The 55,443-nt window shown below is 69.7% G+C and carries 53 protein-coding genes and 2 pseudogenes (1 of these 55 only partly in view); 27 read left to right on the forward strand and 28 right to left on the reverse strand.

Going from position 1 to position 55,443, the window contains the following annotated elements; all coding sequences use genetic code 11:
* The 3 genes from ACZ5NH_RS36345 to ACZ5NH_RS36355 all read left to right on the forward strand — a co-directional run.
* Window positions 1–367: the 3' portion of an RsiG family protein gene (locus tag ACZ5NH_RS36345; protein ID WP_468781426.1), read on the forward strand. The gene continues 293 nt to the left of window position 1, outside the view; only the last 367 of its 660 coding nucleotides appear in the window; its start codon lies off the left edge, out of view; its stop codon occupies window positions 365–367.
* An 85-nt stretch (window positions 368–452) separates the two neighbouring features.
* The gene (locus ACZ5NH_RS36350; protein ID WP_468781428.1) at window positions 453–1,691 is read left to right on the forward strand and encodes a GNAT family N-acetyltransferase; all 1,239 of its coding nucleotides are present in this window, start codon (window positions 453–455) and stop codon (window positions 1,689–1,691) included.
* Between the two features lie 378 nt (window positions 1,692–2,069).
* Complete coding sequence (locus ACZ5NH_RS36355) at window positions 2,070–2,921, forward strand: GntR family transcriptional regulator (protein WP_468781430.1); 852 nt, start codon at window positions 2,070–2,072, stop codon at window positions 2,919–2,921.
* 13 nt (window positions 2,922–2,934) lie between these two features.
* Here ACZ5NH_RS36355 and ACZ5NH_RS36360 read toward each other — a convergent pair whose 3' ends face one another.
* Window positions 2,935–3,102: a hypothetical protein gene (locus tag ACZ5NH_RS36360; protein ID WP_451554061.1), complete on the reverse strand. Its 168-nt coding sequence runs from the start codon at window positions 3,100–3,102 to the stop codon at window positions 2,935–2,937.
* A gap of 133 nt (window positions 3,103–3,235) precedes the next feature.
* Here ACZ5NH_RS36360 and ACZ5NH_RS36365 point away from each other — a divergent pair, with 133 nt between their 5' ends.
* From ACZ5NH_RS36365 to ACZ5NH_RS36395, 7 genes are all read left to right on the forward strand, one after another.
* A complete protein-coding gene (locus ACZ5NH_RS36365; protein ID WP_388630837.1) occupies window positions 3,236–4,117 on the forward strand; it encodes a FadR/GntR family transcriptional regulator in 882 nt (293 codons plus the stop codon).
* Entirely contained in the window at window positions 4,066–4,896 is an 831-nt protein-coding gene (locus ACZ5NH_RS36370; protein ID WP_468781433.1) for an HAD family hydrolase, read from the forward strand. Before ACZ5NH_RS36365 ends, ACZ5NH_RS36370 begins: the two co-directional genes overlap by 52 nt.
* A 368-nt stretch (window positions 4,897–5,264) precedes the next feature.
* Complete coding sequence (locus ACZ5NH_RS36375) at window positions 5,265–6,179, forward strand: winged helix-turn-helix domain-containing protein (RefSeq protein ID WP_468781435.1); 915 nt, start codon at window positions 5,265–5,267, stop codon at window positions 6,177–6,179.
* A 243-nt stretch (window positions 6,180–6,422) separates the two neighbouring features.
* Window positions 6,423–8,714 carry a phosphotransferase gene (locus tag ACZ5NH_RS36380; RefSeq protein ID WP_468781437.1) on the forward strand — a complete coding sequence of 764 codons (2,292 nt, stop codon included), beginning with the start codon at window positions 6,423–6,425 and terminating at the stop codon, window positions 8,712–8,714.
* A 9-nt stretch (window positions 8,715–8,723) separates the two neighbouring features.
* The gene (locus ACZ5NH_RS36385) at window positions 8,724–9,335 is read left to right on the forward strand and encodes a TetR family transcriptional regulator (RefSeq protein ID WP_468781439.1); all 612 of its coding nucleotides are present in this window, start codon (window positions 8,724–8,726) and stop codon (window positions 9,333–9,335) included.
* Window positions 9,336–9,389: 54 nt separating this feature from the next.
* Window positions 9,390–11,420, forward strand: a complete 2,031-nt coding sequence (locus tag ACZ5NH_RS36390; RefSeq protein ID WP_468781441.1) for a HelD family protein — start codon at window positions 9,390–9,392, stop codon at window positions 11,418–11,420.
* A 274-nt stretch (window positions 11,421–11,694) separates the two neighbouring features.
* Complete coding sequence (locus ACZ5NH_RS36395; protein ID WP_468781443.1) at window positions 11,695–12,177, forward strand: HAD domain-containing protein; 483 nt, start codon at window positions 11,695–11,697, stop codon at window positions 12,175–12,177.
* Window positions 12,178–12,190: 13 nt separating this feature from the next.
* Here the strand turns inward: ACZ5NH_RS36395 and ACZ5NH_RS36400 are convergent, their stop codons facing one another.
* The gene (locus ACZ5NH_RS36400; protein WP_468781445.1) at window positions 12,191–14,560 is read right to left on the reverse strand and encodes an ATP-binding cassette domain-containing protein; all 2,370 of its coding nucleotides are present in this window, start codon (window positions 14,558–14,560) and stop codon (window positions 12,191–12,193) included.
* Between the two features lie 150 nt (window positions 14,561–14,710).
* On the opposite strand from ACZ5NH_RS36400, the gene ACZ5NH_RS36405 reads away from it, so the two are divergent.
* From ACZ5NH_RS36405 to ACZ5NH_RS36425, 5 genes are all read left to right on the forward strand, one after another.
* Window positions 14,711–15,277 (forward strand): carboxymuconolactone decarboxylase family protein, encoded by a 567-nt coding sequence (locus ACZ5NH_RS36405; protein ID WP_468781447.1) that lies wholly within the window; start codon window positions 14,711–14,713, stop codon window positions 15,275–15,277.
* Complete coding sequence (locus ACZ5NH_RS36410) at window positions 15,274–16,140, forward strand: RNA polymerase sigma-70 factor (RefSeq protein ID WP_468781449.1); 867 nt, start codon at window positions 15,274–15,276, stop codon at window positions 16,138–16,140. The genes ACZ5NH_RS36405 and ACZ5NH_RS36410 overlap by 4 nt, the downstream gene beginning before the upstream one ends.
* A 138-nt stretch (window positions 16,141–16,278) precedes the next feature.
* A complete protein-coding gene (locus ACZ5NH_RS36415; RefSeq protein ID WP_388630812.1) occupies window positions 16,279–16,755 on the forward strand; it encodes a helix-turn-helix domain-containing protein in 477 nt (158 codons plus the stop codon).
* A 76-nt stretch (window positions 16,756–16,831) separates the two neighbouring features.
* A complete protein-coding gene (locus ACZ5NH_RS36420) occupies window positions 16,832–17,422 on the forward strand; it encodes a hypothetical protein (RefSeq protein ID WP_451554203.1) in 591 nt (196 codons plus the stop codon).
* A 120-nt stretch (window positions 17,423–17,542) separates the two neighbouring features.
* A complete protein-coding gene (locus ACZ5NH_RS36425) occupies window positions 17,543–17,881 on the forward strand; it encodes a DUF2516 family protein (protein ID WP_388630806.1) in 339 nt (112 codons plus the stop codon).
* A 130-nt stretch (window positions 17,882–18,011) separates the two neighbouring features.
* Here ACZ5NH_RS36425 and ACZ5NH_RS36430 read toward each other — a convergent pair whose 3' ends face one another.
* The 3 genes from ACZ5NH_RS36430 to ACZ5NH_RS36440 form a co-directional block, all read right to left on the reverse strand.
* Window positions 18,012–19,313 carry a PP2C family protein-serine/threonine phosphatase gene (locus ACZ5NH_RS36430; RefSeq protein ID WP_388630803.1) on the reverse strand — a complete coding sequence of 434 codons (1,302 nt, stop codon included), beginning with the start codon at window positions 19,311–19,313 and terminating at the stop codon, window positions 18,012–18,014.
* 279 nt (window positions 19,314–19,592) lie between these two features.
* The gene (locus tag ACZ5NH_RS36435; protein WP_468781452.1) at window positions 19,593–20,660 is read right to left on the reverse strand and encodes a C40 family peptidase; all 1,068 of its coding nucleotides are present in this window, start codon (window positions 20,658–20,660) and stop codon (window positions 19,593–19,595) included.
* Window positions 20,661–20,858: 198 nt separating this feature from the next.
* Window positions 20,859–21,707, reverse strand: coding sequence for a class I SAM-dependent methyltransferase (locus ACZ5NH_RS36440; protein WP_468781454.1), 849 nt, complete (start codon window positions 21,705–21,707; stop codon window positions 20,859–20,861).
* A gap of 163 nt (window positions 21,708–21,870) precedes the next feature.
* On the opposite strand from ACZ5NH_RS36440, the gene mshA reads away from it, so the two are divergent.
* Window positions 21,871–23,208 carry a D-inositol-3-phosphate glycosyltransferase gene (mshA, locus tag ACZ5NH_RS36445; protein ID WP_468781456.1) on the forward strand — a complete coding sequence of 446 codons (1,338 nt, stop codon included), beginning with the start codon at window positions 21,871–21,873 and terminating at the stop codon, window positions 23,206–23,208.
* The gene (locus ACZ5NH_RS36450) at window positions 23,201–23,704 is read left to right on the forward strand and encodes a type III secretion system chaperone family protein (protein WP_388630793.1); all 504 of its coding nucleotides are present in this window, start codon (window positions 23,201–23,203) and stop codon (window positions 23,702–23,704) included. Before mshA ends, ACZ5NH_RS36450 begins: the two co-directional genes overlap by 8 nt.
* A gap of 407 nt (window positions 23,705–24,111) precedes the next feature.
* Here ACZ5NH_RS36450 and ACZ5NH_RS36455 read toward each other — a convergent pair whose 3' ends face one another.
* The gene (locus ACZ5NH_RS36455) at window positions 24,112–24,756 is read right to left on the reverse strand and encodes a methyltransferase domain-containing protein (RefSeq protein ID WP_468781458.1); all 645 of its coding nucleotides are present in this window, start codon (window positions 24,754–24,756) and stop codon (window positions 24,112–24,114) included.
* 18 nt (window positions 24,757–24,774) lie between these two features.
* A complete protein-coding gene (locus ACZ5NH_RS36460) occupies window positions 24,775–25,575 on the reverse strand; it encodes a helix-turn-helix transcriptional regulator (protein WP_468781460.1) in 801 nt (266 codons plus the stop codon).
* Between ACZ5NH_RS36460 and ACZ5NH_RS36465 the strand changes: the two genes are divergently transcribed.
* Window positions 25,574–26,050, forward strand: coding sequence for a DUF2000 family protein (locus ACZ5NH_RS36465; protein ID WP_468781462.1), 477 nt, complete (start codon window positions 25,574–25,576; stop codon window positions 26,048–26,050). The two genes, ACZ5NH_RS36460 and ACZ5NH_RS36465, sit on opposite strands and share 2 nt — an antisense overlap.
* A gap of 9 nt (window positions 26,051–26,059) precedes the next feature.
* Here the strand turns inward: ACZ5NH_RS36465 and ACZ5NH_RS36470 are convergent, their stop codons facing one another.
* A complete protein-coding gene (locus ACZ5NH_RS36470) occupies window positions 26,060–26,539 on the reverse strand; it encodes a carboxymuconolactone decarboxylase family protein (protein WP_468781464.1) in 480 nt (159 codons plus the stop codon).
* Between the two features lie 471 nt (window positions 26,540–27,010).
* Between ACZ5NH_RS36470 and ACZ5NH_RS36475 the strand changes: the two genes are divergently transcribed.
* Window positions 27,011–27,253 (forward strand): hypothetical protein, encoded by a 243-nt coding sequence (locus tag ACZ5NH_RS36475; protein WP_451554196.1) that lies wholly within the window; start codon window positions 27,011–27,013, stop codon window positions 27,251–27,253.
* Between the two features lie 101 nt (window positions 27,254–27,354).
* On the opposite strand, the gene ACZ5NH_RS36480 is transcribed toward ACZ5NH_RS36475, so the two are convergent.
* Window positions 27,355–28,611, reverse strand: a complete 1,257-nt coding sequence (locus ACZ5NH_RS36480) for an MDR family MFS transporter (RefSeq protein ID WP_468781505.1) — start codon at window positions 28,609–28,611, stop codon at window positions 27,355–27,357.
* 200 nt (window positions 28,612–28,811) lie between these two features.
* Here ACZ5NH_RS36480 and ACZ5NH_RS36485 point away from each other — a divergent pair, with 200 nt between their 5' ends.
* Window positions 28,812–29,573 carry a phosphoglyceromutase gene (locus ACZ5NH_RS36485; protein WP_388630773.1) on the forward strand — a complete coding sequence of 254 codons (762 nt, stop codon included), beginning with the start codon at window positions 28,812–28,814 and terminating at the stop codon, window positions 29,571–29,573.
* An 80-nt stretch (window positions 29,574–29,653) separates the two neighbouring features.
* On the opposite strand, the gene ACZ5NH_RS36490 is transcribed toward ACZ5NH_RS36485, so the two are convergent.
* From ACZ5NH_RS36490 to ACZ5NH_RS36555, 14 genes are all read right to left on the reverse strand, one after another.
* Window positions 29,654–29,950: a ribosomal protein L7/L12 gene (locus ACZ5NH_RS36490; RefSeq protein ID WP_450987475.1), complete on the reverse strand. Its 297-nt coding sequence runs from the start codon at window positions 29,948–29,950 to the stop codon at window positions 29,654–29,656.
* A gap of 14 nt (window positions 29,951–29,964) precedes the next feature.
* Window positions 29,965–31,203: a tyrosine-type recombinase/integrase gene (locus tag ACZ5NH_RS36495; protein WP_468781467.1), complete on the reverse strand. Its 1,239-nt coding sequence runs from the start codon at window positions 31,201–31,203 to the stop codon at window positions 29,965–29,967.
* Complete coding sequence (locus ACZ5NH_RS36500) at window positions 31,203–31,442, reverse strand: helix-turn-helix transcriptional regulator (RefSeq protein ID WP_450987477.1); 240 nt, start codon at window positions 31,440–31,442, stop codon at window positions 31,203–31,205. Before ACZ5NH_RS36500 ends, ACZ5NH_RS36495 begins: the two co-directional genes overlap by 1 nt.
* Entirely contained in the window at window positions 31,435–32,739 is a 1,305-nt protein-coding gene (locus ACZ5NH_RS36505; RefSeq protein WP_468781469.1) for a replication initiator, read from the reverse strand. Before ACZ5NH_RS36505 ends, ACZ5NH_RS36500 begins: the two co-directional genes overlap by 8 nt.
* 133 nt (window positions 32,740–32,872) lie before the next feature.
* Window positions 32,873–33,130, reverse strand: a complete 258-nt coding sequence (locus ACZ5NH_RS36510) for a SpdD protein (RefSeq protein ID WP_468781471.1) — start codon at window positions 33,128–33,130, stop codon at window positions 32,873–32,875.
* Between the two features lie 14 nt (window positions 33,131–33,144).
* Complete coding sequence (locus tag ACZ5NH_RS36515) at window positions 33,145–33,339, reverse strand: hypothetical protein (protein WP_468781473.1); 195 nt, start codon at window positions 33,337–33,339, stop codon at window positions 33,145–33,147.
* A 10-nt stretch (window positions 33,340–33,349) separates the two neighbouring features.
* Complete coding sequence (locus ACZ5NH_RS36520) at window positions 33,350–33,541, reverse strand: mobile element transfer protein (RefSeq protein WP_361256708.1); 192 nt, start codon at window positions 33,539–33,541, stop codon at window positions 33,350–33,352.
* A complete protein-coding gene (locus ACZ5NH_RS36525) occupies window positions 33,541–33,732 on the reverse strand; it encodes an RING finger protein (protein WP_361256711.1) in 192 nt (63 codons plus the stop codon). The genes ACZ5NH_RS36520 and ACZ5NH_RS36525 overlap by 1 nt, the downstream gene beginning before the upstream one ends.
* A gap of 17 nt (window positions 33,733–33,749) precedes the next feature.
* Entirely contained in the window at window positions 33,750–34,376 is a 627-nt protein-coding gene (locus tag ACZ5NH_RS36530) for a DUF2637 domain-containing protein (protein ID WP_468781476.1), read from the reverse strand.
* 132 nt (window positions 34,377–34,508) lie between these two features.
* On the reverse strand, window positions 34,509–35,882 hold the full coding sequence (locus tag ACZ5NH_RS36535; RefSeq protein WP_468781478.1) for an FtsK/SpoIIIE domain-containing protein: 1,374 nt from the start codon (window positions 35,880–35,882) through the stop codon (window positions 34,509–34,511).
* A gap of 5 nt (window positions 35,883–35,887) precedes the next feature.
* Window positions 35,888–36,238, reverse strand: coding sequence for an SCO3933 family regulatory protein (locus ACZ5NH_RS36540; protein WP_361256720.1), 351 nt, complete (start codon window positions 36,236–36,238; stop codon window positions 35,888–35,890).
* Between the two features lie 123 nt (window positions 36,239–36,361).
* Window positions 36,362–37,090: a GntR family transcriptional regulator gene (locus ACZ5NH_RS36545; RefSeq protein WP_468781480.1), complete on the reverse strand. Its 729-nt coding sequence runs from the start codon at window positions 37,088–37,090 to the stop codon at window positions 36,362–36,364.
* 82 nt (window positions 37,091–37,172) lie between these two features.
* Entirely contained in the window at window positions 37,173–37,607 is a 435-nt protein-coding gene (locus ACZ5NH_RS36550; RefSeq protein WP_468781482.1) for an ATP-binding protein, read from the reverse strand.
* 277 nt (window positions 37,608–37,884) lie between these two features.
* Complete coding sequence (locus tag ACZ5NH_RS36555) at window positions 37,885–38,625, reverse strand: GntR family transcriptional regulator (RefSeq protein WP_468781484.1); 741 nt, start codon at window positions 38,623–38,625, stop codon at window positions 37,885–37,887.
* 81 nt (window positions 38,626–38,706) lie between these two features.
* Between ACZ5NH_RS36555 and ACZ5NH_RS36560 the strand changes: the two genes are divergently transcribed.
* The gene (locus ACZ5NH_RS36560) at window positions 38,707–39,804 is read left to right on the forward strand and encodes a DUF1152 domain-containing protein (protein WP_468781486.1); all 1,098 of its coding nucleotides are present in this window, start codon (window positions 38,707–38,709) and stop codon (window positions 39,802–39,804) included.
* Between the two features lie 577 nt (window positions 39,805–40,381).
* Entirely contained in the window at window positions 40,382–41,065 is a 684-nt protein-coding gene (locus ACZ5NH_RS36565) for an alpha/beta fold hydrolase (protein ID WP_468781488.1), read from the forward strand.
* A gap of 802 nt (window positions 41,066–41,867) precedes the next feature.
* On the opposite strand, the gene ACZ5NH_RS36570 is transcribed toward ACZ5NH_RS36565, so the two are convergent.
* The 4 genes and pseudogenes from ACZ5NH_RS36570 to ACZ5NH_RS36585 all read right to left on the reverse strand — a co-directional run bounded on the left by ACZ5NH_RS36570 (window position 41,868) and on the right by ACZ5NH_RS36585 (window position 48,363).
* The gene (locus ACZ5NH_RS36570; protein ID WP_468781490.1) at window positions 41,868–42,821 is read right to left on the reverse strand and encodes a hypothetical protein; all 954 of its coding nucleotides are present in this window, start codon (window positions 42,819–42,821) and stop codon (window positions 41,868–41,870) included.
* A gap of 1,043 nt (window positions 42,822–43,864) precedes the next feature.
* Window positions 43,865–44,220, reverse strand: a pseudogene (locus tag ACZ5NH_RS36575) (tyrosine-type recombinase/integrase); the annotation flags it as partial.
* Window positions 44,221–44,227: 7 nt separating this feature from the next.
* On the reverse strand, window positions 44,228–47,101 hold the full coding sequence (locus ACZ5NH_RS36580; RefSeq protein ID WP_468781492.1) for a tetratricopeptide repeat protein: 2,874 nt from the start codon (window positions 47,099–47,101) through the stop codon (window positions 44,228–44,230).
* A 761-nt stretch (window positions 47,102–47,862) separates the two neighbouring features.
* On the reverse strand, window positions 47,863–48,363 hold the full coding sequence (locus ACZ5NH_RS36585) for a YfbM family protein (protein WP_468781494.1): 501 nt from the start codon (window positions 48,361–48,363) through the stop codon (window positions 47,863–47,865).
* Window positions 48,364–48,735: 372 nt separating this feature from the next.
* On the opposite strand from ACZ5NH_RS36585, the gene ACZ5NH_RS36590 reads away from it, so the two are divergent.
* The 4 genes from ACZ5NH_RS36590 to ACZ5NH_RS36605 all read left to right on the forward strand — a co-directional run bounded on the left by ACZ5NH_RS36590 (window position 48,736) and on the right by ACZ5NH_RS36605 (window position 53,911).
* Complete coding sequence (locus tag ACZ5NH_RS36590; protein ID WP_468781495.1) at window positions 48,736–50,961, forward strand: tetratricopeptide repeat protein; 2,226 nt, start codon at window positions 48,736–48,738, stop codon at window positions 50,959–50,961.
* Window positions 50,962–51,033: 72 nt separating this feature from the next.
* On the forward strand, window positions 51,034–51,612 hold the full coding sequence (locus ACZ5NH_RS36595; RefSeq protein WP_468781497.1) for a hypothetical protein: 579 nt from the start codon (window positions 51,034–51,036) through the stop codon (window positions 51,610–51,612).
* A 397-nt stretch (window positions 51,613–52,009) separates the two neighbouring features.
* Window positions 52,010–53,287 carry a hypothetical protein gene (locus tag ACZ5NH_RS36600; protein ID WP_468781498.1) on the forward strand — a complete coding sequence of 426 codons (1,278 nt, stop codon included), beginning with the start codon at window positions 52,010–52,012 and terminating at the stop codon, window positions 53,285–53,287.
* 252 nt (window positions 53,288–53,539) lie between these two features.
* Window positions 53,540–53,911 carry a GIY-YIG nuclease family protein gene (locus ACZ5NH_RS36605; RefSeq protein ID WP_468781499.1) on the forward strand — a complete coding sequence of 124 codons (372 nt, stop codon included), beginning with the start codon at window positions 53,540–53,542 and terminating at the stop codon, window positions 53,909–53,911.
* 253 nt (window positions 53,912–54,164) lie between these two features.
* On the opposite strand, the pseudogene ACZ5NH_RS36610 reads toward ACZ5NH_RS36605, so the two are convergent.
* Window positions 54,165–54,748: pseudogene (locus tag ACZ5NH_RS36610) on the reverse strand (tyrosine-type recombinase/integrase); the annotation flags it as partial.
* Between the two features lie 58 nt (window positions 54,749–54,806).
* Between ACZ5NH_RS36610 and ACZ5NH_RS36615 the strand changes: the two are divergent.
* On the forward strand, window positions 54,807–55,259 hold the full coding sequence (locus tag ACZ5NH_RS36615; protein ID WP_468781501.1) for a hypothetical protein: 453 nt from the start codon (window positions 54,807–54,809) through the stop codon (window positions 55,257–55,259).
* Window positions 55,260–55,443: the final 184 nt, after the last annotated feature.

Genomic DNA, 55,443 nt, shown 5'->3' on the forward strand with positions numbered 1-55,443 from the left:
GCTGTGCCGGCGGGGCCGCGCGTCCGTGCCGGCACCCGCGGACGGTTCCATGGTCGACCGGCTTCCGGAGATCCTCAAGGACGCCCCGGCCCGGCACCGCTCCTCGGCCCGCCATGTCACGCTCGGCACCCCGCACAACGAGGAGTACCGGCAGCTGGCCGCGGAGATGCTCGCCGAGGTCGAGCTGTCGGACCTGCAGGCGCGGACCGACCTGGAACTGGCCAGCGCGATGGGGCGCCTGGTGCGGTACGAGCAGGAGGTGTCCCGGCGTCGCCAGGGGTTGCAGCGGACGACCGACGACTGCAGCGGGGAGATCGCGCGGCGGTACCGGGTGGGCGAGGCACAGGTCGACGACCTGCTGACATGACGTCGGGCGGGCGGCGGCGCCCGCGAGTGCGGGAGGCGTGGAAACCCAGGCGACAGGCGGCGCGGCGCCCGCCTACCGTGGCCCCATGAGCGACGTCCGGATAGTCACCGAGGCCGACTTCGAGGACTGGCAGCGCGCGCTGGCCACCGGGTTCCTGGAGCCACCCGCCCTGACGCCCGAGGAACTCGACGCCCGGCGCCTGCAGTTCGTGCCGGGCCGGCTGCTCGGTGCCTTCGACGGCGGCCGGTGCGTCGCCACCTTCCGTTCCTTCGCGCAGGAGCTCACCGCGGTGGGCGGCGGCCTGGTCCCGGCGGACGCGATCAGCAACGTCACCGTCAGCCCCACCCACCGCCGCCGTGGCCTGCTGACCCGGATGATGAACCAGGACCTCGCGGCGGCGAAGGAGCGTGGCGACGTGGTCGCCACGCTGATCGCCGCCGAGTACCCGATCTACGGCCGCTACGGCTTCGGCCCGGCCACCTGGTCGACCCAGTGGACCGTGGAGGTGCCCCGGGCCGGCCTCGATCCGCGCTGGTCGGGCCCCGACGACGGGGGCCGCATCGACCTGGTGGACGGGGCGGAGGTCCGCAAGCTCGGCCCGGAGCTCCACGAGCGGTTCCGGCGCGCCCAGCCCGGTGCGGTCAGCCGGGACGAGCTGTGGTGGCAGATGCACACCGGGGCCGTCCGTTACCGCGCCGACTGGACCGAGCCGTTCTACGCCGTCCACCGCGCGGCCGACGGCGAGGTCCAGGGCCTGGTGGCGTACAAGTCCGACGACACCTGGAACGGCAAGCAGCCGGACCAGACCGCCTCCGTGCTCAAGCTCACCGCCACCACCCCGGCGGCCGAGCGCGCCCTGTGGCACTACCTGTGTTCCATCGACTGGATCACCAAGGTCAAGACCGGCTTCCGCGGCCCCGACGACCTGCTGCCGTGCTACCTCCCCGATCCGCGCGCCGCCCGGATCACCGGGCACGCGGACTGGCTGTGGGTGCGGATCCTGGACGTCGTACGGGCCCTCCAGGCGCGGACGTACGAGGGGACGGGCACGCTGGTCCTGGAGGTCGTGGACGACGCCGGGCTGGCCGGGGGCCGGTTCCGGCTGGAGGCCTCGCCGGAGGGGGCGTCCTGTGCGCCGGCGGGCACCGAGGGCGCCGATCTCACGCTGGGCGTCGGCGAGTTGGCCTCGGTCTGGCTCGGCGGCGAGTCGGTGCTGCGGCTCGCGGCGCTCGGGCGGGTGCGGGAAGAACGAGAGGGCGCCGCCCGGAAGGCCGACGCCCTGTTCCGCTCGTCCGAGCGTCCTTGGTGCCCGGACATCTTCTGATCGCTGCCTGCTGACCGCTCCCTCCTGCCGGCGGCTTTGGACTGTGCATCCGTAGCGAGCTGTTCAGTTGTGGCTGTGCTGGCGGTGTTCAGTTGTGGCTGTGCGATGTCGTGTTCAGTTGTGACTGTGCGCTTCGGTGGCCGTCCCCTGCCCGGGCTCCCGGCTCCCCTCCGGAAGGGAGCCCGGTCGGCCAACCACTGGGAAGCTTGACCATGTCCTGCAAGTTGGCAGCCAACTTCACCGTACTTATGTCCGCCAGGAAGCGGCTCATAACCAGCTATCGACGAACTGCCGGAACTTGGCGGGAAGTTGTAGTGTTTGTCCGTGGACCCGGAGCACGCCTCCGCCAGTGGACGGACGAGGTCACAGCGGCCCCATATGTCCCACCGCGACATCGCCGACGAACTGCGCAGCCGGATCAGGGCCGGGCTGCTGCGGCCGGGTCAGCGCATGCCCACGCAGGCGGAGCTGGCCGTCGAGTTCGGCGTCGAACGCGGTGCCGTGCGCCAGGCCCTGCGCATCCTGCAGTCGGAGCGTCTGCTCACCAACGTGTCCAAGGGCAGCCCGGCCACCGTGGCGGCGGTGCCGGGACCGGCCCGGATGCCGGCCGGACCGGCGGCGCCGCAGCCCACGATGGTCGGCCTCGCACCCCGGATAGCGGAGGCCTTCGCCGCCCCCCACGTGCGGATCGACGCGCTCTGCCTGACCTCGGTCTCGCTCACGCTGGCCGTCGGCGAGCCGCTGAGGCAGATCCACGCGGGACGTCTGAAACCGGCCAAGATCGACGTCCGGGTGCTGCTGCCCAGCCGTGACATCGACCTCGCCTTCCCGGCCCCGGTGGCCGCCGACGACCACGGTCTGCTGCACCGGCGCTGGCTGGCCCAGCGCAACGCCCAGGGCATGGTGCTGCGGCAGAACCTGCTGGCCCTGTGCACCACGCACGGCGTCGACGTCCGGGTCTCCTTCCGGGCCCTGCCGTTCACCCCGCCGGTCAAGCTGTATCTCCTCAACGGCTCCGAGGCGCTGTTCGCGTACTACACGCTCAAGCGCCGCGAGCGGGAGATCGAGCACGAGCACCTGGAGCTGTACGACGCCGACGGCACGCGCTCGATGCTGTTCGCCTTCGAGCGACGTGCCGGGGAGCGCGACGCCGCGTTCGTGGAGCAGTCGCGGCTGTGGTTCGACGCGCTGTGGGAGACGATCAGTTCGGAGCTTCTGCTCAGTTCCTAGGACTGGTGAGGCTTTACAGCGCCGGACCCGCGAGGAGTACGGCGAGCAGCACGGCGCCGGCGGAGATGGCCTTGTGGCTCTTGGTCTCGATGCCGACGGAGATCAGAAGCAGTCCGACGGCGCCGGCGACGCCGTACTTCCACTGGACGAGTTGCTCGACGAGGAGAGCGAGGGCAGGCACGGCGGTTCCCCCTTCAGAAGATTGGCCAACTCGGAAAAGTTGGCAACCAACTCCAACTAAGTTGTCCCCACTTGGTCCGAGTTCATAAACAACTTCTCGGCAACTCCCCATAGATGGATCAAAGTTGTAGCGTTTGGTCGTGACCCAGGAGCATGTGGCAGTGAACGGCAGCAGGAGGCTCACGCCCCAGGAGATCGCCGACACCCTGCGCGAGCGGATCCGCACCGGCGGGCTGCAGCCGGGCGAGCGGCTGCCCACCCAGGCCGAGCTGGCCGGGGAGTTCGGCGTCGAGCGGGGCGCCGTACGCCAGGCGCTGCGGGCGCTCCAGGAGGACGGGCTGCTCGCCGACGTCAGCAAGGGCAGCCCGCCGCGGGTCGCCGAGCCGCAGCCCCAGCGGGGGGAGCCGCAGCCGACCATGGTGGCGCTCGCGCCCCGGCTGACCGAGGCCTTCTCGGCGCCGCACGTGCGCATCGACGCCCTCTGCCTGACCGCCCAGAGCCTGATCCCCGCGCTCGGCGAGCCGCTGCGCCTGATCCACGAGGGCCGGCTGCGCCCCGAGCGGATCGACGCCCGCATCCTGCTGCCGTCCCGCGACATCAGCCTCGCCTTCCCGGTGTCGGTCGACGCCGGGAGCGAGGAGGACCACGCCGTGCACCGGCGCTGGCTGGCCATGCGCAACGCCCAGGGCCAGGTCCTGCAGTACAACCTGCAGGCGCTGCGCGGCACCCACGACATCGACGTCCATGTCACCTTCCGGGCGCTGCCGTTCACCCCGCCGGTCAAGCTGTACCTGCTCAACGGGGTCGAGGCGCTGTTCGCGCACTACATGGTCACGCGCCGCGCGGAGCCCACCGACAGCGGGACGCTGGAGATGTACGACACGCTCGGCTCGGAGTCCCTGCTGTTCTCCTTCGAGCAGCGGGCCGGGCAGCGGGACGCGGCGTTCGTGGAGCAATCGCAGAAGTGGTTCGACGCCCTCTGGGAAACCATCACCACGGACCTGACACTCTCCTAGTGACTTCTGATGCGACGACGCAGACCGATGCGACGCAGACCGACACGACGCGGAACGAAGGGACCGCGAGGCGGACCGCGGACGAGATCGACGAGCTCCGGGGTCTGATCGAGGGTGCCCGGGTGGTCCTGTGGGACTTCGACGGGCCGATCTGCCGTCTGTTCGCGCGGCACAAGGCCGAACGGGTGGCGACCGAGCTGGTGGACTGGCTGGCCGGGCGCGGGCTGAACAACCTGCTCAGCGACTCCGAGCGGGACTCGCTCGACCCGCACGAGGTGCTGCGCGCGGTGGACCTGCGGCACCCCGGCAGCGACCTCGTGACCGAGCTGGAGGAACGTCTCACCCAGGAGGAGCTGCGGGCCGCCGGATCCGCGCTGCCCACCGCCTACGCCGATCCCCTGATACGCACCTGGACCGCGGTGGGCGCCCGGCTGGCCATCACCACCAACAACTCCCCGAAGGTGGTTCGCACCTATCTGAACGACCGCGGCCTCACCGGCTGCTTCGCCCCCCACATCTACGGCCGTACGACCGAGCTGCACCTCCTCAAGCCCGACCCGCACTGCCTCAACCGGGCGCTGGCCGCGACGGGCTCCGCCCCTTCGGCGGCCCTGATGATCGGCGATTCGCCGTCCGACCTCGCCGCCGCGAACGACGCAGGCGTGCCCTTTCTCGGCTACGCGCGTAACGATCGGAAGGGGAAGCTTCTGCGGGATGCCGGTGCCGGGCACGTCGTCGCGTCGCTGGAGCCGTTGCTGCGGGTGCTGCGGGGCTGGTGACGGCGGGCCGTGCGGCCGCCGGGATCCCGGCCTCCGGGGCGTCGGTCTCCGGGATCCCGGCCTCCGGCCGGCCCCGCCGCTTACGGGCCCAGGCCCGCAGCGACGCCAGGACCCCCACGCCCCAGAGGACCAGCTGGGTCAGGTCGTCGATCTGCACGTCGAATCCGAGCACATGGATCGTCACGGCTTGCACCCCTTCCGGGCCCCCGGCAACCGGTCAACCCCTCAAGTCCGCGCTGTTGACTGACGAAGTTGACTGCTTGTGGCAGCATGCCCGGCCAACTAGATCCAGTAACCGTGTAGTTGACTTGACTGGTTGCCTGACGGTCATGGGTTTGCCGACGGTGCGCGGGAGGTACGTACCGCGTGTGACGACGGAGCGGAAGGACGAGACCGGCGGCCACGAGTTTCACCGGGTCACGGAGGAGCTGCGGGCCCGGATGGCCGACGGCTTCTACGCCGTGGACGACTATCTGCCCTCCCAGGCGGCCCTGGCACAGGAGTTCGGGATCTCCCGGGACACCGTGCAGCGGGCGCTGCGCGTGCTGCGCGGGGAGGGCTGGATCCAGTCCCGGCAGGGCAAGGGCTCGCGGGTGGTGCGAAACCAGCACGTCCGTTCCTCGACGCCCCGGGCGAGCAGGTCACGCCGTCAGCTGACCCTCGGTCCACTGATCGCCGAGGCGTTCGAGCAGCGCGAAGTCGCCCTGGACATCTACACGTTGACGTCCGAGAGCCTGAACACCCACATGCATGTGCAGGCGGAGCGGATTCGCAGCAAGAGCATCGCGCCGCAGAGCATCACCCTGCGGCTGATCGTGCCCTCCGCGATCGACGCCCTGCCCTACCCGCGGGGCGTGCACGACGGGAAGGACGACGAGCGGCTGCGCAAGCGGCTGCGCGGCATCGCCGAGACCCACCTCGCCTCCCTCGACAAGGTCCTCAGGGAGCTGCACACGGAGAAGCTCGTCCCGTCGGTGAAGTACGAGTTCCGCCACCTGAACTCCGCCCCGATGTTCAAGCTCTACATCGTCAACCGCACCGAGGTGCTGCACGGCCCGTACATACCGTTCGTCCGCCCGGTGATGCTCGACACCGGCGAGGAGGTCGAGGCGGTGGACGTCCTGGGACTGGGCGCGACCCTCACCCACCACGTTCGCGACGACCGTACGGACTCCCCGGGGTCGAGCTTCGTGGACGGCATGACGGCGTGGTTCGAAGCCACGTGGGAGCTGCTGACGGACGAGGCCGCGAAGTCGGCGGCCGGGACGGCGGCGCAAGTGTGAGGCCCGGAACACCGTCGGGTATGGGATAGCATCCGCCTACCGTCCGAGCGACCGCTCGGGTTCTCGCGTGAGGGATGGCGACGAGCCAGCCTCTGCCGGCTCGGCGCGGACGAGTGGCACACCACCCGCCTGACTGCTCGACCGGGTCGCAGGTTGTGTTGTCCGTCGTCCGGGGAGTTAGCGTTTTCCCCCGACCCGTCTCGTCCCCCTCCAGCGCAGCGCGATCGAAACCCGGAGCGACCAGTGGGCGCACCACCCGTCCCCCGCGACACGGCGGGGCCGCGCTCCGGCCGGGCCCGGACCGACGCCGTATGGCGGTCCTTCGTGGCGGAGGCCGCCGCGCGGGGGCGCACCAGCGGCGGTTTCCACAACGACAACCACGTGCTGCCGCTGCCGGAGCCCATGGCCCGGCTGCTGGGCCGGAAGCCGGGCACCCTCGTGACCGTACGGCTGCCGCGCGCCGACGCCCTGCCCGTGGTGATCCGGACCTGGCGCAGCGAGGCGGGGATCCTGCGGGCCGTCAAGGGCGTGCTGCCCAACGTGCCCGAGTGCCTGGTCGAGGGCGACGGCTTCGCCGTCCACAGCTATGTGGAAGGCGTGCCGCTCTCCAGCGTCTGCCGGGCCGGCAAACCGGTCGACCGCCTGCTGGTCGGGGCCCTGGCGGACCTGCTCGCCCAGGCGGCCCAGGTGCGGGGGCCCGCGCTGCCGCCGCTGCCGCCCCTGTGGCCCCGGAACCACACCGACAGCCAGGGTTTCCTGCAGACCCTGGCCCGGCTGGCCGACCTGCAGATCCGCAAGCCCAACTGGGCCCGCTTCGGCGGCCTGTTCGCCGCTCTCGGCATCCCCGAGGACGCCCTGGCCCGGCTGGCCGAACGGGTCCCCGCCATGTCCCGCCGCCCCTACGGGCTGCTCCACGCCGACCTGCACCGCGACAACGTGATCATGTCGTACGGCGGTGATCCGCCCCTGATCTGGGTCGACTGGGAGCTTGCCACCTACGGCGACCCGCTGCACGACCTCGCCGTCCATCTGGTCCGGATGCAGTATCCGGACCACCAGTGGGACGAGGTCGTCGAGGCGTGGGCGCGCGCCATGGGCCGGGTGCGGCCGGCGGCGGTCAACGGCGTCACCCGGGATCTGCGGCACTACGTGGCCTTCGAACGGGCGCAGTCGGTGTACCCCGATGTGATGCGGGCCGCGAAGTCGCTGGAGGACTCCTTCGACCAGAAGAGCCTGGACGAGGCGACGGCATGGGTGCACCAGGCCGTGCAGGCGGCGGCGGAGCCACTGCGGCTGGGCCGGGTGCCGGGGCGGGAGGAGATCGAGCGGATCCTGTTCCGCTGGCGGGCGTCGGTGCGGCCCGGTGCCGCGACGGGCACCGGTACCGCGACGCCGGCCGGTGGCGGGCCGTGGCGGGGCCCGGTCGCCCGGGCGATCGACTGGAAGCCGGACCGGCGTGTGCCGGCACACCCCGGCTTCCCGCACGCCGCGGTCGCCGACGCCCTGGTCCTGGAGGGCGCGGCCCCGGCCCACCGGGTGTTCAAGGGCACCGCGCACCTCAACACGGTGCTCCGGGTCCCCGGCACGCCGTTCCCGGTCGTCGTCCGCCGCAAGGTCGCGGACGTCACCCGGCGCGAGCGCAGTTTCCTCAGCGAGCACGCCGTGCTCCAGGCCATCGAGCGGTCCGGGGCGGCGGTGGCGGCCCCCCGGGTGCTGGCGCTGGGCGAGAGCCACTCCAGGGACCGTTCCGGCATCCGCACCTACTCCGGTGACCGGTTCGCCGTCCACACCTACGAGGGACCGCCCGACGTGGACCGGCGGCCCGAGCACCCGGTGCACGGGCTGCGCCCGCACGAGGCGGACGCCCTCGTCGACCAGCTGGCCGCGCTGACCGAGGTCGACTACACCCTGGTCGACCCGCTGGCCGGCCGGCCCGGCTTCTACATCTGGCTCAGCGACCAACTGGTGGCGCTGGTGGCCCGGCTGCCCAAGGAGTCGCAGCAGCTGGCCCGCTTCCTCGGCCTGCCCGACGCGGCCCGGCTGCGCGAGATCCTGGCCCGGCACCAGGTCACCGACCGGGCCGCCGCGCTGCTGCACGGTGACCTCAACCCCTGGAACCTGGTGCGCCGCGGTGACGACCTCGCGCTGACCCTCATCGACTGGGAGCTGGCCGTGGTCGGCGACCCGCTGTACGAGCTGGTCCGGCACATGCACCTCACCCCGACCCGGCCGGAGATCCGCGACCGCATGTTCCGCCGCTGGGAGAGCCGGCTGCCGGTCCGGTTCACGAAGAACTGGCAGGAGGACTGGCGGGTGTACCGGTGGATCGAGATCGTCCGTTCCGCCTACGTCGACCTCGACCGCCTGGTCACGGGCGCGAGCCTGGACGCCCCCAACGTCCGCCGCGCGGTGGACTCGTACGCGATGACCCTGGCGGCGGCCACCGCCTCCCTGGGGCTGTCCTCGCGGCGCCGGACCAACCCGTACCTCACCCGCGCCCTGGCCTGGCCCACCCGCCCGGGCGGCGCTGCGTAGGCTCGCCCCATGGGTGAGATGGGCCTGCGTGAGCGCAAGAAGCGGCAGATGTACCAGGACGTGTCCGACATCGCCGTACGGCTGTTCCTGGAGCGGGGCTTCGACGCGGTGTCCGTGGCCGAGGTCGCGGCGGCGGCCGGGATCTCCAAGCCGACGCTCTTCCGGTACTTCCCGGCCAAGGAGGACCTGGTCCTGCACCGGATCGCGGACCACGAGACGGAGGCCGCGCGGGTGGTCGCCGGGGCGGCCGATCCGGTGGACGCGCTGCGCCGGCACTTCCTGGCCGGTCTCGACCGGCGTGACCCGGTCACCGGCCTGAACGACCACCCCCAGGTGCTCGCCTTCCACACCCTGCTCTACGGCACCCCGGCCCTGGTCGCGCGGGCGCACTCCCATCTGGAGCGGTCGGAGGCGGCGCTCGCCGAGGCGCTCGGGGGCGGTCTGGACGCGCGGCTGGCCGCCGGGCAGATCATCGCCGTACAGCGCATCCTCGCCCAGGAGAACTGGCGGCGGGTCGCGGCGGGGGAGCGGGTCGAGGAGGTGGCGCCGGACGCCGTACGGGCGGCCGAGCGGGCGTTCCGGCGGCTGGGGGAGGGGCTGCCGGAGCTGAAGCGAGCATAATGAGACTCGGTTAAAAATGTAACCCGGTAACGCTATGGCGGTACGCTGGTCGCCATGACGTCACTCGACCCCGCCCTCACGGACACCCTGCACAACGAGCGCGCCTACCACGACACCTGCCGTGCCGCCCTCGCCGCGATGGTCGAGGGCGCCGCCGAACAGGTCGTCGTCGGCGAGGACGTCTCCGCCTCCGGAGCCGACGCCGAGGTCCTCGGCCACCGCCTGCGCAGCCAGGCCAAGGCACTGCGCGAACTGCCGCCCGGCCCGCTGTTCTTCGGCCGCCTGGACTTCACCGACGGCGACCCCGGGCACGGCGGGCAGCACTACCACGTCGGCCGCCTGCGGATCACCGAGGACCCGGCCGCCCCACCCCTCGTGGTCGACTGGCGGGCTCCCGTCTCCCGCGCCTTCTACCAGGCGAGCGCCCGCGACCCGCGCGGCGTCGAGGTACGGCGCCGGTTCGGCTGGGCGCCGGGCAGCCGGGGCGAGTCCGCCGACCTCACCGGGCTGGAGGACGAGCACCTCGGCCGGGGCGAGTCCCGGACCAGCGACATCGTGGCCCGCGAGATCGAGCGGCCGCGCGTCGGGCCCATGCGGGACATCGCCGCCACCATCCAGCCCGAACAGGACGACCTCGTCCGCGCCGCCCTCACCGACTCGGTGTGCGTCCAGGGCGCGCCCGGCACCGGCAAGACGGCGGTGGGCCTGCACCGCGCCGCGTACCTGCTCTACACCCATCCCAAGCGGCTCCAGCGCGCCGGACTGCTGATCCTCGGCCCCAACCGCACCTTCCTGCACTACATCGCCGAGGTGCTGCCCTCGCTCGGCGAGACCGGCGTACGCCAGTCCACCCTGCTGGGCGAGATCGCCCGGCACCCGGTCACCGGCACCGACCCGGCGGCCACGGCAGCGCTCAAGCACGACGCCCGCATGGCCGAGGTGCTGCGCCGGGCGCTGTACGGCAGGGTCACCACCGACGGCGTGCGAGACCTCGCCGTGAAGGACGGCTCCGGCTGGTGGCGGGTGCGAGCAGCGGAACTGGCCGCCATCGTCGAGGCGGTGCGCACCGAGGAGCCGCCGTACGCCATCGGCCGCGAGCGGGTGCGCGCCCGGGTGGTACGGCTGCTGCGCGAGCGGGCCGAACGGCGCGCCGGGGTGCTGCCGGCCTCCTGGGTGCGCCGCATGGAACGGGCCCGGCCGCTCACCGAGCACCTCGACCTGGTCTGGCCGAAGGTCCGCCCCGAGGAGGTGCTGGCCCAACTCCTCACCGATCCGGCGGTGTTGTCGCGGTCGGCCGACGGCCTCCTGGACCCGGACGAGCAGACGGCGCTCCGGTGGCCCCGCCCGCCCCGCTCGTACAGGTCGGCCCGCTGGTCGGCCGCCGACCTGGTCCTGCTGGACGAACTGTCGGGGCTGATCGAGCATCCGGAGGGCTACGGCCACCTCGTCGCCGACGAGGCGCAGGACCTCTCGCCCATGGAGTGCCGGGCCATCGCCCGCCGCGCCGCCTTCGGCTCGCTGACCGTCCTCGGCGACCTCGCCCAGGGCACCACCCCGTGGGCCGCCCGCGACTGGTCCGTCCAGCTGCGCCACCTCGGCCGGCCGGACGCGGCCGTGGTCCCGCTGACCACCGGCTTCCGGGTGCCGGCGGCCGTCGTGGAGCTGGCCAACCGCCTGCTGTCCCGCCTGGACGTGTCGGTGCCCCCGGCCCACTCCCTGCGCGCGGACGGCGAGTTGAGGCTGCGCCCGACCGACGACGTGCCGGGCACGACCGTGACCGCGGTGCGCGAGGCGCTGGCCCACGAGGGCTCGGTGGGCGTCGTGGCGGCCGACGCGGACCTGGACGCCGTACGGTCGGCCCTCACCGCGGCGGGCCTGGACCCGGCCGGCCCGGACGCGCTGGGCGCCCGTGTGACACTCGTCCCGGCGACCCTGGCCAAGGGCCTGGAGTACGACCATGTCGTGGCCGTGGAACCGGCGGCGGTGGCGGAGGCGGAGGAGCGCGGCGCGCACCGCCTGTACGTGGTCCTGACCCGTGCGGTCTCCCGCCTGGACGTGGTCCACACCCGCCCACTGCCGTTCTAGGCCCTGTCGTCGAACTCCCGCCGGTCTGGGGGTCCCCCGGCTGAAGGCTGGGGGAGTGCCGGCCCTGGCCCTCGTACTGGATGTACTTGGGCCCGGGCCCGGTGCGACGAGTGGAGGTGCCCCTTTGGGGGGAGCGTGCATGGCGTCGCGGGGGCTGGGGGCACCGCCCGGCCGAAGGCTGGGGGAGGGAGTTTGACGACAGGGCCCAGGCCCACCGCTTCCTCAGCGACGAGATTCTGGCGGCGCAGGGCTTCGGGGGCTGATCCTGAGGGTCATGCTGCTCTTCCTCGACGTCGACGGCCCGCTCATCCCGTTCGGGGCGGCGGACCGCGGCTACCCGGTGTACGACGGCCCGTGGGTGCCCGCCGACGGCCATCCGCTACTGGCCCGTGTCGATCCGGCGCTCGGACCCCGGCTCGTCGGGCTGGGCTGCGAGCTGGTGTGGGCCACGACCTGGATGGACGACGCCAACGCCTGCCTCGCGCCCTGGCTGGGCCTGCCCCCGCTGCCCGTCGTGCAGTGGCCCGAGACGGTCGGGCCGCCGGAGCCGCAGCACTGGAAGACCCGGCCGCTGGTCGCCTGGGCGTCGGGCCGGCCGTTCGTCTGGGTGGACGACGAGATCACGGAGGCCGACCGCGCCTGGACCGCCGCCAACCATCCCGGCCTCGCCCTCCTCCACCGGGTCGACCACCGGCACGGCCTGACGGAGAGCGACTTCGGGATCCTGGAGGACTGGCTGCGGGAGGCCGGCCACTGACACCTGGGGCCCCTCACGCCCCCACGTACTCGGCCAGGTGCTCCCCCGTCAGCGTCGAGCGCGCGGCGACCAGGTCCGCCGGGGTGCCCTCGAAGACGACGCGGCCGCCGTCGTGGCCCGCGCCGGGGCCGAGGTCGATGATCCAGTCGGCGTGGGCCATGACCGCCTGGTGGTGTTCGACCACGATCACCGACTTGCCGGAGTCGACCAGGCGGTCCAGGAGGGCGAGGAGCTGTTCCACGTCGGCCAGGTGGAGGCCCGTCGTCGGCTCGTCGAGGACGTAGATCCCGCCCTTGTCGGCCATGTGCGTGGCCAGCTTCAGGCGCTGGCGCTCGCCGCCGGAGAGGGTGGTGAGCGGCTGGCCGAGGGTGAGGTAGCCGAGGCCGACGTCGGACATGCGGTCGAGGATCTTGTGGGCCGCCGGGATGTGCGCCTCGCCCGCGGCGAAGAACTCCTCCGCCTCGGTCACCGACATCGCCAGCACCTCCGCGATGTCCCGCCCGCCGAAGGTGTACTCCAGGACCGAGGCCTGGAACCGTTTGCCCTCGCACTCCTCGCACGTCGTGGCGACCCCCGCCATCATCGCCAGGTCGGTGTAGACGACACCGGCGCCGTTGCAGGTGGGGCAGGCGCCCTCGGAGTTGGCGCTGAACAGCGCCGGCTTCACGCCGTTGGCCTTGGCGAACGCCTTGCGGATCGGCTCCAGCAGCCCGGTGTACGTCGCCGGGTTGCTGCGCCGCGAGCCGCGGATCGGGGTCTGGTCGATCGACACGACGTCCGCGCCCGACGGCATCGAACCGTGCACCAGCGAGCTCTTGCCGGAGCCGGCCACACCCGTGACGACGCAGAGCACGCCCAGCGGGATGTCGACGTCCACGTTCCGCAGGTTGTGCGTCGTCGCGTCCCTGATCTCCAGCGCGCCCGTCGGCTTGCGCACCGTGTCCTTGACCGCCGCCCGGTCGTCCAGATGCCGGCCGGTGAGCGTGCCGCTGGCCCGCAGCCCCTCCAGCGTGCCCTCGAAGCAGACGGTGCCGCCCGCCGTACCGGCGCCGGGACCGAGGTCGACGACATGGTCGGCGATCGCGATCGCCTCCGGCTTGTGCTCCACGACCAGCACGGTGTTGCCCTTGTCGCGCAGGCGCAGCAGCAGCTCGTTCATCCGCTGGATGTCGTGCGGGTGCAGGCCGATGGTCGGCTCGTCGAAGACGTACGTCACGTCGGTGAGGGAGGAGCCGAGGTGGCGGATCATCTTCACGCGCTGGGCCTCGCCGCCCGACAGCGTGCCCGCCGGCCGGTCCAGCGAGAGATAGCCGAGGCCGATCTCCACGAACGAGTCGAGGGAGTGCCGCAGGGAGGCCAGCAGCGGTGCCACCGACGGCTCGGCGAGCCCGCGCACCCACTCCGCCAGGTCGCTGATCTGCATCGCGCACGCGTCGGCGATGCTGACGCCGTCGATCTTCGAGGACCGGGCCGCTGCGGTGAGCCGGGTGCCCTCGCAGTCGGGGCAGACGGTGAAGGTGACCGCACGGTCCACGAACGCCCGGATGTGCGGCTGCATGCCCTCCTTGTCCTTGGCGAGCATCGACTTCTGGATCCGCGGGATCAGACCCTCGTAGGTCATGTTGATGCCCGCGATCTTCATCCGGGTCGGCTCGCGGTGGAGGAAGTCGTGCAGCTCCCGCTTGGTGAACTTACGGATCGGCTTGTCCGGGTCGTACAGGCCGGACTCGGTGTAGAGGCGGTAGTTCCAGCCGCCCGTCTTGTAGCCGGGGATGCTGAGCGCGCCCTCGTTGAGGGACAGGGAGTCGTCGTAGAGCTGGGTGAGGTCGAGGTCGGTGACCGTGCCCCGGCCCTCGCAGCGCGGGCACATGCCGCCGGTGATGCTGAAGCTGCGCCGCTCCTTCACCTGCTGTCCGCCGCGCTCCACGGTGACCGCACCGGCACCGCTGATGGAGGCGACGTTGAAGGAGTACGCCTTGGGCGAGCCGATGTGCGGCTTGCCGAGCCGGCTGAACAGGATGCGCAGCATCGCGTTGGCGTCGGTGGCGGTGCCGACGGTGGAGCGGGGGTCGGCGCCCATCCGCTGCTGGTCGACGATGATCGCGGTGGTGAGCCCGTCGAGGACGTCGACCTCGGGGCGCGCGAGCGTCGGCATGAAGCCCTGCACGAACGCGCTGTACGTCTCGTTGATCAGCCGCTGCGACTCCGCGGCGATCGTGTCGAACACCAGCGAGCTCTTGCCGGAGCCGGACACACCGGTGAACACGGTCAGCCGGCGCTTGGGCAGCTCCACGCTGACGTCCTTGAGGTTGTTCTCCCGGGCGCCGTGCACACGGATCAGGTCGTGGCTGTCGGCTGTGTGCGGTGCGGTGGCGTCGTCCATGGCGGTCACGGTAGCGGGGCGGGAGCGCCCGGCGCTTCTCGAATCCTGACCACAATCCCGACGACCCGACGAGCCGGGTGTCACGCCCGGGAGCCCGGCGGTGTCTTCATGGCGAACCGGTCAGCACATGAGTCGTATGAGGAGGACACCATGACGCTCCGCGTCCCGAAGGCCGAGCTCGGCCGCGAGATGGCCGAAGCCCTGCTCGAACAGTTCGGCGCCGTGCCCGAACCCCTCCAGGCCACCTGGCACAACCCCGAGGTCGCCCAGGCGGCCCAGGAGATGGGGGCCCGGGTGAACGCGTGGGACGTGGCCGACGAGAACCTGAAGTCGTTCGCGCACATGGCCGTCGCCGCACTGGTCGGCTGCAGCTGGTGCCTCGACGTCAACTACTTCCAGGTGCAGAACAAGAACCTGGACCTGGCCAAGGCCAGCCAGGTGCCGCGCTGGCGGGAGTCCGACGTCTTCACCCCGCTGGAGCGGGACGTGCTGGAGTACGCCGAGGCGATGTCGGCCACGCCACCGACCGTCGCGGACGAGCTGTCCGCGCGCCTGCTGGACCGGCTCGGGGCGGCGGCGCTGGTCGAGATCACCGCGGCGATCGCCTTCGCCAACTTCGCGACCAGGAACAACACGGCTCTCGGGGTCAAGTCCCAGGGCTTCTCGGACGCCTGCGAGATCCCGCTGGCCGCGCGTCCGGAGCAGCCGGCCTCATGACCGAGGATCCCTTCGTCACCCACCGCAGCCTGCTCTTCACGGTCGCCTACGAGATGCTCGGCTCGGCGGCCGACGCGGAGGACGTGCTGCAGGAGTCCTGGCTGCGGTGGGCCGGCGTCGAGCAGGCCGGCGTGCGCGACCCGCGGGCCTACCTGGTCCGGATCGTCACCCGGCAGGCGCTCAACCGGCTGCGCACCCTGTCCCGCAGCCGCGAGGAGTACGTCGGCGAGTGGCTGCCGGAACCGCTGCTGACCAGCCCCGATGTCGCCGAGGACGTCGAACTCGCGGAGAGCGTGTCGATCGCGATGCTGACGGTCCTGGAAACCCTCGGGCCGGCCGAGCGGGCGGTGTTCGTGCTCCGCGAGGTCTTCGAGCTGCCCTACGACGAGATCGCCGAGGCCGTCGGGAAGACGGCGGCCGCGGTACGGCAGATCGCGCGGCGCGCCCGTGAGCACGTGGCGGCCCGGCGGCCCCGGGTGCGGGTGAGCCGCACCGAGCAGCAGGCCGTGGTGGACCGCTTCCTCGCCGCGCTGCGCACCGGGCAGCTCGGGGAGCTGCTGGAGATCATGGCCCCGGACGTGGTCATGGTCACCGACGGGGGCGGGGTGGTGGCCGCGGCCATGACGCCGTTCCACGGGGCCGCCGTGGTCGCGGACGTCCTCGCCCGCGCACACCGGCGGGTGGACTCGCTGGAGACGACGGCCGTGTGGCTCAACGGCGCCCCGGCCGGCCGCGTCGACTTCGACGGTGAGCCGAGTGCGGTGGGCCTCACGGTGGAGGACGGCCGGATCACCCGGATCCACGTGGTGCGCAACCCGCACAAGCTGACCCGCCTGCACGAGCCGGCCGAACTCGCCCGGTAGAGCCCTTGGCCGCGATCACACCGCGGGGCTCAACGGTGAGCACGGACTCTTCATCGGTTTCCAACGGGTCCCCGCCCCCGACACACAATTGCAAGCGGGTGCTTGCAATTGTTAGCGATGGTGGGGCAAGGTGGAGACATGGCATCGCTGAACGTCGGCAATCTCGGTGAGTACCTGCGCGAACAGCGGCGGAACGCACAGCTGTCGCTGCGGCAACTCGCCGATGCCGCCGGGGTGTCCAATCCCTACCTGAGCCAGATCGAGCGCGGGCTGCGCAAGCCCAGCGCGGAGGTGCTCCAGCAGGTCGCCAAGGCCCTGCGCATCTCCGCCGAGACGCTGTACGTCCGCGCCGGAATCCTCGACGCCGAGCGGGACCGGGATGAAGTGGAGACCAGGGCGGTCATCCTCGCCGATCCCTCGCTCAACGAGCGGCAGAAGCAGGTGCTGCTCCAGATCTACGAGTCCTTCCGGAAAGAGAACGGATTCGGGATCGGCGAGTCCGCCGGCGACGAGGACAGCGCTCAGGAAGCGGACACCGCCGGCACCACCGTGCCCGGCACCGGCAGTGCCGGCGGACACGATGCCGATGCAGGCCCGCGGCGGACGGCCGGGTAACCGGACCAGGGCGCCGGCTACCACCGCGGACCACACCAACCTCAGCCGAACGCGAATCCGGGAGGACCTGATCACCATGGCCATCACCGACGACCTGCGCAAGACCCTCAGCGACCCGACTCCGCTCTACTTCGCCGCCGGCACCGCCGACCTCGCCTTCCAGCAGGCCAAGAAGGTGCCCGCCCTGGTCGAGCAGCTGCGCGCGGAGGCCCCGGCCCGCATCGAGGCCGTGCGCAACACCGACCCGAAGGCCGTGCAGGAGAAGGCCGCCGCCCGGGCCAAGGAGGCGCAGGAGACCCTCCAGACCAAGGTCAACGAGTTCCTCGGCACCCTCGACGTCGACCTGAAGAAGCTCGGCGAGCAGGCTCAGGACCTCGCCCTGCGCGGCGTCGGCGTCGCCGCCGAGTACGCCGTCAAGGCCCGCGAGACCTACGAGAAGGTCGCCGAGCACGGCGAGCAGGCCGTGAAGAGCTGGCGCGGCGAGGCCGCCGAGGAGATCGAGGACTTCGCGATCGCCGTCGAGGGCAGGCCGGAGCCGGCCGAGGCCCAGGGCGAGCCGAAGCCGGTCGTGGCCGAGCCCGCCGCGGACAGCAAGCCGGTGGCGAAGAAGGCGCCGGCGCCCCGCAAGACCACCACCGCGAAGAAGACGACGCCGCCGGCCAAGTGACCGGCAGCGGCGGGATCACACCGAGATGACAGCGGGCCGGGCACCTTGGGGGTGTCCGGCCCGTTGTACGGGTACGGTGGCTGTACGGACGACTCGACTCGGGTGGTGGGCATTGTGCTGATGACGGCAGTCGGCGGAGTGATGTGGCTGATCTTCACCGCCATGCTGGCGCTCGCCATCGTGGCGTTCGTGATGGCGGCGATCTTCCGCGATGACGCGTACCGCGCCGCGGACAAGCAGAACAAGGGCTTCTGGCTGATCATCCTCGGCATCGCGGTCGCCGTGAACCTCTTCGTGCCCATGCTGTTCCTGCAGCTCGCGGGCCTGGTCGCCTCGATCGTCTTCTTCGTGGACGTACGGCCCGCGCTCCAGCAGGTCTCGGGCGGCAAGGGCTTCCGCCGCCGCGGACGCGGAAGCAGCAGCGACGGTCCTTACGGCCCTTGGAACGGCGGCCGCTAGCCGATTCCGGGCGCGGATACCAACCCGAGGGGCGCGGGGCTGCATTCGATATGCGGCTCCGCCGCGTGGGCGCGACCAGCCACAACGCACCCGCACCCGGCGATGGCGCGCAACCTCCTGGGCGAGACCCCTACGGCGCCCGATCCAGCAGCACCACAGCCACATCGTCGGTCAGCTCCCCACCATTGAGCTCCCGCACCTCACTGACCGCCGCCCGCAGCAGCTCCTCCCCCCGCAAACCCTCGGAGAGCTGGCGGCGGATCATCGACACCATGCCGTCCTGGCCCAGTCGCTCGCCGTCCTCGCCGACCCGGCCCTCGATCAGGCCGTCGGTGTAGAGCATCAGGCTCCACTCGGAACCCAGCTCCACCTGCATCCGCGGCCAGCGGGCGCCGGGCAGCAGGCCGAGGGCGGGGCCGTTGTTGTCGTACGGCAGCAGCCGGGCCTGCCGGCCGGGGCGGGCCAGCAGCGGGGCCGGATGACCGGCCAGGCACAGACCCGCGCGGCGGCCGTCGGGCGCGATGTCCACCGTGCACAGGGTCGCGAAGATCTCCTCGTCGGCCCGCTCGTGCTCCAGCACCTGCTGGAGGGTGCCGAGCAGCTCGTCGCCGCACAGGCCCGCCAGTGTCAGCGCCCGCCAGGCGATGCGCAGCTCCACGCCGAGCGCGGCCTCGTCCGGGCCGTGACCGCAGACGTCGCCGATCATGGCGTGCACGGTGCCGTCGGGGGTGCGCACGGCGTCGTAGAAGTCACCGCCGAGCAGCGCGCGGGAGCGGCCGGGGCGGTAGCGGGCGGCGAAGCGCAGCGCGGAGCCGTCCAGCAGGGGCGTGGGCAGCAGCCCGCGCTCCAGGCGCCGGTTCTCCTGCGCGCGCAGCCGGCCCTCGGCCAGCCGTCGCTCGGCCGAGTCGGAACGTTTCCGCTCCACCGCGTAGCGAATGGCGCGGCTGAGCAGCCGGCCGTCCAGCTCGTCCCGGAAGAGGTAGTCCTGCGCGCCCACGCGCACGGCCTCGGCGCCGCGCTCGGCGTCGCCGGAGGCGGTCAGCGCGAGCACGGCATGCCGGGGCGCGAGCCGGAGCACGTGCTTGAGCACGGCCAGCTCGTCGTCGGCGTCGCTGCGGCCGGGCGCGGGCAGCGCGAGGTCCAGCAGGATGCAGTGGACGTCGTCGGTGAGCAGCCGCTCGGCCTCGGTGAGGTTCCGGGCGGTGCGGACGCGGATCGGCTTGCCGGCCGAGTCCAGCAGGTCGGGCACGATCGGCGAACCGGCCGGATCGTCCTCGATCAGCAGCAGGGTGAGAGTGGCGCCGGTGCCGCTCGTGGCCACGGCGTCGCGGTGGGCCTCTTCCTTGAGGGGGCCGCCGCCTGCGGTGGCAGCCTGCGCCTGACCACTCTCCACGGCCGGGATCGCTCTCTGCCGCGGTACGGGTACGGGCATCTCTTGGTTCCTTCCCTCCCCCCGAGGGCATGGTGGCGCCGAGGGTCTCGATGCCACCGACGGGGACCATAGCGGGTGCTCCCGCCTCGATGGAATGGTGTGAGCCGCGTCGCTCGCGCGCAGGACGCTGTCATATGCCGCTTTCCGTACGACAGTTGGACAGGGCACCCCGGCACGGAGGATGACGAAGCTCACGTCCGTCCGGGGTTTGAGCGGAGATTGGTGGTGGAGTGGGTCACATGACGCACATCACGGGCGCCTGGCCGGAGATGACCTGGCTCACGCGTCCGGTCGTACGACCCCGAGGATCGGCATCGAGCCGGCGCCCGCGACCGTCACCGTCCGCCCGGGGCGCGGGGCCTGGATGACCGCGCCGTCGCCGACGTAGATGGCGACGTGGCTGGCGTCGTCGAAGTAGATGATGAGGTCGCCGGGGCGCATGTCCTGGATGCCGACGCGCTTGAGCTGCTGCCACTGCTCCTGCGAGGTGCGCGGGATGGGGTGGCCGGCCGCCGCCCAGGCCTGGGAGGTCAGGCCGGAGCAGTCGTAGGACTTCGGGCCCTCGGCGCCCCACACATACGGCTTGCCGAGCTGGGCGGCGGCGAACGCGACGGCCTTCTCGCCCTGCGCGGACGCCATGCCGTGGATCTTCTTGAGGATGCCGGTGTCCAGCCACTGCGTCTGCGCCTTCAGCGCGGCCTGGTCCTCCAGTTGGGCGAGCCGCTCCCGGTCCTTCTTCTCCAGGGCCGACTCCAGCTTCTCGGCGGCGTCGATCTGCTGCTGGATCTTCTTCTTGGCGGTGGCCTTGGCCTTGCGTTCGCCGTCCAGCTTCCGCCACTGCGCGGACGCGTCGTCGGCGTACTCCTGCAACTGCTTCTGCATGGTCGTCAGTTCGGTCATCAGCGACTTCGTCGCCCGCTGGCCCTGGAGCACCAGCCCGGCCCCGTCCAGGACCTGCCCGGGGTCGTCACTGAGCAGGAACTGGGCGGTGGGCGGGATGCCGCCGGTGCGGTACTGGGCGCGGGCGGCGGCGCCCGCCTGGTCCTTGAGCTGCGCGAGCCTCCGCTGTCCTTCGTCGATCTTCTTGGCCAGCGCGACGATCTGGGCGGACTGCTGCTTCGCCTTCTCCTCGGCCGCGTTGTAGGCGTCGGTGGCCACGGCCGCGTCGTGATAGAGCTGGTCGAGCTTCTCGCGGACCTTCTCCAGATCCTTGCTCGGCGGGGGAGTCGGGGACGTGCTCGGAGTGGGCGCCGGCGCGGCGAAGGCCGTGCCGGGCGCCGCCAGCACGGTCACCGCACAGACCACGGTCACGGCGGCCGAGAGGATGCTGTGCTTGCCCCAGCCCATCACATAATCTCCCCAAGCTGATTTACCGTCAGTAACTTACGATGCCGGGGGGATGGTGTCACGTTGCGACACAGAACGACAGAGGTCGGCGACAGAGTGAACTGTTCCCCGCACCCGCCCCACCATGACCATCTCCCCGCCGGTGTGACGTACGGCGCACGAGGATCGTTCCGTGTCGCCGCCCCCGTACGGGTGATGTCAGCTCCGGGGTGCCAACGCCCCCCACGCCACCGTCACTTCACCCTGCCGCCAGCGCACCGGGCCGTCCGTCACCGGCCAGTCGGCCGTCAGGTCCCGCACCGCGCGCAGCCAGCGCTGCCGGGCGCCGTAGGAGGCGTAGGGCGCGGCGGCGGCCCAGGCGCGGTCGAAGTCGCGCAGGAAGGCGTGTACCGGCTCGCCGGGTACGTTCCGGTGGATCAGCGCCTTCGGCAGCCGCTCGGCGAGGTCGGAGGGTCGCTCCAGAGAGCCCAGCCGGGTGGCGAAGGTGACGGTCCGCGGCCCCTCCGGGCCGAGCGCCACCCAGACGTGCCGCCGCCCGATCTCGTCGCACGTGCCCTCGACCAGCAGTCCGCCGCGCGAGCGGCCGCCGGCCGGGGCGAGCCGCGCGCACAGCCGCTCCCAGACGGCGGCGACCTCGGCCTCGTCGTACTGGCGCAGCACATTGGCGGCCCGGATGAGAATCGGCCGCCCGGGCACGGGCACCTCGAAGCCGCCGTGCCGGAAGGTCAGCCCCTCGCGCTCGTACGGCCGCGCCGCCGCGACCCGTTCCGGTTCGATCTCGACGCCGATCACCCGCGTGCGGGGCGCTGCGGTGCGCAGCCGGCCGAGCAGTTCCACGGCGGTCCAGGGGGCGGCGCCGTAGCCGAGGTCGATGGCCAGGGGCTCTGCGGCGCGGCGCAGATCGGACCCGTGCGTGGCGGCTATCCAGCGGTCCATGCGGCGGAGCCGGTTGGGATTGGTGGTCCCGCGCGTCACCGTTCCCACGACGGGGGTCCCCCCGCTCGAACGAAGCCGAGAGTGGGGGAGGGTCGCTGCGCGGGCTGTCATGCATACGAGGGTAAGCGGGCCGGTGACGCCCAACCCCGATGGCAATGATTGAGTAAAGCCGCTGGGCGGGGAAATGGCACGGCACCCGGCGGACGTTGCACCTCCTTGGAGGGCGAGGTCGGTCCTCCGTCCGGCATGCCCGCAGCAAGGAGAGGACCGCCAGGTGAGCCAGTACGTCAGCAGGCTCGGGCGACGCTCCCCGTCGGCCGCGTCACGGCTACGACTGCACCGCAGACCCCGCCGCGTCGCCATGCTCTCCGTGCACACCTCCCCGCTCCACCAGCCCGGCACCGGCGACGCCGGCGGCATGAACGTCTACATCGTGGAGCTGGCCCAGCGGCTCGCCGCCCAGGGCATCGAGGTCGAGATCTTCACCCGGGCCACGGCGGGCGGCCTCGCGCCCACGGTCGAGCTGGCGCCCGGCGTCCTCGTCCGGCACGTCGACGCCGGCCCCTACGAGGGCCTCGCCAAGGAGGACCTCCCGGCCCAGCTGTGCGCCTTCACGCACGGCGTGATGCAGGCCTGGGCCGGTCACCGCCCCGGCCACTACGACCTCGTCCACTCCCACTACTGGCTCTCCGGCCACGTCGGCTGGCTCGCCGCCCAGCGCTGGGGCGTGCCCCTGGTGCACGCCATGCACACCATGGCCAAGGTCAAGAACGCCAACCTGGCGGACGGCGACACGCCCGAGCCCGCCGCCCGCGTGATCGGCGAGACCCAGATCGTGGCCGCCGCCGACCGGCTCATCGCCAACACGGCCGAGGAGGCCGACGAGCTGGTACGGCACTACGCCGCCGACCCCGCGAAGGTCGCCGTCGTCCACCCGGGCGTCAACCTCGACCGCTTCCGCCCCGCCGACGGCCGCGCCGCCGCCCGGGCCCGGCTCGGTCTCCCGCAGGACGCCCTGATCCCGCTCTTCGCCGGCCGCATACAGCCCCTGAAGGCCCCGGACGTCCTGCTGCGCGCGGTGGCGGTGCTGCTGGACGAGCGCCCGGAGCTCCGCTCCCGGATCCTCGTCCCGGTCGTCGGCGGCCCGAGCGGCAGCGGGCTCGCCAAGCCGGAGGGGCTGCAGAAACTCGCCGCCCGGCTCGGTATCGCCGATGTGGTGCGCTTCCGTCCGCCGGTCGGGCAGGAACAGCTCGCGGACTGGTTCCGGGCCGCGTCCGTGCTGGTCATGCCGTCCTACAGCGAGTCCTTCGGGCTGGTCGCCATCGAGGCCCAGGCGGCCGGCACACCGGTGCTCGCGGCCTCGGTCGGCGGACTGCCGGTGGCCGTGCGCGACGGCGAGACCGGCTTCCTCGTGAGCGGCCACCATCCCGCCGACTACGCGCGCGTGCTGGGCCGTTTCGTCGACGAGCCGTCCCTCCCGGCGAGCATGGGCGCGGCCGCCGCCCGGCACGCCGAGTGCTTCGGCTGGGACCGCGCGGCCGCCGAGACCGCGGACGTCTACACGGCCGCGACCCAGTCCCACCGCCGTCGCGTACGCTCCCACCATGGGTGATGGTCAGAAGGCGGCCGGGCAGGTCCTGGAAGGCGTCCTGAAGGACGCCGAACTGGAGTGGGAGAGCCCCGAGCCCGGGAACTACGTGGTCAAGCTCCCCGGCACCCGCAAGCTCTCCACGACGGTCTCCTTCCTCGTGGGCCGCCACTCCCTCTCCCTGAACGCCTTCGTCGTCCGCCACCCGGACGAGAACGAGGCGGGCGTCCACCGCTGGCTCCTGGAGCGCAATCTCAAGCTGTACGGCGTGAGTTACGCCGTCGACCGCCTCGGCGACATCTACGTCACCGCGCGCCTGCCCCTCGCCTCCGTCACCCCCGACGAGATCGACCGCCTCCTCGGCCAGATCCTGGAAGCGGCCGACGGCGCCTTCAACACCCTGCTGGAGCTGGGCTTCGCCTCCTCCATCCGCAAGGAGTACGCCTGGCGGGTGTCCCGGGGCGAGTCCACGCGCAACCTGGACGCGTTCAGGCATCTGATCGAACGCCCGGCGGACTGACTTCCGTACGACCCCTTCATATAGGTGAATATGAAGAAGGCGGGTGGACATGAGCAGCACGCACCTCACGCGACGGACCGTGCCGGCCGGTGCCACGGCCGTGGCGCTCGGCGCGACCGCAATCGGGACGCCGGCTGTCCTCCTGCAACGTCTGATCGCGCGGCCGGATGCAGATGGGGCCACCTTCGACAGCCACCGGGGCCTGCCCTTTCGCCAACGTCCGCACGGACATCACGGTGAACAGCAACGGCCGGCACGGCGGAGACCCACTCCGCGACGGTCGGCGTCGACGAGGTCACCGAGTTCGACCAGATCGACCGGTGATCTGCACGCGCGCCTGGGGTTGTACCCCACGACGGACGCGGTCCGGCCCCGCAACCTGTACGAGGCGCAACGGGACCTGTGACTCAGGCGCGGCGCAGGGCGTCGTAGCCGACGAACGTGAACATGCGCTCGCCTCGGGGCAGTTGGCGGGGCACGCCGGTGAACCGGTGGGCGCCGACGGCCTGGACGAGACGGGGTTCGGACACCCACAGCCGCTCGAACCCGCGCTCCTCCAGCCAGCCGCACACCCGCGGGACGAGGTCGGGAGCCCTGCGGTTGCGGGTCCACACCACCGTGCCGCCCGTCCGGCACAGGCGCGTGGCATGGTCGAGGGTGCGTTCCACGTCGGCGTCCGTGATGTTGCCGAGGACACCGCAGAACAGCACGAGGTCGGCGGGCGCCACGTCCAGGTAGTGGTCGGTCGACGCGGCATCGCCCACGACGACCTCGACCCCCGGGAGCCCGGCGGCCTCGGCCACGCGCCGGGCCGCCGCGGCGTTCCGCTCGTCCAGCTCCACCAGCCGCGCCCGCACGTCGTGCCCCCGCGGGTGCCCGGTGAGCGCGCCGATCAGGTCGCGTCCCTGCCCGGCACAGACGCTCAGCGCGGTGAGCGGGCCCGCGGGCGCGTGGTCGAGGGCGTCACGGATACGGTCCTGGACGGTCGCCAGCCGCTGGACGAAGGGGGAGTCCGCCCTGTCGTACGTGTCGTGCCACGCATGCCAGTCCATACGCGGAGCGTACGGCGATCACCCCCGGGCCGTCCGGGAAAACCGACCCGGCGTGACTCCCACCAACTTCCGGAAGTGCCGCGTCAGATGGGACTGGTCGAAGAACCCCGTCGCCGAGGCCACTTCGCCCGGCGAGCGGCCGTCGAGGAGGAGGCGGCGGGCGCGGTCGATGCGGCGGGAGTTGAGGTACTGGTGCGGTGCGATGCCGTAGGCGGTGCTGAACGCCCGTACCAGGTGGGCGGGATGGGCATGCACGAGGCGCGCCGCCTGGCCGAGGGTGAGGCCGTCCACCACGTGCTCGTCGAGGAGTTCGCGCAGGCGGCGGGCGAGCGCGGGGTCGGGGCGCGGGGGCGCCGGCGCCGCCGACGGCCGTAGATGCGCGCGCAGCCGCTCGCCGACGAAGGTCAGCCGGCTCTCGGCCTCCAGCTCGTCGCCGGGCCGGGCGAGAGCGGAGTGCAACCGGCCGACGCGCCGCCGCAGCACCGGATCCCGCAGATCGGGCGTGTCGACGGCACGCCCGATGAGATCCTCGCCGAGCCGGCTGCTGTCGAGGTAGACGACCCGCTTGCGGAAGCCGTCCGGGGTGGCCGGGGAGCCGTTGTGCGGCACGTGCGGCGGGAGCAGCGTGACGGTGTCGTGCGGGGTGCCGTGCTCGTGCCGGTCCAGGTCGTACCGTACGGCGCCGTCGTCCACGATGAGCAGCGTCCAGGCGTCGTGGACGTGCATCGGATAGGCGTACTCGGTGAAGTGGGCGTGGAAGACCTCGGTGACGCCCGGGACGCTGGGGCGCCACGCGCTGACTTCCTGGCGGGCGGCCATGCAAAGAACGTACAAGACCGCACCGCAAGGCGGTCGGCAGTCTCATTCCATGAGCACTGAACCCATCCGTTTCGACACGAAGATCGCCGTGCTGCTGCGCGAGGACCTGGAGCCCTGGCAGCGGCTCAACGTCACCGCGTTCCTGGTCAGCGGCCTGGGCGCGACGGTCCCCGAGGTGATCGGCGAGCCGTACGAGGACGCGGACGGGGTGGCGTACCTGCCCATGTTCCGTCAGCCGGTGCTGGTCTTCGAGGGCTCGAAGGAGACCCTGAAGTCGGCCCACGGCAGGGCGCTGAGCCGTGCCCTGCCCCGTGCCGTCTTCACCTCGGACCTGTTCGCCACGGGCAACGACCGCGACAACCGGGCGGCGGTCCGCGCCGTGCCGACGGCGGAGCTGGACCTGGTGGGGCTGGCGGTGCACGGCCCCCGGAGCGGCGTGGACAAGGTCCTCAAGGGGGCACGGATGCACCCGTGAGGCTCCTGGTCACGGTCGGTCGAACATGCCGGGCTGGTAGTCGCCGGCGGGCTGCCGGACGATGACGTTGACGCGGTTGTAGGCGTTGATCAGGGCGATCAGCGCGACGAGCGCGGCGAGCTGGTCCTCGTCGTAGTGCTTGGCGGCGTTCGCCCAGACCTCGTCCGGGACGCCGCCGGCCGCGTCGGCGATACGGGTGCCCTGCTCCGTCAGCTCCAGCGCGGCCCGCTCGGCCTCGCTGAACACCTTGGCCTCCCGCCAGGTCGCGACCAGGTTCAGCCGCTGCGCCGTCTCGCCGGCGGCCGTCGCGTCCTTGGTGTGCATGTCGAGGCACATCCCGCAGCCGTTGATCTGGCTGGCCCGGATCTTCACCAGTTCCTGCGTGGCGGCCGGCAGGGTGGAGTCCGTGACCACCTTCCCCGCCGAGTTGACGTACTTGAAGAGCTTGGCGGTGACAGCGTTGGTGAAGAGGTTCAGGCGAGCGTCCATGATGTCCTCCCGTGTGGTCTTTCGTCGGCTACACCTCCATGACGGATCCCTGCGGGGAGATGTGACGGGGTCGAGTGTGACCTGCGTCACCGACCGGTCCGGGGATGGGCTCGTCCGGGGCGCGCATTCATCCGTGAACGGAATCTGCACAGTGCGTACGCATCCGCGGGCCGAGCGGGTTCCGTTGGTGTGGAGTTGTCCCGCTCGGCGCGGCCGTGGCAAGGGCTGTGGCCCGCCTGTGCGGCGCGACATGTGGAGGAACTGGCCCCAACGCGTGACCGCGCCCGCACGGATGCGTCATCCAGGGTGCTCAACTGACCCGGTGCGAGCGCCGGTTGACTGGCTGCCCGGCACGCTCCGTGGTTTGATCGCTCGCACCGCCGGATTGCGCCAGGTGTCCTGAAAGGGACGGCGTACGCCTGCGGTCGCGGCCCGATGCCAGTCCCCAGCGGGCCGCTTCCCCCTTGGACCATGTGGACCATCCATGCGAAGGGCAGTTTCATCATGAACGCCGCTCACCAGATCCAGACCGTCGAGATCTCCGACGCCGACCTCGACACCGTCTCCGGTGGCCTGGCCCCCGAGGCCAGCTTCACCGCCGACTCCACGACCCTGAACAGCGCCGCCGCGCTGTCCCAGCTCGGCGCCGTCCAGGGCGAGGTGCTGGGCGCCCTCTCCCAGCCCCACCAGATCGGCGTCAACCTCACCATCTGAGATTGCCGATCGCTCCGATCGCCGCACCGGGCCCCCTGCCGGAGAACTTCCCGGCAAGGGGCCCGGTCGTGCGCGGGACGTGCGTGCCGGACGTCCGTCCCTCAGGCGGCGCTGACCTCCGGCTCGGCGTCGTCCGTCCTCGGGGCCGCCACCGCCGGGCTCTCCTTCGGCAGCCCCCGCATGAGCACCCCGTACCCCAGCCCGGCGACCGTCCCCACCGACGCGCACATGCCCCACAGCCACTCCGCGCCCAGCCGGTCGATGACCGCGCCGGACATCAGCGGGGCGACCAGCGCGGCGACCGACCAGGACAGCGTGTACACGCCCTGGTAGCGGCCGCGCCCGTGCACCGGGGACAGCCGGACCACGAGTCCGGTCTGGGTCGGCGCGTTGACGATCTCCGCGAGGGTCCAGACGCACACGGTGACCATGAAGACGCCGACCGAGCCGGCGAACGCGGTGAGCCCGAAGCCGTAACCGGCGAGCAGCGACGAGACGATCAGCAGGGTGCGCGGATCGCGGTGCTCGATGAACCGGGTGACCGGGATCTGCAGGGCGACGATCAGGATGCCGTTGACGGCGATGGCGACGCCGTAGTCGGCGGGCGAGAACCCGGCCCGCCCCATGGCCACCGGCAGCCCCACCGACCCCTGCTGGAAGATGAGGGCGACCAGGAAGGACAGCCCTACGACGGCCATGTACCGCCCGTCCCGCAGCACGGTCCCGAGGCTGACGGCGCCGTCCTTCTCCTTCACCTGTGCCGTCGGCCGGGACTCGGGCACCTTGAGGAAGACGACGAGCGCGCAGGCCAGGGTCATCCCCGCCTCGATGATGAAGCCCGCGAGATAGCTGAACTCGGCGATGAACCCGGCGGCCATGGAGGAGACGGCGAACCCGAGGTTGATCGCCCAGTAGTTGAGGGAGAAGGCCCGCACCCGGTCCTCGGGCCGGACGATGTCGGCCATCATCGCCTGTACGGCGGGCCGGGAGGCGTTGGAGGCCATGCCGACGAGGAAGGCGACGCAGGCGATGGCGAGGGGACCCGTCATGAAGCCGAGCACCGCGACGGAGACGGCCGTGGCCGACTGGGCGATGAGCAGCGTCGGCCGCCTGCCGAGCCGGTCGGCCATGACCCCGCCCCCCAGTGAGGAGACGACCCCGCCCAGCCCGTGCAGAGAGGCGACGAGACCGGCGTAGGAGGCGGAGTAGCCGCGGTCGAGGGTGAGGTAGAGGGCCATGAAGGTGGCCACGAACGCGCCGAGCCGGTTGACGAGGGTGCTGGTCCACAGCCACCAGAACTCACGAGGGAGCCCGGAGACGGACTCCCGGGCGGCACGTCGGAAACGGGCGGCGGACATGACAAGACCCCCCACGGATCGAAGGATGCCCCGGTGGGGGCGCGGCAAGCGGTACTGGGCGCAGCGGTAAGCGGCTCAAGCGGTAGGCACAACTTACATAAGGGCTCTGTCGTGAGCCACTCGATTAACGGATGCCGTCAACAGTCCACCCACTGACCGGGCCGGGCATGTGCGCGAAGCGGTGGATTACGCTCTGTCCCATGGCCGACGCACCGTACAAGCTGATCCTCCTCCGCCACGGCGAGAGCGAGTGGAACGCGAAGAACCTGTTCACCGGCTGGGTGGACGTCAACCTGAACGAGAAGGGCGAGAAGGAGGCAGTCCGCGGTGGCGAGCTCCTGAAGGACGCCGACCTCCTGCCCGACGTGGTCCACACGTCCCTCCAGAAGCGCGCGATCCGCACGGCCCAGCTGGCCCTCGAGGCCGCGGACCGCCACTGGATCCCGGTCCACCGCAGCTGGCGCCTGAACGAGCGCCACTACGGCGCCCTGCAGGGCAAGGACAAGGCGGCCACGCTGGCCGAGTTCGGCGAGGAGCAGTTCATGCTCTGGCGCCGCTCCTACGACACCCCGCCGCCGCCGCTCGCGGACGACTCGGAGTTCTCCCAGTTCGACGACCCGCGCTACGCCACGCTCCCGCCGGAGCTGCGCCCGAAGACGGAGTGCCTGAAGGACGTCGTCCATCGGATGCTTCCGTACTGGTTCGACGACATCGTCCCCGACCTCCTGACCGGCCGCACGGTCCTGGTCGCGGCCCACGGCAACTCGCTGCGCGCCCTGGTCAAGCACCTGGACGGCATCTCCGACGCCGACATCGCGGGCCTGAACATCCCGACGGGCATCCCCCTCGTCTACGAACTCGACTCCGACTTCAAGCCACTCACCCCCGGCGGCAGGTACCTCGACCCCGAGGCGGCCGCGGCGGCGATCGAGGCGGTCAAGAACCAGGGCAAGAAGAAGTAATCGCCCACGAGTAAGCCCCCTACCTGCGGGTTCTCCGCTGGGAGGGGGCTTTTCGCTGCCGCTGGGCCGTCTCTGGGCCGTCAGGGCGATGGGGCCGTGCGCTCTCCGGGCTCCGGCTCCTGTCTCCACTCCGCTCTGGCTCCGGCGCTTTGGAGCAAAGCGACAGCGGACTGGGCCCTGTACGCAGACAGACCCCCAAGGAGGATGACGGGCGCTTGGCGCGCCAGGACCCTGCTGTGCCACAAGCTCTGCCCGGTCACCTTGCGCACTGCCAGGATCACATCCATCTCGCGGGGCCCGCAGTCGATGAGCACCACCTCGTGAGACGGGTCGTCGCAGAGCAGCGTGTAGTACTCGGTGGACTCCTCGTCGGACATCTCGCCCTCCTGCCTCAGCGAACGGGAGCGTATGCGCCCTCGAAGACGGCAGCCACGGCTTTTCGGGTGCGCTCCTGGCTGGACGGCATGAGGTGTGCGTACACGCGGAGGGTCAGACCCGGATCCGAGTGGCCGAGGTACTCGGCGAGTGCCTTGATGTTCTCTCCCGCGTCCAGGAGCACCGAGGCGTAGAAGTGGCGGAGGGCGTGCATGCCGTTCTCGCGGGACTCGACGTACGACCCGCCCGGCTTCCGCTCGGGGATGACGCCGGCCGAGGCGAGGGCGCGCTTCCACACCTCCTCGTTGAGCGACGTACGCCAGACGTGCCCGCCGCGCGGCCCGGTGAAGATCAGCCGCTTGGTCACCGGAGGCCCGTCCGCCACCTTCCACGGCAAGGTGATCTCTACCGGTGGGAATCGCTTCATGTGGGCGCGGAGAGCGTCAGCGACTGGACCGGGGAGCGGTACGTCCCGGAGCTTGCCACCTTTCGGTGGGGCGAAGACTGGCTTGCTGCGGCTCAGCTTGAGCTGCTGGACCACGTGGAGGGTGTCGGACTCGAAGTCGATCGCGTCGACGGCCACGCCCAGGATCTCGCCCTGTCGAAGGCCGCAGCCGCCGCCCAGGTCGACCATGGCTTGGTAGCGCTCGGGCATGCCGGCCCGGACGGCGAAGACCCGTTCCGGCGTCCAGGGCACGACGCGCTTGTTGTCCACAGTCGGTGGACGGACTGAGCGGGCGGCGCACGGGTTCCGGGGAAGGTGCCCGTCGTCCACGGCCGCGCTGAGGGCGGCACGCACGTTGGAGTAGATCGTCCGGGCATACGAGCCACGGACGCCGTTCTCCTGGAGCTGCCGCACCCAATCACGGATGTGAGCGGGCTGGAACGAGCCGAGAGGGCGCGAACCCAGGTACGGGTAGGCGTGCAACCGAAGCTGCGACTCCATCGAGGCCTGCGTGTTCGGGTCCGGCGCGTGGGTCACCCACTTCTCGGCGTACTGCTGGAAAGTGATCCGGGCCGCGCGGGGGTCGATGTACTGCCCCCGCGCCATGTCCGCCTCGGTCTGCGAGAGCCACTGTTCGGCAAGCCGCTTCTGACGGTCGGGGAAGCTCTTGGACTTCTCGGTGCCGTCCGGGCCCACGTAGCGGGCGCGGTAGCGCATGCCCGTGCCATAGCGCTCGGTCTTGACTTTGCGAGTCTTGCCGTCTGGCCCCTTCTCTTCCTTGTACCAGCGATCTTGGATGTGTCCGGCCATCAGGCAACAGCTCCCTTGAGCTGGGAGTCCACCCAGGCGCGTACATCGTCCGGGTCGAAGCGGAGGTGCCGGCCGACCCGGAATCCTCGCGGACCGGTGCGCTTGCGGCGCCACTGATAGACCGTCTCGACGCTGGGCAGCTCGAACATCTCCACCAGGTCGTCAGGAGTCAGGAACCGCGTGGGCAGGGCGCCCGGTGCGGCGGCTACTCCAGCCGAGGCGCGACGCCGATCAGCCATGTGTGGGTTCTCCTTCCGTTCCGGGGGCGGGTTCGAGGGATGCGGTGAGCCAGGTTTCGGCGGTGCTGAGGCCGGTGCCGGCGAACACCCAGTGGGCGAGTACGAGCGTGGTTTCGCCGTCCTGCGGGACAGGTGGTACGGCTTGGGCGCGGCGCCATTCGGCGCGGGCGTCGCGGAGGGCGCCGAGGGTGGTGGAGTAGCGGCGGGACTTGGTGGAGAAGTGGCCGCGGAAGCCGAGCATGTGGGCCCAGGCGCGCAGGCGGAGGTCTGCCAGGTCGGGGCGTGCGCCGAGGGCCCAGGCGGTGCGGATCATGCGCCGGGCGTGTTCGGGGATCTGAGCTTGTGCCAGCTCGGCCAGGAAGCGGATCGGCCGGTCCAGGGTGCCCGTGGCTGTCTCGGCGCCCTTGGTGGCGTACTTGGCGATGTACGCCGCTACGGCCCGCTCGGTCAGCTCCTGGCCGCCGTCGAAGTCGGCGGAGCGGATCGCGCGGACGTCAAGTTGTCGGCCGAAGACGAAGGTGTGCGACCGGCCGTCGATCTCCGGGCCGTCGATGCGCGCCGCAGTGGCAGCCGCGCGGATGGCATCGGCCAGCAGCTCGGTCGTGGCCCAGGCAGGCGGAGCCGTGTCGCCACCTTCCGGGCCGTCGAGACGGATGACCGCGTGGAAGTGGACGGCACCGCGCTTCTGGTACTCGGCGACCTTGGCGAACGAGATGCGCGCGTGATCGCGGAAGTCGCGTTGGGTGAGTCCGGCGCTCTTGGCGACCTTGCGGCGGAGGTAGATCGAGAAGCGCCGCCACAGGGCCCCGGCGTGCGCGTTCCAGAGCACGGCCGCTTCGTAGTCGTAGCTGTCCGGGTCAAGGGGCGAGCCCAGGACGGGGTCTGATTCGTCGTGCCGGATGCCGCAGCGGCAGTCCCGCCCGCTGGTGGGGCGGTTGTGGACCGGGCCGAAGCCGGGGGCGGTGAAGGTGGCGAAGACCCGCGGGTGGGTGCCGACCTGTTCCGGGGTGCCTTTGCCGCCGCGGAGTCCGGCGGTGATCAGGTGGAAGGTGTCGCGGCGGTAGACCTCGGCGCAGGCCGCACAGCGGGTGGCACGGCGGTTGTTGCAGCGGACCAGGAGCTGGCCGGCAGGGAGCGAGCCGGAGTCGAGGTGGTGCAGGACACGGCCGATCTCGCCGGTCGTGGTGTCGACGTCGTATTCGGTGCGGTGGCCGTCGAGGCGTACGGGATTGGTGCAGCCGCCCAGGCCGGATAGCTGCCGGGCCAGCTGGGGCATGGTGCCCAGGGAGGCCAGCATGGAGAGTTCCGCCAGCGGGGGCGGAGTCTGCCGGGTGATGATGGGACTTCCTTTCGACTGTCTCGGCGGTCGGGAAGGGAAGGCCCCGGGGCGACGGGATGCTTGGCGGCGTTGTTGTCGCCCCGGAGGCCGGTCAGCGGTTGTACGCGTTGCTGACGAGGGAGCGCAGGACCGCGGCGGCGATGGCCACGGCCACGGCCGAGATGGCGACGGCCGCCAGGAGCGCGGTGAGGACGATGCTGACGACGGCCACCGCGGCGACCGCGCCGACGCCGACGCCCACAAAGGGGGCGAGGGGACGGCTGGCGGAAGGAGCCGAGGGCTGTATCTGCTGCGGCGTGACGGTCGTGGTTGGCAGGGTCGGCATGTCGGGCAGCTTGGGGCGGAACATGGCGGACCTCCTTGTCACTTGTGGGTGCCGTTGACGACGCCGACCCCGGAACGGGTGCCGGTGTCGATGGCGGGGGCCAGGAAGGTGTGGGAGAGGTAGAAGCCGAACAGGGCGATCACGACGGCGACCCAGAGGCGGATGCCGAGGAACTTGATCGCAGCCCAGGCGATGACGCCGAGGACGAAGACGAGCGGCAGCGAGACGGTCACGGGAGCTCCCTCAGCGGACGGCGCAGCGGTGGGTGCGGGCGGCCAGCTCGGCGGCGGCGCGGCTGTCGTAGTCCGTGGAGAAGCCGCAGCGGGGAGCCGTGCAGGCGGCGGTGTGCTTCTCGCGGCCTCGGCCGTCGTAGTACGTGGCGACCTGGACCGGGCCGATGCGCACGACGTTCCGAAAGCGGCGGTTGGCGGTCATCAGCGGATCTCCTTGTCGGTTTCGCCGGTGAAGTCGGTGACGTGCTCGGCGAGCCAGCGCAAGATCTCGTCGCCCTCGTAGCTGTCGGCGGCGAGGATCACCGGTTCGGCGATCAGTACGGCTTCGGTGAGGCGGTTCTGGCGGGTCAGCTCGGCGGCGCGCTTCAGCGCACGGAGCGTGGACGGACGCAAGGGAAAGTTCCTCCGGGTCAGGTGAGCTGGGCTGCGACGGCTTCGGCGAGGGGCAGCGGGACGCCGAGCCGGGCGCGAAGGGTCGAGGTGTCGATTGCGGATCCGGTCCGAGCGCGGTGTTCGTCGGCGACCTTGCGGCCCAGGGCGACGAGCGCGGGCGGCGGGACGGGGGCTGTCGAGGGCGGGGCCGGTTCGGGTTCGGCAGCGGGCAGTTCAGGGGCTGAGGGAACAGCTGGGGCCGGGTTCTCTTCCTCTCCGTGGGCCGGTGTTCCTTCCGGCTTCGGGGAGCCGTGGACGAGGAGGGTTCCGCCGAGGAAGGCGACGGCAGGCCATCCGGCGACGAGGATGCGCAGCCAGGCCGGTACGGCACCCAGGTCTAGGAGTCCGGCGGTGGCGACGTTGGCGCCGAGCGACGCGACCAGCGCGACGAGGAACCAGCACCAGGCCGCCGCTTTCGACCCGCCGGAACGAAGCCGCCGCCAGGCAGCGACCAGCAGCAGGTCAACGCTGATCGGGTAGGCCCAGGCCTTCCAACCGGCCTGTCCGGCGGCGGCAGCGAGGTCATGGAGGTGAGCGAAGGACAGGGCACCGGCGATAACTGCCTGCACCAGGACCGCGTCCACGCGCGGGGCGGGCCGGGCCATCAGACCGACTCACCGGGGTAGTCGGAGTCGTCCTCGCAGCGGGGGCGCATGGCGAGTGATCTCCCTTCTCCAGGCATGGCGGGGGTAGGGACTTGGCGCGGGACGGCCACGCCGGCCGTTGGGTGCGGTGGGCTACTCGGTGACCGGACGAGGGGCGGTGACCGGTCTCGTGGGCTCTACGGGCGCGGGCGGCACGTACGGCCTGAAGGGTGTAAGCGCCGGTACGTCCGGGGCGAGGTGCGCGGACTCTCGACACACGGCCGCAGCATCAGCGAGGGACAGGTAAGGGGTACGGATCCGAGACCAGCCGCCGGAGGTGTCCCCAGCGACGGCCAAGCCCGGTTTGTCAGCGGCGATGGCACAGGTGGCAGAGGCCGCATCGGGGGCGATGTCGCCGAGCGCCATCTTGGCGGAGGCTTCGTCGTTGACGCGGTGGCAGACACGTCCGGTGAGCTGAGCGCGGAGCATGGTCGCGCCCTTGCCCAGCTCGGCACCGAAGCGCTGCCCGCAGACCTCCAGGTAGATGCCGGCGGCGCGGCCGAGCTGGGCGAGGCGGATGAGCTGGGTGACCATCTCGTCCCGCCGTTCCTCTTCCTTCCGCGTGGCCACGAGGAAGAGTTCGGCCACCTCATCGATGAACAGCACGACGGGGGCAGGGCGTTCGCCCTCAGGCAGGCCCCAGATGTCCGAGGTGATCTCCTCGTCCGGGGTGCCGTGCGCGATGCCCTGTCGGGCCTTGATCAGGTCGTATCGGTCCTCCATCTCCTTCACGAGCACGGGCAGCAGCTCGGCCGCCTGGTCCGGGTCGGTCGCCAGCGCGGAGAGGCGGGCGGCGAACGGGGCCAGCTCGACACCGCGCTTGCAGTCGATGCCGACCAGGACCACCGGTTGAGCCGCCAGCCCAGTGAGCAGGTTCCGCAGGAACATGGACTTGCCGGACAGCGTGGCGCCGAGGACGAGTTCATGCGGCACGGTGCGGTAGTCGCGCAGGAAGGCGGTTGCGTCCTCCCGAAGAGCCACCGGGACCTGGAGAAGACCGCCGTCACTCCGGCGAGGCATCCGCACCTTCCGCAGGACGTCAAAGCCGACGAGCCGGAGTTCGACCACACCGGGCTTGATGTCCCGTACGTACACGGCGTGGACGCCCCAAGCGTGGCGGAGTCGTTCCGCCGAGGCCGCTACGTCAGCCGGTTCCTGCCCCGGAGCCAACCGCAACCGGATCCGGAGACCGGTCGAGGTGGGTCGGATCAGACCCCGGCGAGGCGGGACCGGCCGCACCTCACGACGAGTGGTCGCCTTGACGGCCAGCGCCCGCCACCGGGACGGTTCGACGGTCAGGCCGCAGGCGTCCATGGTGGACGAGTACGAGGCCACGAACCGGGCCACCGAGACCGGGAGCCCAACCGTGGACCAGTACAACGCCGGGTGAGCGTGCCGGGTGTAGGTCGCGCCGCCTATTGCAGCGAGCGGCCCTCCCAGCTCGGCCACAGTCATCAGGTCGGTCACGTCGATCAGCCCGCCTGAGCCATCGGGAACGCGCCCGGCGTAACGGCAGTGGCCCGGTAGGCGATGCCGTGCCGCTGCTGGCCGTTGAACACGCTCTCCCACGGCCGGGCAACGAGTCCCGGCAGCGAGACGGGAGCACCGACAGTCAGACCGTCCGTGACACCGCTCTCAGGAACGGTGACCTGGACCAGAGACGACTCGCCCTCATCGATGTAGACGACGCCGACGGTCATCAGCGCCTCACCGGACACGGCGTCCTTGGCGATCTCACCGGTCTGCCGGTCGCGCACCTTCGGCGCCGGCGCTTCGGTCAGCAGGATCGTGGCGGAGGAGGCGTCAACACGGATCACACGCACAGGAAGTGTCTCCTTCGAGTTCGTTCAACCTGTCACCTGACAAGTTGACTTAGCAAGTTCGAAGCTAGAGATGCCAAGTTGACTTGTCAAGTGAAAACAGCGGAAGAGGTGCCCGTGCCGGGCTCAGTTCAAGCGGTAGGTGTCTTCGAGTTCCTGCCGGTCGGCAGGCAATAGCACGTCGGAGACCTGCAAGGCTTGCCCGGCGGCATCGCAGGCGATGACCAGGACACTGAGAACCGGCACCCCTCCGGGTAGGCCGAGAAGAGCAGCTTCGTTCGCTTCGGGCAGCCGAGCCGAGACCCGCTCGGTCACATGGTCGAAGCGGATCTTCTTCCGCGCCTCCAAGTGCTCACGGACACCGCCGACCAGGACGTCTCTGCTCGCCAGCTCGGTACCGTCGACCAGGCCGGCGGGGAAGTAGGTGGAGACCAGCTCGACGGCTTCGGCGTCCTCTTCGACCAGGAATCGACGCACGAGCACCTTGGCCCGCTTGGGCAGACCAAGCGCGGAGGCGACACGGGCGGGTACAACAACTTCGCCGACCTCAACGAGGCGCCCCGGCGTCTGCGACTCGTCGCGCTCCAACGCCTCACGGCCTCGACGGTCCTTCTGTTCCACGACGGCCGGGCGTCCGCGGACGATCGTGCCGTAGCCCTGACGCGATTCCAGCCAGCCGTCACGCTTTAGCAGCTCCAGAGCCCGCACGACCGTCGGCCGGGACATCCCGAACGCCTGCACCAGCTGATTCTCGCTGGGAACCCGCGTGCCGGGCGGGTAGGTACCGTCCTCGATGCGACGCTGGATCGTCTGCGCGAGGCGTACGTACTTCGGCGCCTCCACCTCATACGCCATGAACGCCGCCTATCGAGATTGGGCAAGTCAACTGGTCAACCAGACTAGCGGCGCATGGCAATGCAATGCCATAGGGGTGCCCTCATTGCCAGGCATCAGCCATCGCGAAGGACACGACGGTGCCGCCGAAGCGGCTGGGGCCCGAGTGCCACGAGTCGGCGATGGCGTCGACGAGGAGCAGACCCCGTCCGTGCGCGTCGTCCTGGTCCGGCTGGCGCATCCGCACGTTCGCGGGGAAACCAGGATTGTGCACCTCGATCCGGAGAGAGCTTCCCTCGCGGTACCACTCCACCCGGACGACCCAGGACTCATCCGACCGACCGTAGAGGATCGCGTTGGTCACCAACTCTGAGATCAACAGGACACAGTCTTCGATCGAGCAGGTGGGGCAGTACGGAGCGATGAACTTCTGAAACCACCGTCGTGCGCGGGGCACCGACTCGGCAGTCGGATGCAAGGTCATCGCTCCGAGCCGAGGCGACTCGGGGCATGGGTCACGGTCGAGCATGTAGGCCATCCGTGCTCACTCCTTGCCGGTGCCGTCGCAGTCGAGGCACCGTCGCTTCGATGTGGCGCGGGCACGGTCGTTGACGGTGGAATGCGCCAGCGTGGTACGCGTGCTGACGCGCTTCCAACCGCGCCCCCGGCAACCCCGGCAAGCTAAGCGCGCGTCCTGTTCAGGCCGCCGACTCGTCACGCCGTGCCCCCTTTCACTGAAGTGGCCTTAGCCACTTACTGGATAGTGGCATTAGCCACTCACGCTCTGCAAGCACTTCGACGCAACTGAAGGCAGATCAGGTGAGCGGGTAGCCCTGTTCGAACGCCCAGCGATGCGGCGGGTAGGTGGCTTCGGCGAACTCCAGCGGGCGATCCTGGAGGTCAAAGACCACGTGATGGACGATCAGGACAGCGGAGCCAGGCTCCAGTCGAAGGTCAGCCGCTTCTTCGTCCGTCGCAGACCGCGCACACATGCGGTCCTCGGCATAGCTGCCCTGGCGCCCCGTCATGTTCTCGACGTACATCAGGGTTCCCTCTTGGATCCGCTCAGGATCCAAAAGCTTCGGGGCCCTTTGGCCGACGTCCGGACCGAACCATGAGGTGGACAGCGTGATGGGCCCATCCTGGTTGTTGGTCACGCGGCGCCGATGCACGGCCCGGCGGTCCTTGGTCAGCCCCAAGGCCTCGGCCACGTGGTCTGGTGCGTCCGCCCAGCCGGCAGACGTGATGACGGCGTACTCGCCAGGTGTGTAGATCTTCCCGGTCTGGCGAGCGCGGCCGTACAACTCCCGTGCTCGCCGGTTCACTTCGAGACTACGGACGTACGTCCCAGATCCCTGCCGCTTCTCGACCAGGCCCTGATGACTCAGCGCCTCCAGTGATCGGGCCGCAGTGGGCCTGGACACCTTCCAGTCCAAGGCGAGTTGCCGTTCCGATGGGACCTCGTCTCCTGCCCGCAGGTCTCCTCGAAGGATCTGATCACGAATGAAGTGGGCGATCTGCAGGTACTTCGGCTGAGCCTCCTCAATCTGAGGCATGCTCCCTCCCTGTCTAAGTGGCTATGGCCTCTAGCCACTATAGGGTGAGTGGCCAACTTTGGAACCCGTAGGGTGGTTGGCATGACGCGGTTGATCGTCGCAGCAGGAGGAGGGGGCGACGCTGTCGCTGCCGCAATGCTTGACGCCGCCCTGTACGGCGACGAGGACCAGGCCGTGATCCTCACGTACGCGTGGGATCGCTTGCTCATCGATCCGGTACCGGGCCCGCGAGGAGCCCACGACTTCACCGGCCTTAACCAGATCACTCCCGGCGTCTCAGCAGTGCCAGCCGAAGCCCGCCCGGTCGCTCCGGCAGGGTCCACCCTCCCGCGACTCGCGGCAGAGCTCCCGCACACCTTCGCATTGCTCGACCCTCACCAGGGCGCCGAGGGCGTCACGCGCCAGTTGGAAGAGTTGATCAGTCACCTGGAGCCGGAGTCGATTGACCTACTCGACGTCGGCGGCGACATCCTTGCGCGAGGCGATGAGCCGACGCTGAAGAGTCCGCTCGGCGATGCCCTCACCCTGGCTGCCGCATGTCAGGTCAACGCGTCCATCCGCCTGTTGGTTGCAGGGGCCGGCGTGGACGGCGAACTCTCCGCAGATGACCTTCGCCCCGTGCTCGGTGCCGCCGTGCACACCCTCACGGAGAAGGACCTAGAGCCGATCAGCGCGGTCCTGGAGTGGCACCCCTCGGAGGCGACGGCGATGCTCGCTGCAACAGCCCGAGGCGTCCGGGGCACCTGCGAGATCCGAGACGCCGGCCTACCCGTGCGGCTCACCGACGAGAGCCCGAGGGTGTACGAGGTCGATCTGGACGAAGCGCTGAGCCGCAACACCCTGGCCCGCGCCATCATGACCACCGCCACCTTGGACGAGGTTGAGGCCTACAGCCGCGAAATCTGCGGCTTCTCCGAGATCGACTACGAGCGCAACAAGGCTGCGTGGCTGAAGGATCAGCCCCCCGTGCAACTCGACGCCGAAGCCGTACTGCCCCGGCTCGACCAGTTCGAGACGGAGGCCCGCAACCGCGGAGTCACCCACACGACGTTCCGCCACATCACCGAGGCCCTGAACCTCAACGGCTCCCAGCGCGATGCCCTGCGCCGACTCCTCATCAACAGCCGCCCAGAGCAGTACGACGAGCCCCTGTGGCACATCACGACGAAGCCTGAGTAACAACTTTCTTCACGGGTTCAAGCCCCGGCTGCGCTCCGCTCCGCCGGGCGCGCTTCCCGGCTCCGCTGCGGGCGCCGCTCCTGCCTCCGGCCCGCTCCGCCCGCGCTGCGCCGACGCGCGCCCACTGGTGGATAGGGCCGGTGGCCATGAGTCCATCACCGCGTACGCGGCCGGTCAGGACAGTGCCTCCGGCGGGGGATCGGCCGACACCGGGATGGAGGAGGCGCCGTCGCCGCCCGCGGGTCCATCGTGGCGGATGCTGGGGGGCTCCCATCCCACACACCATCGACCCAGGCAGAGCCGAGCAGACGCGGCCCCTGGCGTCCAGGTCGTTCGTACAGTGGCGCGCTCCACCTGGACGCCAGGAACCACGCCCGCTCCACGGTGTGTGGGTCGACGGCGTACGGGATGGGAGCTGGGGTGAGTGGTGGGTGAGGCAGGGGGTCAGACCGGTCGGAAGACCTGGACCTCGTGTCGGGCGAGCGGCACCTGTAGTTCCCACCTAGGGTTGAACAAAGAGGATCAAACGAAGTGGATCTCCGCTACAGGTAGCAACGCAGCGACAAAGGAGGCACTCATGGCCGGAAAAGCCAGCATCGTGCTGGCCCACGGCTTGTGGGCCGATGGCTCGTGCTTCGCAAAGCTCATCCCCGCACTCCAGGCCGAGGGTCGCGAGGTCTTCGCGTCGCAGCATGGGCTTGACTCGCTCGCAGGCGACGTCGACTGCGTAACCCGCGCGATCAACCACGTGCCCGGCCCGGTCGTGCTCGTGGGCCACTCCTACGGCGGCACGCTGATCACCAAGGCGGGCGTGCATGACCGGGTGGGTGCCCTGGTGTACATCTGCGCGCTTGCCCCGGACGACGACGAGACCTCGAAGCAGCACCTGGCCGCGTTTCCCAGCTCGCCGGTTTTTGAGCATCTTGAGGTCGCCGACAACCGCATCTACCTCAAGGAGTCGGGCATAGGCGACTTCTGCGGCGACCTGCCGCTGGAGGAACAAAAGCTCGTGCTGGCGACCGCTAACCCGCCGATCGCGGACCTCTTCGACCAGCAGGTACCTGGCAATGCCTGGCGAGCGAAGCCGAGCTGGTACATCGTGGGCACCCAGGACCGCACGGTGAACCCGGACCGGGAGCGCGCTTCCGCCGAACGGATGAAGGCCACGACCGTCAGCCTCGACAGCAGCCACGTCGCGATGCTCTCTCAGCCCAACGCTGTCCTCGAGGTCATCCGCAACGCTGCGAAGACCCTGGAGTAGGGCCGAGGACCGCGGGGCACGCGGCCTTTGGGCATCCGTTAGGCGTGCCCCTCGCGTGCCCGTTGAGACGAGCACAGACGGGGAACAACGGGGAACTTGGGGCACCGCACCGCCAAGTCGCAGGTCAGTAACCTCCCAGCTCAACAACGACCTGCATACGCGATCTTCCAAACAAGTGCTCCAGGACCCGGCAGCGGCGCTTGACTGGGTCATTGAAACTCCCGGCCAAAGCCGCTACGCCGACCGCGTGGTCTCGTGAAGGCAGCAATCCAAGGTCGCGTGAGCCTGGCTACGGCAATCGCCTCAGCCACAACAGGGCAAGGCAGTAGGCGCCAGCAGCCACGATGAGTCCCACTAGCACAGTAGCCGTGTACGCCCAGTCGGGCAGCGCCTGCCTGAAGGGCTCAAATGCGACGTCGCGAGTGATCGCGAATGCTGCGGCAGCGGCGAACGTCGCGCCCGCTGACTGCTTGGTCCACCGGCCCGTTTTCGCGGCCGGGCGGGGGACAAGAGGTTCTGTCACTCGTCAGTTGTACCGGCACCTGATCCAACTCATCAATGGCGACGTACCCGGCGGCGGTACAGCAGCGAAGTACAGCAACCCCACCGACCAGCGCCAGCCGTCTTCGCCCCCTAGCCAGGTGCGCCACCAGCCCAGGAAACCTCAGTGACCACCATGCCCATAGTTCGCATTGAGGGGCCAAGGACGGTCCCCGGCTGTGCCACTCTGGCTTCAGAGCACTCCGCCGCGAGGTGAGCCTGGTAGGCCGATCGGGGAATGCGGTACGCCGGAGCGGGCCTGTCACGCGACATCCTCTGGTTCTGTCTGCTCATAGCAGTCCGGGCACAAGGGAGCGCCCACCCCTTCGACGACGGCCCCGATAGGCCACGGTCGGCTACATCCCGCGCAGGAAATAAGCTCCCGGGGGGTGTAACGGGCCGTGCAGGTGAAGCAATAGAGAGCGTCGTCCACCTCGACCGTATCGGCGAAGATGACGCCCTCGGTCAGAGTCCTATCGTCGCACTGCGGGCACGGGTGCCCCCAAGCTGCTGAGTTAACCAGCGAGTAATCATTAGCCAACGCGTAACCGGAAGGCCAGGACTCGCCACAGAAGTGGCACAAGCCGCCGCCTGGTGCGACGACGAGGGTCATCTGCTCGCATTCCGGGCACTGGATGGTCGAGTTCTCTAGCCCCTTCAGTTCGCCGCGAAGCCGGTTCAACCGCCGCTTCACGTACGAACTGATGTTTTTGACGCCCTCGATAACTGGGACCATGTCGCGGGTTGCCACCTCGCGCTCTGAACCGCTGAGCAGCGGCAGGAGTTCCTTGTCGAGGAAACGCATGAGGAAGTCGAGTACCCGCCCCGCGCGTGCTTCGACCGCCGCGGCATTGTGGGTCAAGCCGTAGTGCTGAAGGGCATTGCGATCGGCTGCCAGATCCGAGAGTGCCTCGATCTCCTTGGCATCGAACATGATGCCCGCTATGTCGCGCAGCCGTTCAAGTGCGGCACCGGTCCCGCAGCTTTCGAAGTTGGCCTTCTCGAAGTTCTCGCGCGTTGCCTTGCCGGGATCCTTGAAGACAAGGCTCCAGTGTTCGCGCAGAAGCCGGGCCTTGAGCAGTACCTCAGCAGCGGCCTGGAGGTGCAAGACCGCGTACTTCAGGTCACGAGGCATGACGCCAGACACGGCCTCGTCCAGATGCTCGACGACGCTGGCCAGGTAGTCGATGCCGTTGCGTACCGGCGGAAAGTCCAACTGCCGTGGGGAAGACCGGCGTCCCGGTGGCACGTACCGGCGGTCGCCCTGTGTGCGTTGTCCTTCTTCCACCTGTTTCCCCCAGCCGCGCTTCGAGAACCGCTTAGCGTAAATACCGCAACTGTCTTGGTATCTAGCTCGGGCCCAAGCCGGCTGCCTTGGCCACTGCCTTGACGAAGCGGATGTCCCACGAGGTGAGGAGTGTCGTCAATCGCAGGTACAGCGGGTCATAGCCCCGCGCCATGAGGGCAAGGTTCTTACCCTCTAGCCACGCCTGCGTGATCTGAGTGACGGGGATACGAACGTCGTCCTGGCCCGCTCGGTGTACGACGACAGCTCTCCCATCGCAGGCCACCCAGCCGTTCGCGATAGACCGCCGCGGCGCCACCAGGGGACCGGGGCTCCCCGTTGGTGCCGGCGCGGAGCGACGCGACGCTGCGGCCTGCTTCTGCTTTGGCTTCCGCTTGGCGGGCGTGCTCGATGATGACACAGACATTCCGTCGGCACGAAGCGTCGTCGTTCTCCGGCCTTTGCTGTTCAAGGTCACTCGGCCGTTCTTGCCGCCCATGCTGATGCTCGACGACTTGGTGCCGAGCCGGACCCTCACACCTCCACCCAGGTTGATCGACGTGCTCATGCCTCTCCGCCTAGCCATGTCGCCCCCTCAACTCGTAGACGAGTAAACAAAGCATGGCACTCGCGTGATGGATCCGTGTATGTATTGCCGAGCCCTGACCCGGTGCAGCCGAGCGACTGCGTGCCACGCCGGTGCGACGAAGCCGAGCAAGAGCAGCTAACCTCCCGAGCCTTCCACGCGTCGACGCACCACAAGCGCACCAGATCGGGCGGGAACCAGCGGGGAATCACGGTAAAAGCGGCCCCGCCCGACGATCCCACCACATCGTCGTTTGTGCAGGTCAGCGCCCGAACTGCCCTCAAATGACCGCAGCTTCCCAAGCTGAGAGCGCGAGTTCGATTCTCGTCACCCGCTCCATGATGAAGGCCCAGGTCAGAGACCTGGGCCTTGTTGTTGTGCGTGGTGATCAGCCGCCGCGTGCCAGATTCGGGCGCGAAGGCTCGTCGGGCACCTTCCTGGCTGCCGCCGCCCGAGCCTTCCGGACAGTGGCGTCAAGGCCTGCGGCGACCTCTTCCTGTCGCTCGTCGTCGGAGTGCTGGTAGATCAACGCGGCCTTCTCCGACGACTGCCCGACACGCACCATCGTGTCCTTGGGGGTGGCGCCGGAGCGCGTGGACAGCGTGTGCCCGGTGCGCCGGAGGTCGTAGAACCGGAAGCCTTCAGGCATGCCGACGATCTCACGAGCCTTCCGCCACCTCCGGCCGAAGGTGCTGCGACGAAAGGGTGCCCCTTCTCCCCCACGAAGAGCAGCCCATAGGGCCCCGTCCTTCTACGGTCTACTTCGGTCGGCGGAGCGAGCGTCCCTCAGCTGGTCCCGCAGCCAGCGCGTCTTGGGGTGGTCCGGGCCGAAGACCCGCTCACAGCCGGCCAGGGCTCGCTTCCACAGGCGGATGGCCCGCCGCAGGTCTCCAGCGCTGCTGTAGGCGCTGGCGAGGTTGTTGCAGGAGCTCAGGGTGCCGGCGTGGTCGTGGCCGAGCAGGCGCTCGTGGTCAGCGAGGCTCTGCTCGAGCATGGGAATGGCCCGCTCCAGGTCCCCCAGTAGCAGGTAGGTACTGGCGAGGTTGTTGCGGGAGGTCAGCGTCTGGGGGTGGTCGGGGCCGAGTACGCGGTCGCGGTCGGTGAGGTCCTGCTCATGCAGGATGATGGCCTTCCGCAGGTCTCCCGCCATGTTGTAGGCGTTCGCGAGGTAGCTGCGGGAAGTGAGCGTGGTGGGGTGGTCACGGCCGAGAACGCGCTCGCAGTCGGCGACGGCCTGCTCATGCAGGGGGATGGTCCGCCGCAGGTCTCCGGCCACGTGGTAGGCGTACGCGAGATTGTTGCGGACGAACAGGGTGTCGGGGTGGTCGTTGCCCAGGACACGCTCGCAGCCGGCGAGGGTCTGCTCCCAGAGGGGGATGGCCCGCCGCAGGTCTTCGGCTGCCTCATAGGCGGTCGCGAGGCTGTTGCGGGAGTTGAGGGTGTCGGGGTGGTCGTCACCCAGGACACGCTCGCGGTCAGCGAGGGTCTGCTCCCAGAGCGCGATGGCCTGCCGTCGGTCACCGCGCGAGTGGTAGGCGATCGCGAGGTTGTTGCAGGAGGTCAGCGTGTTGGGGTGGTCGTGTCCGAAGATCCGTTCGGTATCGGTGAGGTTCTGCTCGAACAGCGGGACGGCTCGCTGCAGGTCCCCCGCCACCTCGTAGGCGTGGGCCAGGTTGTTGCGGGAGGTCAGCGTACTGGGGTGGTCGCGTCCGAAGATCCGTTCGGTATCGGTGAGGTTCTGCTCGAACAGCGGGATGGCCCGCCGCAGGTTTCCGGCGGCCTGATAGGCGATCGCGAGATCGTTGCGGACGGTCAGGACGTCGGGGTGGTCACCGTGCAGACCGGTGGTCAGGACCTGAGTGAGGCGCTCGTAGTGACCGGCCGCGGCGGCGGCTTGGCCCGTTTCCAGGTCGTAGCGGGCCACGCTTCTCAGCAGGGCGAGCGCCTGGGGGCCGTCGAGATCTTCGGTCAGGGCGCGGGCGTGGGGGGCGATGTCGGCGAGCTGTAGTCGGCCTGGGGTGTAGACCGGCCGCATGAGTTCGTTGGTGGCGGTGAGTGCGGCCACGCGGATGGACGGGTGGGTGAGCGCGGCGTCTGGCTGCAGGGTGAGGGTGCGGCTCACCAGGGCGTGGACGAACCACGCCGGTGGATTGGTGCCGGTCTGGCGGATGAGGGAGCGGCGCTGCGCCGCGCTGAGAGCGCGGCGGACGGTTCGCCGGGCGGACTGCTCGTCGCTGTCGTGCAGTGTGGCGGTGACGGCGGTGAGGAGCCGTTCCGGCAGTGAGGCGGGGGCCAGTGTGGCGGAGATCCGCAGGATGGTGACAGCCTGCTCGTCGAGGTGATTGAGACTGCGGGTGAACGTGGCGGCGATGTCGTTGGTATGACCGCTGGGGACTTGCAGATAGAGGTCGTCCACCAGGCGCTGGAAGCCGTCGCCGTGCTGGGTGTCGAGTAGTTCTTTCAGCAACTCCGGGTAGCTGAGGCCAGGTTGGTCGGCGAGACAGCCGCGGGCCAGATCAACGGCCAGGGCATGGAAACCCACATTGCGGGTGAGCGTGCGGGCAGCCTGCTCGTCGGCGAGGTCGACCGGGGTGCGCGCCGAGGTGAGCAGGCGGTAGGCCTCGTCAGGGTGCAGGACGTCGATGTCGACGGCGGGAAGGTGGTATCCGCGCCAGCGCGTGGTCAGCACGGTGCGCCCCAGCGGATGCGGCGCGGCGAGTTCGCGTACCACCTCCGGAGGGAGCTCGCCGGGAATGTCGTCGACCACCCACAGACAGAGCTTGCCGATCTCCTGGATCCGGCGCCGGGCTGCCTCGCGGATCTGTTGGGGGTTGCGCTGGTGCGGGTCGACGTCGAAGATGCCGGCGACCTGCTGGTGGTGCTGCGCCAGGACCTCCTCGGGCAGCACACTGCCGACGGAGGGGTAGGCGGTGTGGCTGGCAGCAGCGGTGAACCAGTAGACACCGCCCGGGTAGAAGCAACCGAATCGGCGAGCGTACTGCTCGGCCAGCAGGGTCTTCCCCACCCCGCCCAGGCCGACGACGACGGCCTGGCCGGCGCCCGTCCCGTCGTGGGTGGCCGGGTACTCCAAGGCGTGCAGCGCACTGTGGAGCTGCCAGAACTCCTTCACCCGGCCGACGAAACGGTCCGAACCCAGATGCTCGGTGGGCCGCCATGTCGGGCGCTCCTCTTCGATGGCGTCGCCCAGGCGAACGGAGCCGGCCGTGACGCGACGCGTGATGTGCCGGACGAGGCGGGAGACGGCGTCGTCGTCGGTGGTGGCGTATCTGCTGTCGCGCAGGGACACCGGCTGGATGTGGTCCGGACCGGGCTCCGGGTTGATCACCAAGATGCGATCGGCGGCGTGGCCCAGGGCGGTGGCGGCGCGAAAGGCGGTCAGCAGTTCCCACTGGCACGCCGGGCGGGTCGGGTAGGTGACCGAGTAGTAGGCCACGAAGAGGCGAGCCCCTGCCAGCGCGCTGCGGATGCGAGGGGTGATGCCCTGGAACTCGTCAATCCCCGTCTCGTCCAGGAACACCCGCAGCCCGGCACGGCGCAGAGCCTCCACCACGGGCATGGCACCGGCACGGTCCGCCCTCGCATAGCTGAAGAAGACTTCGTCCATCGCACTCGCACTCCGGGGAGTCTCTGGGGCGGCCCGATTCCTTCCAGCCACCCAGGTCCCTGGTGTCCGGCGGATCCGCACACACGACAATGCGAGACCTCAGCGTAGCCGTGCGTGGTCACGGTGGTGACGATTCCCACAAATACGGGGAAGGCGGACGCGGCCGTAACCCCACGTCAACCGGATGGCGCCTGTGCACTTGAGCCAGGAGTCGGGTGTCGGCGGCGGAGTCGTGGACGCTGGCGGCGGTGACGGTCGGGTGCCGCTCGTGAACACTTCTCCTGGTCACGTAGACCTGCGAGCCCGTTGTGGCGGACGCTGGGGGCTCCCATCCCGCACGCCATCGCCCCGGGCAGAGCCGAGCGGACGCGGCCCATGGCCATCCAGGTCGTTCGTACAGTGGCACGCTCCACCTGGACGCCATGAACCACGCCTGCTCCACGGTGTGCGGGTCGACGGCGTACGGGGATGGGAGCTGAAGGTGGTCGTGGGCAAGGGAGTCGATGGGAGTACCGATCTGGCTGGGCGCCGCGGTGATCATCGTGTTGCTCTACGCCTACGCGCGTTAGCGAGTGGCGGGCACAGGTGGACCAGAGCCGCACCACTAGCGCACCAGATCGAGCGGTAAACAGCGGGCAATCACGGTGAAAGCCGACGAGGCCGACGAGACCCCGTACGGCCTGTGCGCCCAGGTCAACGCCTCGCGTAGCCCCCACTGACCGCAGCTTCCCAAGCTGAGGTCTCACCTCAGTCGGGGCCCGTTAGTCCAGCCAGACGAGCATCGCGTCGTCCGCCCTGGCAGCAGCCTCGAAGAAGTGTGTGAGGCCGTCGTACCAGGGGCGCCCCCATTCCAGTGAGCCGGGCTCACTCCATCCCAGGGGATACACCTCGGCGCTGACCAGCTCAGCAGGAGCCACGCCACTGGCGAGCTGGTCATAGCTGGTAGCCCGCAGAGCCTCCGCCGCGAGGCGGACCCGCTCAGGCCGCAGGTACTTCGGAGGCCCGTAGCCCCAGTCATGGTCTTCGGCGAACGGCTCCTCGCCGTGGATCACGTTCACGGGGAACTCTGCGTGCGCCAGCAGGAAGCGGAGCATGTCCCAGGTTTTGTAGGTACTGAAGTGGCGTGCCTCGGCCGGCGCAGGCTCCGTCTCCTCCTCGGCGTCCTGGACCTCTTCGACGAAGTTCAGAGCCCAGTCGGGATCTTGGATCGCTCGATCAAGCTCAGCAGCCGTGACACGCAGGTACTCACCGATCATGCTCATGGTCGGAGACTAGGCGTGGCCACTGACAACGACCGTCGGACGGGCCGTCTCAGTTTCCGTCGCATTCAGCCTGGTTCACCGGCGTTCAGCCGGGCCCCGGAGCCGATCCCAGCTCGGTGCCGACCCGCCAATGAACGCAGGTGAACGCCCCTGCACGCCCCGCGCTACCCCACCAACACAGTTGGAAAGCGTGCGTCCTCCGTCGTCGTCATGGAGCGGGGGGGCGGGTCTGGCGTTGTCGGGGTGGTGTGGGTTCGGAGTGGCTAGCCTGGTTGTGCCGCAGTGTGATCGGTATCGGATGGTGTGCGGCAGGTACGGGGGGTCTTCATACATCCGATGCACAGCACCGTTCATGCCCTGGGGGAGGCCGGTATGGGTGAGGTGTTTTTCAGCTATCCCAGAGCGGATCGCGCTGCGGTTCTGCCGCTGGTGGGGGCGCTGCGGGCGGCGGGGGTGGGCGTTTTCCTGGACGAGTCGGGGATCGACGAGTTCGAGGGCATCACCGACAAGATTCGCGCGGCGCTGGCGGGGGCCCGGCTGTTCGTGGCCTACTACTCGGCCACCTACCCCACTCGTCCGGCGTGCCAGTGGGAGTTGCTGACTGCGTTCCGTGCATCTACCGCGCTGGGGCAGGCCAGTGAGCGCATCCTGGTCATCAATCCGGAGCCTGCTGCGGATCACATTCAGCCGGTGCAGTTGCGCGATGCCCGGTACGGCGTCGCTGCCGAGCCCGTTTCTACGGCGCGGCTGGTCGAGCGGATCGTGGCCCGTGTCGGAGGGTCTCCGGGGTCTTTGGGGGATGCGATTGAGTGGAGGCGGCCGGTGTGGCGGCCGTCGGAACATCTGGGTTCGGCGCGGTTCATCGGCCGGGTGGACGAGTTCTGGCAGCTGCATCATGCGCTGCACGCGTTCGAGTACCCCGCGACGCAGGACGGGGCGTCGGCGGGTCAGGCCGTCGTCATCGGGTTGGGTGGGGTGGGCAAGACGCTGCTGGTCGAGCAGTACGCCCGCCGCTTCGCGTCCTTCTACTCGGGCGGGATCTACTGGTTCACCTCGGCTGCCAGCCACAACCCGCACGCATTGGACCGTGGCAGTGGGCAAGCGGATGTACGGGTGCAGCACTACCAGCAGGTTGCGGCAGCCTTGGCGCTCGACACTGCCGTACTCGACCCGGCGCAGGTACGGGAGGCTGCCCGCCAGCACATTCACACGGTGGGTGAGCCGTGTCTGTGGATCGTCGATGACGTTCCCGGCGAGCTCCCTCCCGGTGTGGTGCGGGAGCTGGCGGCGCCGCATCCGCTGGGCCGCACGGTCATGACCACACGGTGGCGCGGCTACCAACTGCCCGTCATCGACGTGGATGTACTGCATCCCGACGAGGCGTACCGCCTGCTCACCACTGCCCGCACCCCCAAGGGCCCGGCCGAAGACACGGCTGCGCGGACTTTGGTGAAGCGCTTGGGCAGTCACGCCCTCGCCGTGGACTTGGCCCGCGGCTGCCTCGCCGACCAGCCGGGCCTGACCTACACCGAGCTCCTCGGGCAACTCGCCGACACCCAGCACGGCGACGCCTTCCAGGATCTGGTCGACGACTTGTACATGCAGGTCCCCACCGACCACACAAGCGACATCGCCGCCACCTTCACCCGCAGCCTGCACCACCTCGACGGCCACGCCCTGACCCTGATGCGGATCGCTGCGCTCCTCGCCCCCGCACCGCTGCCCGAACGCCTCCTCACCAGCATCAGCCTCACTCTGAGCCACCAGGACGACCAGAACACCCGGCGCGCGGACCGGCGAGCCCTGTCCGCCGCCCAGCGGCGCTCCCTCATCCGCCAGACAGGCACCGAGCCCCCGAGCTGGTTCATGCACGCCCTGGTCAGCCGCACCCTCACCCTGGCCCCCGAAACAGCACGCCTTAAACTCACCCTGCGCCGCGCTGCTCTCGCGGCCACCACACGCCTGATGATGGCTGTCTACACCCCTGGTCGACTGGACCTGGCCGACGTCATGCCCCACGCCCGCGCCCTCATCGAAGAACTCGACACCGACGAAGGCCTCGACCTGCTGGCCAGCGTGGCCCGCTACGACTATGAGAGCGGACAACCCGCCAGCGCCGTACACCACTACCAACGCCTCACCGACGCACGCACAACCCAACTGGGCGACGACCACCCCGACACCCTGGGCTCCCGCAACGACCTCGCCGGCGCCTACCGGTCGGCGGGGGACCTGGGCCGGGCCATCCCCCTGTACGAGCAGAACCTCACCGACATGCGGCGGGTGCTGGGCGACGACCACCCCGACACCCTGGGCTCCCGCAACAACCTCGCCTACGTCTACCGGTCGGCGGGGGACCTGGGCCGAGCCATCCCGCTGCTGGAGCAGACCCTCGCCGACCGGGAGCGGGTGCTGGGCGACGACCACCCCGACACCCTGACCTCCCGCAACAACCTCGCCTACGTCTACCGGTCGGCGGGGGACCTGGGCCGGGCCATCCCCCTGTACGAGCAGAGCCTCACCGACATGCAGCGGGTGCTGGGCGACGACCACCCCAACACTCTGCGGACAACCCGCCTGCTGGACGGCCTCCGGTAAAGGCACGACGGGCCCAATCCTTCGATCGCTTTGAGGTGCAGCGTGCCCCGCGATCGTGCCGATACGGTGACCGTGAGCGGCGAATCTTTTCAGGTCGTGGACCCCTGGGTGAAGGAGCGGATGATGGTGCGGGCGCCGAAGAGCGTAGAGGTCAAGATCAACTTGCGGGTGCTGGAGATCGCCGGTACGTGGGAACCCAACGACACCGAAAGGCGGGCGGCCTGGGAGCTGTACGTCGAACTCGTCACCCGCGTCTCGGTGGTACCGCTTCGCGAGGACGAAGGGCTTCTGCGGGAAGCGCTGAGCAGCCTGTACTCGCTGTTCAAGACGACGCGCGAGGTGCTGCGCAAGTACGGCCCCGACGTTGCCGAACCCAAGAAGAACGGCCAGTACAACTTCGGATACCTGGCCGTGGCCATGCTCAACTACGGCCTCCGGCCCCTGCTGGCCTCCTGGCACCCTGCCCTGGAGGACTGGGAGACCCGCCGCCCTGCCGACCGCTCCCGCCGCGAACACGAACAGGCCTGGCCCAAGGCCGGAGAACTCCGCACCGCGCTGCGTGACGCCCGCACCACGCTGACCGCCTACGCGGACCTCCTCGCCACCGCCTGCGGCGTACCCAACCTCCTCGAAGCCGTCCCCGAAAACTGACAGCAAAGAGCTCCGATCGCTCACTGAGGTTGGACAGCCGTAACGGTGACGGCATTGACGGCAGCGCTGACGGCAACGAGAGCGGACGGCGACGGTACCCAGCAGACATCTGCGGCGGCGATCCGAGTCCGCCCAGCCGAAGCAACGGGTTGTGCCCGCATCTTCTAAGCGCTTGGCCGCAGGTTCGAGTCCTGCCGGGGGCGCCAGTCTCCGCCCTCCCTTCGGGAGGGTGTTTCCGGCTGTCACCGGACTTCCGCGGGTGACCGCAGCAAATACGTGGCGAAGTGCCAGCTCCACTCGGTGATCGAGCGGTCCACGAGTCGAACGGTGCCAGCGCCACGGGGGACCTCTAAAAATCCGATGACGACCACGACCGGCCGCTGCCAGGATCACAAGCATGGACGAACCTGCTGCTGCGGAGTCGATAGCCGAAGATCAGCCCATGTTGCTGACCTTCCTGGTCGCGCTCCCGCATCCGTGCCCGATGCCGCACGGCGCCATCATCGCCCGCCACTTCACTGAGGAGCTACGTGGGTTGCAGGGCGTCAGCATGCGCATGAGCCCAGACACGCCTGATCTGCCCGACGAGGCGGCGACGCGTCTTTTCGTGTCCTTGAAGTTTTGGCAGGTAAAGGAACGCGTGCCGGTTGGGGACATGCACCTGGACGCGCTCTCGCGGGTAGCCGTTGAGTTCGCGGGCGGGGAGCCGTTCTCGCCCGCGGAAGAACTTGAGCGGGAGGTCGACTCCTATCGCACTGTCGTCGAGATGATCACGGTCCAGAACGCGGATGTGTGGGCTGCTGACGAGCAGGCCGCAGTGGACGAAGCCCTGACTCGATGCTTCGACGTGCTGTCAGACGTGTCCTCCATGGCGCGGCTTGTGAAGCATTGGGGACACCCCATCGCGACGAAGGAACAAATAGCCGTCGCTTTGTGGTTCGGCCGGCCCCCAACGTCTCCGTCTTACAAGACCGGCATCGGAGGCATCTTGATGCTGACTCCTCCCTCTGACCCGGTAAAGGAAGTGTTTGAAGAACCGGAGATGAATCGCCTAATGGCTCATCTCAAGCGAGTCTGGGACGGCTCGCCGCTTGAGCTCGCTATGGACCGCTCACTGGAGGCGAGTACCTTCATGCGGCGCGATGGTGACTATGGCAATGCAGTCATTCACGCTGCGTTGTCCTCTGAAATCGTCCTGGACAGCGTTCTTGCTCTTCTCCTCTGGGAAGAACAGCTTCAGGTCCCATCCGTCGATGCTGCCATCGCGGCTTTCGATGAGTCCCGAGGGGGCCTGGCAACACGAGTCCGACGCGAATACGCTCCCAGACTCGGCGGTACCTGGGATCCCGAAAAGAGAGGCGCGGTACAGGCTTGGGCCCGCGATCTAGCCCGCCTGCGCGGTCGTGTAGTCCATCGCGGGTATCGCCCCACTGAAACCGAGGCCGTGGCCGCTCTATCCGCGAGTGACGCGCTGCTGGACTTCATCAAGGGGCGCTTGGCCACCAAGGCCAGGACCTACCCTCGCACGGCCTTGCTTGTACTGGGTGAGCCAGGCCTCCGCAGGTTGGGCGGTTGGAAAGTGGCTGAGGCATACCTCGAGGCCAGCCAACATCGTCCAGACGATTGGTTCCGTGAATACGCTGCTTGGCGAAACAAGGTAGACGCCGCTCGCTGAAGGGCTCATTCGCAGAGACCTTCTGTCAGCGTCGACCAGTAGCCTGCGCTGGTCACCCGCGGCACGCCTGGAGGGCTTGTGGAAGCTACCGCTCTTATCAGTCCCGATCGGTTGTGGTCGGCGCAGGAGATCTTGGGGCGTCCGAGCCCTGTTCCGGCGGTGGCAGGGGTCTACGGGTGGCACTTTGCCCAACCGCCCCATCAGGATCTGGACGCTGGGCGCCTGCTCTACGTCGGGATAGCCCCGCGGTACATGGCGAACCGGACCAGCACCCAGAACCTGCGCAAGCGAGTGCGCTACCACTACCGGGGCAACGCAGCCGGCTCGACGCTGCGGCTCACCCTCGGTTGCCTGCTAGGACTTGAGCTGCGCCGGGTGGGCAGCGGCAAACGGATGACCTTCGGCAAGGTCGGCGAAACCACCCTGAGCCAGTGGATGGCGGACAACGCGCTGGTGTGCTGGATCGAGCAGAGCGAACCGTGGGACCTAGAGTCACAGCTCATCTCCCAACTCGACCTCCCGCTGAACCTCGACCAGAACCGCCACAACGCGTTCCATAGCCGCTTGAAGGAGATACGGGCCCAAGCTCGCCAGCGAGCGCGGGAGCAGCCCGTCAGCTCGTAGATCGCCAAGCGGGCCGCCGGGCCGTTATTTGGGCCGTCTCTGGGCCGTCCGAGGTCACTCAACAGTGGCCAACAATGACCACTGGCAACTGCTACCCGGCTCATGAACAGTGGCCTGACCAGCAAAAATCCAGTTCATCAAGATCCCCGGCAAGACCCAGGGCAAGAAGAAGTAGGTCTGGTGATCATGCCCCTGACCTGCGCGGGAAGCGCAGATCAGGGGCGTTTTCACGCTTCGGAACCTCTCTGGAACCTCACGCCTTGGGATCTTGGGGCCGGAGCGCCCTGCCGAGAGCATTCCGGGCCCGTTCCTGACTGCTCGGCATGAGGTGCGCGTACACCTCGAGCGTCAGGCCTGGGTACGAGTGCCCGAGGTACTCCGCTAGGGCTTTGACGCTCTCCCCGGCATCCAGGAGCACGGACGCGTAGAAGTGCCTCAGGGGTGCATGCCGTGCTCGCGGGCAGCGGCGTGCTCGCGGCTCTTGGCCTTCGGGATGACGCCCGCCTTCGCGAGTGAGGGCTTCCAGTGGTCTTCATTTAGCGACGTACGCCAGGCGTGCCCGCCGTTGGGCCCCGTGAAGATGAGCCGCCGGGCAACCGGCTGGCCGTTCGCTCGCATCCACGGGAGTTTGATCTCCACGGGCGGGAACCGCTTGATGTGCTCTTTGAGCGCGTCGGCCACCGGTTCGGGCAGCGGTACGTCACGGAGCTTGCCGCCCTTCGGGGGAGCGAACACGGCTTTGCTCAGGCTCAGCTTGAGTTGCTGCACCACGTGCAGGGTGCCGGTCTCGAAGTCGATGTCATCGACAGACAGCCCGAGGATTTCGCCTTGCCTTAGTACTCCAGCCGTAGATCGTGATCACGGAGCGGAGGCTGCTCGTCGGTAGTCTGCCTACGTGGCTGAGACCTGGGACGAAGTGCAGCTGATCGCGGACGGCTTTGAGCGTGTGTACGTCGAGTTGGAGTGGTACGACGGCCCCCGCTTCGGCCTCGCTGACGTAGACGGCAAGCCCCACTACTTTCAGAACGACGACTACGACCACGCCGACGAAGCCAACGAGTGCCGTGTTTGGCCCGCCGACGAGGCCGCGGTGGAGCTGGAGCGCGAGCAATGGGCGATCTTCGCCCGGTGGAACCAGCGCTATGAGGCCGGGACGGTCACCTCTGAGAGCCATCCGGGTCACGGGGGAATCGATGCCCGCTACGACGAACTGACACTGCTACTGGCCCCGCACCGCCAGGCACCGGACGATGCGCGTCGGCTTGTGGGCGAACTGCGGCTCGACGCGGGTGCTCGCTACCGGGTCGAGGGGCTCAACTACTGGTTCCGATGGCGTCCAAGCAGGTGAGGCCGCCGATGATCATTAGGTGTTGTGTGGACATCCAATGATCACGCGGCAGCCTCGGGCGCCAGCGTAGTACCCGCCCGATGGCAGGATGAGCTGCACCCCGTTTCGTGGAGTCCCTGAAGCCAGGCTTATGATCCTGGCCCGAAGGAGAACCACGAGCAGTGCCAGCACCACGTAAGTACCC

The sequence above is a fragment of the Streptomyces sp. NPDC031426 genome, from assembly GCF_055581585.1.

Bases quoted from the DNA above. Each gene is read 5' to 3' on its own strand.
- ACZ5NH_RS36350 (WP_468781428.1), top strand. From the start codon at position 453: ATGAGCGACGTCCGGATAGTCACCGAGGCCGACTTCGAGGACTGGCAG.
- ACZ5NH_RS36355 (WP_468781430.1), top strand. From the start codon at position 2,070: ATGTCCCACCGCGACATCGCCGACGAACTGCGCAGCCGGATCAGGGCC.
- ACZ5NH_RS36385 (WP_468781439.1), top strand. From the start codon at position 8,724: ATGGGTGAGATGGGCCTGCGTGAGCGCAAGAAGCGGCAGATGTACCAG.
- ACZ5NH_RS36390 (WP_468781441.1), top strand. From the start codon at position 9,390: ATGACGTCACTCGACCCCGCCCTCACGGACACCCTGCACAACGAGCGC.
- ACZ5NH_RS36395 (WP_468781443.1), top strand. From the start codon at position 11,695: ATGCTGCTCTTCCTCGACGTCGACGGCCCGCTCATCCCGTTCGGGGCG.
- ACZ5NH_RS36400 (WP_468781445.1), bottom strand. From the start codon at position 14,560: ATGGACGACGCCACCGCACCGCACACAGCCGACAGCCACGACCTGATC.
- ACZ5NH_RS36405 (WP_468781447.1), top strand. From the start codon at position 14,711: ATGACGCTCCGCGTCCCGAAGGCCGAGCTCGGCCGCGAGATGGCCGAA.
- ACZ5NH_RS36410 (WP_468781449.1), top strand. From the start codon at position 15,274: ATGACCGAGGATCCCTTCGTCACCCACCGCAGCCTGCTCTTCACGGTC.
- ACZ5NH_RS36415 (WP_388630812.1), top strand. From the start codon at position 16,279: ATGGCATCGCTGAACGTCGGCAATCTCGGTGAGTACCTGCGCGAACAG.
- ACZ5NH_RS36420 (WP_451554203.1), top strand. From the start codon at position 16,832: ATGGCCATCACCGACGACCTGCGCAAGACCCTCAGCGACCCGACTCCG.
- ACZ5NH_RS36425 (WP_388630806.1), top strand. From the start codon at position 17,543: ATGACGGCAGTCGGCGGAGTGATGTGGCTGATCTTCACCGCCATGCTG.
- ACZ5NH_RS36430 (WP_388630803.1), bottom strand. From the start codon at position 19,313: ATGCCCGTACCCGTACCGCGGCAGAGAGCGATCCCGGCCGTGGAGAGT.
- ACZ5NH_RS36435 (WP_468781452.1), bottom strand. From the start codon at position 20,660: ATGGGCTGGGGCAAGCACAGCATCCTCTCGGCCGCCGTGACCGTGGTC.
- ACZ5NH_RS36440 (WP_468781454.1), bottom strand. From the start codon at position 21,707: ATGACAGCCCGCGCAGCGACCCTCCCCCACTCTCGGCTTCGTTCGAGC.
- ACZ5NH_RS36450 (WP_388630793.1), top strand. From the start codon at position 23,201: ATGGGTGATGGTCAGAAGGCGGCCGGGCAGGTCCTGGAAGGCGTCCTG.
- ACZ5NH_RS36455 (WP_468781458.1), bottom strand. From the start codon at position 24,756: ATGGACTGGCATGCGTGGCACGACACGTACGACAGGGCGGACTCCCCC.
- ACZ5NH_RS36465 (WP_468781462.1), top strand. From the start codon at position 25,574: ATGCAAAGAACGTACAAGACCGCACCGCAAGGCGGTCGGCAGTCTCAT.
- ACZ5NH_RS36460 (WP_468781460.1), bottom strand. From the start codon at position 25,575: ATGGCCGCCCGCCAGGAAGTCAGCGCGTGGCGCCCCAGCGTCCCGGGC.
- ACZ5NH_RS36470 (WP_468781464.1), bottom strand. From the start codon at position 26,539: ATGGACGCTCGCCTGAACCTCTTCACCAACGCTGTCACCGCCAAGCTC.
- ACZ5NH_RS36475 (WP_451554196.1), top strand. From the start codon at position 27,011: ATGTGGACCATCCATGCGAAGGGCAGTTTCATCATGAACGCCGCTCAC.
- ACZ5NH_RS36480 (WP_468781505.1), bottom strand. From the start codon at position 28,611: ATGTCCGCCGCCCGTTTCCGACGTGCCGCCCGGGAGTCCGTCTCCGGG.
- ACZ5NH_RS36485 (WP_388630773.1), top strand. From the start codon at position 28,812: ATGGCCGACGCACCGTACAAGCTGATCCTCCTCCGCCACGGCGAGAGC.
- ACZ5NH_RS36490 (WP_450987475.1), bottom strand. From the start codon at position 29,950: ATGTCCGACGAGGAGTCCACCGAGTACTACACGCTGCTCTGCGACGAC.
- ACZ5NH_RS36495 (WP_468781467.1), bottom strand. From the start codon at position 31,203: ATGGCCGGACACATCCAAGATCGCTGGTACAAGGAAGAGAAGGGGCCA.
- ACZ5NH_RS36500 (WP_450987477.1), bottom strand. From the start codon at position 31,442: ATGGCTGATCGGCGTCGCGCCTCGGCTGGAGTAGCCGCCGCACCGGGC.
- ACZ5NH_RS36505 (WP_468781469.1), bottom strand. From the start codon at position 32,739: ATGCTGGCCTCCCTGGGCACCATGCCCCAGCTGGCCCGGCAGCTATCC.
- ACZ5NH_RS36510 (WP_468781471.1), bottom strand. From the start codon at position 33,130: ATGTTCCGCCCCAAGCTGCCCGACATGCCGACCCTGCCAACCACGACC.
- ACZ5NH_RS36520 (WP_361256708.1), bottom strand. From the start codon at position 33,541: ATGACCGCCAACCGCCGCTTTCGGAACGTCGTGCGCATCGGCCCGGTC.
- ACZ5NH_RS36530 (WP_468781476.1), bottom strand. From the start codon at position 34,376: ATGGCCCGGCCCGCCCCGCGCGTGGACGCGGTCCTGGTGCAGGCAGTT.
- ACZ5NH_RS36545 (WP_468781480.1), bottom strand. From the start codon at position 37,090: ATGGCGTATGAGGTGGAGGCGCCGAAGTACGTACGCCTCGCGCAGACG.
- ACZ5NH_RS36550 (WP_468781482.1), bottom strand. From the start codon at position 37,607: ATGGCCTACATGCTCGACCGTGACCCATGCCCCGAGTCGCCTCGGCTC.
- ACZ5NH_RS36555 (WP_468781484.1), bottom strand. From the start codon at position 38,625: ATGCCTCAGATTGAGGAGGCTCAGCCGAAGTACCTGCAGATCGCCCAC.
- ACZ5NH_RS36560 (WP_468781486.1), top strand. From the start codon at position 38,707: ATGACGCGGTTGATCGTCGCAGCAGGAGGAGGGGGCGACGCTGTCGCT.
- ACZ5NH_RS36565 (WP_468781488.1), top strand. From the start codon at position 40,382: ATGGCCGGAAAAGCCAGCATCGTGCTGGCCCACGGCTTGTGGGCCGAT.
- ACZ5NH_RS36580 (WP_468781492.1), bottom strand. From the start codon at position 47,101: ATGGACGAAGTCTTCTTCAGCTATGCGAGGGCGGACCGTGCCGGTGCC.
- ACZ5NH_RS36585 (WP_468781494.1), bottom strand. From the start codon at position 48,363: ATGAGCATGATCGGTGAGTACCTGCGTGTCACGGCTGCTGAGCTTGAT.
- ACZ5NH_RS36590 (WP_468781495.1), top strand. From the start codon at position 48,736: ATGGGTGAGGTGTTTTTCAGCTATCCCAGAGCGGATCGCGCTGCGGTT.
- ACZ5NH_RS36600 (WP_468781498.1), top strand. From the start codon at position 52,010: ATGGACGAACCTGCTGCTGCGGAGTCGATAGCCGAAGATCAGCCCATG.
- ACZ5NH_RS36605 (WP_468781499.1), top strand. From the start codon at position 53,540: ATGGCGAACCGGACCAGCACCCAGAACCTGCGCAAGCGAGTGCGCTAC.